Annotated in this window: 56 protein-coding genes (2 of these 56 only partly in view); 30 read left to right on the forward strand and 26 right to left on the reverse strand. The window is 40.0% G+C overall.

Annotation, left to right across the window (positions count from 1 at the left end):
- Window positions 1-463, reverse strand: the 5' portion of a protein-coding gene (locus tag AWN68_RS03160) for an amidohydrolase family protein (protein ID WP_068411286.1). The gene continues 347 nt to the left of window position 1, outside the view; the window shows 463 of its 810 coding nt (coding positions 1-463); the start codon lies at window positions 461-463; the stop codon falls past the left edge of the window.
- Window positions 464-621: 158 nt separating this feature from the next.
- Between AWN68_RS03160 and AWN68_RS03165 the strand changes: the two genes are divergently transcribed.
- A complete protein-coding gene (locus AWN68_RS03165) occupies window positions 622-1,110 on the forward strand; it encodes an asparaginase domain-containing protein (RefSeq protein WP_068411287.1) in 489 nt (162 codons plus the stop codon).
- 30 nt (window positions 1,111-1,140) lie between these two features.
- Window positions 1,141-2,769: a S8 family peptidase gene (locus AWN68_RS03170; RefSeq protein WP_068411290.1), complete on the forward strand. Its 1,629-nt coding sequence runs from the start codon at window positions 1,141-1,143 to the stop codon at window positions 2,767-2,769.
- 74 nt (window positions 2,770-2,843) lie between these two features.
- On the opposite strand, the gene AWN68_RS03175 is transcribed toward AWN68_RS03170, so the two are convergent.
- Window positions 2,844-3,236: a DUF6249 domain-containing protein gene (locus tag AWN68_RS03175; RefSeq protein WP_157716054.1), complete on the reverse strand. Its 393-nt coding sequence runs from the start codon at window positions 3,234-3,236 to the stop codon at window positions 2,844-2,846.
- Between the two features lie 158 nt (window positions 3,237-3,394).
- Between AWN68_RS03175 and AWN68_RS03180 the strand changes: the two genes are divergently transcribed.
- Genes AWN68_RS03180 through AWN68_RS03190 form a run of 3 tightly spaced genes read left to right on the forward strand, consistent with a single transcriptional unit; the run spans window position 3,395 to window position 5,174 of the window.
- Entirely contained in the window at window positions 3,395-3,985 is a 591-nt protein-coding gene (locus AWN68_RS03180; protein WP_068411294.1) for an RNA polymerase sigma factor, read from the forward strand.
- Window positions 3,982-4,371, forward strand: coding sequence for a hypothetical protein (locus AWN68_RS03185; protein WP_068411296.1), 390 nt, complete (start codon window positions 3,982-3,984; stop codon window positions 4,369-4,371). The genes AWN68_RS03180 and AWN68_RS03185 overlap by 4 nt, the downstream gene beginning before the upstream one ends.
- Before the next feature lie 50 nt (window positions 4,372-4,421).
- A complete protein-coding gene (locus AWN68_RS03190; protein ID WP_157716055.1) occupies window positions 4,422-5,174 on the forward strand; it encodes a carboxypeptidase-like regulatory domain-containing protein in 753 nt (250 codons plus the stop codon).
- Window positions 5,175-5,178: 4 nt separating this feature from the next.
- Here the strand turns inward: AWN68_RS03190 and AWN68_RS03195 are convergent, their stop codons facing one another.
- Window positions 5,179-5,805 (reverse strand): arylesterase, encoded by a 627-nt coding sequence (locus AWN68_RS03195; protein WP_068411298.1) that lies wholly within the window; start codon window positions 5,803-5,805, stop codon window positions 5,179-5,181.
- Between the two features lie 79 nt (window positions 5,806-5,884).
- On the opposite strand from AWN68_RS03195, the gene AWN68_RS03200 reads away from it, so the two are divergent.
- The 5 genes from AWN68_RS03200 to AWN68_RS03220 all read left to right on the forward strand — a co-directional run bounded on the left by AWN68_RS03200 (window position 5,885) and on the right by AWN68_RS03220 (window position 12,302).
- Window positions 5,885-6,586, forward strand: coding sequence for an ABC transporter ATP-binding protein (locus AWN68_RS03200; RefSeq protein ID WP_068411300.1), 702 nt, complete (start codon window positions 5,885-5,887; stop codon window positions 6,584-6,586).
- Entirely contained in the window at window positions 6,586-9,162 is a 2,577-nt protein-coding gene (locus AWN68_RS03205) for an ABC transporter permease (RefSeq protein ID WP_317038912.1), read from the forward strand. Before AWN68_RS03200 ends, AWN68_RS03205 begins: the two co-directional genes overlap by 1 nt.
- Window positions 9,163-9,266: 104 nt before the next feature.
- Window positions 9,267-9,626, forward strand: a complete 360-nt coding sequence (locus AWN68_RS03210) for a hypothetical protein (protein ID WP_068411303.1) — start codon at window positions 9,267-9,269, stop codon at window positions 9,624-9,626.
- A gap of 149 nt (window positions 9,627-9,775) precedes the next feature.
- The gene (locus tag AWN68_RS03215) at window positions 9,776-11,362 is read left to right on the forward strand and encodes an amidohydrolase family protein (RefSeq protein WP_068411306.1); all 1,587 of its coding nucleotides are present in this window, start codon (window positions 9,776-9,778) and stop codon (window positions 11,360-11,362) included.
- A 4-nt stretch (window positions 11,363-11,366) separates the two neighbouring features.
- On the forward strand, window positions 11,367-12,302 hold the full coding sequence (locus tag AWN68_RS03220) for a tetratricopeptide repeat protein (protein WP_157716056.1): 936 nt from the start codon (window positions 11,367-11,369) through the stop codon (window positions 12,300-12,302).
- A gap of 74 nt (window positions 12,303-12,376) precedes the next feature.
- On the opposite strand, the gene AWN68_RS03225 is transcribed toward AWN68_RS03220, so the two are convergent.
- The 11 genes from AWN68_RS03225 to AWN68_RS03275 all read right to left on the reverse strand — a co-directional run bounded on the left by AWN68_RS03225 (window position 12,377) and on the right by AWN68_RS03275 (window position 21,670).
- Window positions 12,377-12,952, reverse strand: coding sequence for an OmpH family outer membrane protein (locus AWN68_RS03225; protein ID WP_084362739.1), 576 nt, complete (start codon window positions 12,950-12,952; stop codon window positions 12,377-12,379).
- A gap of 24 nt (window positions 12,953-12,976) precedes the next feature.
- Complete coding sequence (locus AWN68_RS03230) at window positions 12,977-13,519, reverse strand: OmpH family outer membrane protein (RefSeq protein ID WP_157716057.1); 543 nt, start codon at window positions 13,517-13,519, stop codon at window positions 12,977-12,979.
- 1 nt (window position 13,520) lies between these two features.
- Entirely contained in the window at window positions 13,521-16,184 is a 2,664-nt protein-coding gene (locus AWN68_RS03235) for a BamA/OMP85 family outer membrane protein (protein ID WP_068411313.1), read from the reverse strand.
- A gap of 14 nt (window positions 16,185-16,198) precedes the next feature.
- Window positions 16,199-16,930 (reverse strand): isoprenyl transferase, encoded by a 732-nt coding sequence (locus AWN68_RS03240; RefSeq protein ID WP_068411314.1) that lies wholly within the window; start codon window positions 16,928-16,930, stop codon window positions 16,199-16,201.
- Between the two features lie 81 nt (window positions 16,931-17,011).
- A complete protein-coding gene (porG, locus tag AWN68_RS03245; RefSeq protein WP_157716058.1) occupies window positions 17,012-17,674 on the reverse strand; it encodes a type IX secretion system protein PorG in 663 nt (220 codons plus the stop codon).
- Window positions 17,675-17,787: 113 nt separating this feature from the next.
- Window positions 17,788-18,663: an NAD kinase gene (locus AWN68_RS03250; protein ID WP_068411317.1), complete on the reverse strand. Its 876-nt coding sequence runs from the start codon at window positions 18,661-18,663 to the stop codon at window positions 17,788-17,790.
- Between the two features lie 7 nt (window positions 18,664-18,670).
- Window positions 18,671-19,336: a CBS domain-containing protein gene (locus tag AWN68_RS03255; protein ID WP_068411318.1), complete on the reverse strand. Its 666-nt coding sequence runs from the start codon at window positions 19,334-19,336 to the stop codon at window positions 18,671-18,673.
- Entirely contained in the window at window positions 19,333-20,097 is a 765-nt protein-coding gene (locus tag AWN68_RS03260) for an alpha/beta fold hydrolase (RefSeq protein ID WP_068411320.1), read from the reverse strand. The genes AWN68_RS03255 and AWN68_RS03260 overlap by 4 nt, the downstream gene beginning before the upstream one ends.
- Before the next feature lie 22 nt (window positions 20,098-20,119).
- Complete coding sequence (locus AWN68_RS03265; RefSeq protein ID WP_068411321.1) at window positions 20,120-20,686, reverse strand: anthranilate synthase component II; 567 nt, start codon at window positions 20,684-20,686, stop codon at window positions 20,120-20,122.
- Window positions 20,683-21,213, reverse strand: a complete 531-nt coding sequence (locus AWN68_RS03270; RefSeq protein ID WP_157716059.1) for a CvpA family protein — start codon at window positions 21,211-21,213, stop codon at window positions 20,683-20,685. The genes AWN68_RS03265 and AWN68_RS03270 overlap by 4 nt, the downstream gene beginning before the upstream one ends.
- 4 nt (window positions 21,214-21,217) lie before the next feature.
- Window positions 21,218-21,670, reverse strand: a complete 453-nt coding sequence (locus tag AWN68_RS03275; protein WP_068411325.1) for a GatB/YqeY domain-containing protein — start codon at window positions 21,668-21,670, stop codon at window positions 21,218-21,220.
- Between the two features lie 66 nt (window positions 21,671-21,736).
- Between AWN68_RS03275 and AWN68_RS03280 the strand changes: the two genes are divergently transcribed.
- From AWN68_RS03280 to AWN68_RS03300, 5 genes are all read left to right on the forward strand, one after another.
- The gene (locus tag AWN68_RS03280; RefSeq protein WP_068411328.1) at window positions 21,737-22,450 is read left to right on the forward strand and encodes a pyridoxine 5'-phosphate synthase; all 714 of its coding nucleotides are present in this window, start codon (window positions 21,737-21,739) and stop codon (window positions 22,448-22,450) included.
- A complete protein-coding gene (locus tag AWN68_RS03285) occupies window positions 22,450-23,217 on the forward strand; it encodes an alpha/beta fold hydrolase (RefSeq protein WP_068411329.1) in 768 nt (255 codons plus the stop codon). The genes AWN68_RS03280 and AWN68_RS03285 overlap by 1 nt, the downstream gene beginning before the upstream one ends.
- Window positions 23,210-23,920 (forward strand): SAM-dependent methyltransferase, encoded by a 711-nt coding sequence (locus AWN68_RS03290; RefSeq protein ID WP_068411330.1) that lies wholly within the window; start codon window positions 23,210-23,212, stop codon window positions 23,918-23,920. Before AWN68_RS03285 ends, AWN68_RS03290 begins: the two co-directional genes overlap by 8 nt.
- Window positions 23,921-24,000: 80 nt before the next feature.
- A complete protein-coding gene (gene metK / locus AWN68_RS03295) occupies window positions 24,001-25,254 on the forward strand; it encodes a methionine adenosyltransferase (protein ID WP_068411331.1) in 1,254 nt (417 codons plus the stop codon).
- A gap of 68 nt (window positions 25,255-25,322) precedes the next feature.
- Complete coding sequence (locus AWN68_RS03300; RefSeq protein WP_068411334.1) at window positions 25,323-25,802, forward strand: DinB family protein; 480 nt, start codon at window positions 25,323-25,325, stop codon at window positions 25,800-25,802.
- 67 nt (window positions 25,803-25,869) lie between these two features.
- Here AWN68_RS03300 and AWN68_RS03305 read toward each other — a convergent pair whose 3' ends face one another.
- Window positions 25,870-27,297: a 4Fe-4S binding protein gene (locus AWN68_RS03305; RefSeq protein WP_068411336.1), complete on the reverse strand. Its 1,428-nt coding sequence runs from the start codon at window positions 27,295-27,297 to the stop codon at window positions 25,870-25,872.
- 15 nt (window positions 27,298-27,312) lie between these two features.
- Window positions 27,313-28,647: an NAD(P)/FAD-dependent oxidoreductase gene (locus tag AWN68_RS03310; protein WP_068411338.1), complete on the reverse strand. Its 1,335-nt coding sequence runs from the start codon at window positions 28,645-28,647 to the stop codon at window positions 27,313-27,315.
- Window positions 28,648-28,890: 243 nt separating this feature from the next.
- Here AWN68_RS03310 and AWN68_RS03315 point away from each other — a divergent pair, with 243 nt between their 5' ends.
- Window positions 28,891-29,604 carry a head GIN domain-containing protein gene (locus AWN68_RS03315; protein ID WP_172796023.1) on the forward strand — a complete coding sequence of 238 codons (714 nt, stop codon included), beginning with the start codon at window positions 28,891-28,893 and terminating at the stop codon, window positions 29,602-29,604.
- A gap of 86 nt (window positions 29,605-29,690) precedes the next feature.
- On the opposite strand, the gene meaB is transcribed toward AWN68_RS03315, so the two are convergent.
- Window positions 29,691-30,683 (reverse strand): methylmalonyl Co-A mutase-associated GTPase MeaB, encoded by a 993-nt coding sequence (gene meaB / locus AWN68_RS03320; protein ID WP_068411341.1) that lies wholly within the window; start codon window positions 30,681-30,683, stop codon window positions 29,691-29,693.
- An 83-nt stretch (window positions 30,684-30,766) separates the two neighbouring features.
- On the opposite strand from meaB, the gene AWN68_RS03325 reads away from it, so the two are divergent.
- From AWN68_RS03325 to AWN68_RS03340, 4 genes are read left to right on the forward strand one after another with little or no spacing between them, the layout of a single operon-like run.
- On the forward strand, window positions 30,767-31,261 hold the full coding sequence (locus AWN68_RS03325; protein WP_084362741.1) for a rhodanese-like domain-containing protein: 495 nt from the start codon (window positions 30,767-30,769) through the stop codon (window positions 31,259-31,261).
- A gap of 5 nt (window positions 31,262-31,266) precedes the next feature.
- A complete protein-coding gene (locus AWN68_RS03330) occupies window positions 31,267-31,884 on the forward strand; it encodes a TIGR04282 family arsenosugar biosynthesis glycosyltransferase (RefSeq protein ID WP_068411343.1) in 618 nt (205 codons plus the stop codon).
- Between the two features lie 2 nt (window positions 31,885-31,886).
- Entirely contained in the window at window positions 31,887-32,720 is an 834-nt protein-coding gene (locus AWN68_RS03335; protein WP_068411345.1) for a hypothetical protein, read from the forward strand.
- 32 nt (window positions 32,721-32,752) lie between these two features.
- Complete coding sequence (locus AWN68_RS03340) at window positions 32,753-33,580, forward strand: MOSC domain-containing protein (protein WP_245657930.1); 828 nt, start codon at window positions 32,753-32,755, stop codon at window positions 33,578-33,580.
- A 127-nt stretch (window positions 33,581-33,707) separates the two neighbouring features.
- On the opposite strand, the gene AWN68_RS03345 is transcribed toward AWN68_RS03340, so the two are convergent.
- From AWN68_RS03345 to AWN68_RS03370, 6 genes are all read right to left on the reverse strand, one after another.
- Window positions 33,708-34,181: a hypothetical protein gene (locus AWN68_RS03345; protein ID WP_157716060.1), complete on the reverse strand. Its 474-nt coding sequence runs from the start codon at window positions 34,179-34,181 to the stop codon at window positions 33,708-33,710.
- A gap of 53 nt (window positions 34,182-34,234) precedes the next feature.
- Window positions 34,235-35,284: a BF3164 family lipoprotein gene (locus tag AWN68_RS03350; RefSeq protein ID WP_068411350.1), complete on the reverse strand. Its 1,050-nt coding sequence runs from the start codon at window positions 35,282-35,284 to the stop codon at window positions 34,235-34,237.
- A 167-nt stretch (window positions 35,285-35,451) separates the two neighbouring features.
- Complete coding sequence (gene hpf, locus AWN68_RS03355) at window positions 35,452-35,748, reverse strand: ribosome hibernation-promoting factor, HPF/YfiA family (protein ID WP_068411352.1); 297 nt, start codon at window positions 35,746-35,748, stop codon at window positions 35,452-35,454.
- Between the two features lie 25 nt (window positions 35,749-35,773).
- The gene (locus AWN68_RS03360) at window positions 35,774-36,670 is read right to left on the reverse strand and encodes a tyrosine-type recombinase/integrase (protein ID WP_245657932.1); all 897 of its coding nucleotides are present in this window, start codon (window positions 36,668-36,670) and stop codon (window positions 35,774-35,776) included.
- A 50-nt stretch (window positions 36,671-36,720) separates the two neighbouring features.
- A complete protein-coding gene (gene rpsU, locus AWN68_RS03365; RefSeq protein WP_068411356.1) occupies window positions 36,721-36,915 on the reverse strand; it encodes a 30S ribosomal protein S21 in 195 nt (64 codons plus the stop codon).
- A 129-nt stretch (window positions 36,916-37,044) separates the two neighbouring features.
- The gene (locus AWN68_RS03370) at window positions 37,045-38,184 is read right to left on the reverse strand and encodes an acyl-CoA dehydrogenase family protein (RefSeq protein WP_068411358.1); all 1,140 of its coding nucleotides are present in this window, start codon (window positions 38,182-38,184) and stop codon (window positions 37,045-37,047) included.
- A gap of 174 nt (window positions 38,185-38,358) precedes the next feature.
- Here AWN68_RS03370 and rfbB point away from each other — a divergent pair, with 174 nt between their 5' ends.
- Complete coding sequence (gene rfbB / locus AWN68_RS03375) at window positions 38,359-39,408, forward strand: dTDP-glucose 4,6-dehydratase (protein ID WP_068411508.1); 1,050 nt, start codon at window positions 38,359-38,361, stop codon at window positions 39,406-39,408.
- 2 nt (window positions 39,409-39,410) lie between these two features.
- The gene (gene rfbA / locus AWN68_RS03380) at window positions 39,411-40,271 is read left to right on the forward strand and encodes a glucose-1-phosphate thymidylyltransferase RfbA (protein WP_068411360.1); all 861 of its coding nucleotides are present in this window, start codon (window positions 39,411-39,413) and stop codon (window positions 40,269-40,271) included.
- Here rfbA and AWN68_RS03385 read toward each other — a convergent pair whose 3' ends face one another.
- Window positions 40,272-41,267 carry a M28 family peptidase gene (locus tag AWN68_RS03385; protein ID WP_068411362.1) on the reverse strand — a complete coding sequence of 332 codons (996 nt, stop codon included), beginning with the start codon at window positions 41,265-41,267 and terminating at the stop codon, window positions 40,272-40,274.
- A 160-nt stretch (window positions 41,268-41,427) separates the two neighbouring features.
- On the opposite strand from AWN68_RS03385, the gene AWN68_RS03390 reads away from it, so the two are divergent.
- From AWN68_RS03390 to AWN68_RS18940, 4 genes are all read left to right on the forward strand, one after another.
- Entirely contained in the window at window positions 41,428-41,895 is a 468-nt protein-coding gene (locus AWN68_RS03390) for a ribosome maturation factor RimP (RefSeq protein ID WP_068411364.1), read from the forward strand.
- 5 nt (window positions 41,896-41,900) lie between these two features.
- Entirely contained in the window at window positions 41,901-43,148 is a 1,248-nt protein-coding gene (gene nusA / locus AWN68_RS03395) for a transcription termination factor NusA (RefSeq protein ID WP_068411368.1), read from the forward strand.
- Between the two features lie 36 nt (window positions 43,149-43,184).
- Complete coding sequence (gene infB / locus AWN68_RS03400; RefSeq protein WP_068411371.1) at window positions 43,185-46,040, forward strand: translation initiation factor IF-2; 2,856 nt, start codon at window positions 43,185-43,187, stop codon at window positions 46,038-46,040.
- A gap of 77 nt (window positions 46,041-46,117) precedes the next feature.
- A complete protein-coding gene (locus tag AWN68_RS18940; protein ID WP_157716061.1) occupies window positions 46,118-46,288 on the forward strand; it encodes a hypothetical protein in 171 nt (56 codons plus the stop codon).
- On the opposite strand, the gene AWN68_RS03405 is transcribed toward AWN68_RS18940, so the two are convergent.
- Together AWN68_RS03405 and AWN68_RS03410 are read right to left on the reverse strand one after the other, a co-directional pair.
- Entirely contained in the window at window positions 46,262-47,449 is a 1,188-nt protein-coding gene (locus AWN68_RS03405; protein ID WP_068411374.1) for a THUMP-like domain-containing protein, read from the reverse strand. The genes AWN68_RS18940 and AWN68_RS03405 overlap by 27 nt on opposite strands.
- Window positions 47,450-47,452: 3 nt before the next feature.
- Window positions 47,453-48,436 carry an aspartate-semialdehyde dehydrogenase gene (locus tag AWN68_RS03410; RefSeq protein ID WP_068411377.1) on the reverse strand — a complete coding sequence of 328 codons (984 nt, stop codon included), beginning with the start codon at window positions 48,434-48,436 and terminating at the stop codon, window positions 47,453-47,455.
- Window positions 48,437-48,539: 103 nt separating this feature from the next.
- On the opposite strand from AWN68_RS03410, the gene AWN68_RS03415 reads away from it, so the two are divergent.
- The 4 genes from AWN68_RS03415 to AWN68_RS03430 all read left to right on the forward strand — a co-directional run.
- Complete coding sequence (locus AWN68_RS03415; RefSeq protein WP_068411380.1) at window positions 48,540-56,009, forward strand: lamin tail domain-containing protein; 7,470 nt, start codon at window positions 48,540-48,542, stop codon at window positions 56,007-56,009.
- Between the two features lie 453 nt (window positions 56,010-56,462).
- A complete protein-coding gene (locus tag AWN68_RS03420; protein ID WP_068411383.1) occupies window positions 56,463-56,849 on the forward strand; it encodes a TraR/DksA family transcriptional regulator in 387 nt (128 codons plus the stop codon).
- Window positions 56,849-57,418 (forward strand): SMC-Scp complex subunit ScpB, encoded by a 570-nt coding sequence (gene scpB / locus AWN68_RS03425; RefSeq protein WP_068411386.1) that lies wholly within the window; start codon window positions 56,849-56,851, stop codon window positions 57,416-57,418. The genes AWN68_RS03420 and scpB overlap by 1 nt, the downstream gene beginning before the upstream one ends.
- Window positions 57,419-57,468: 50 nt before the next feature.
- Window positions 57,469-57,671, forward strand: the beginning of a protein-coding gene (locus AWN68_RS03430; RefSeq protein ID WP_068411387.1) for a pseudouridine synthase. The gene runs 610 nt beyond the window's last position; the window shows 203 of its 813 coding nt (coding positions 1-203); it begins with the start codon at window positions 57,469-57,471; the stop codon falls past the right edge of the window.

Consider the following 57,671-nt stretch of genomic DNA (forward strand, 5'->3'; position numbering starts at 1 on the left):
CTGCCACTTCATCAATATGGATGGGGTGCGAATAACGAATTCTTCCTTTTGGAGAATAGGTATCACCCGAATGAAACATGACTGGGATATTGTACTCAGTTGCCAAATCATAAAAAACTTGAAGTCGATTATCATAAGGATAAAACGGCTCATACCCCGGGTAAAACTTTAGTCCCTTGATCAATCCGGCATTGATATAATCACTAATTTCTCTTAAATCTCTTTCTCTGTAATTAAGAAAGCTTACTCCTGCAACCACACCAAGATTTTTCCTTCCTTCAATAGCCTCTACTACCTTTTTAATACCTGGCCGATGTTCGTTCACTAAATAAGAAGTAAGTACAAGCGAATAATCCACCTTGTTTTCATCCATGGTGTCAGAAAGCTTGTCGAGACAGTCTTCAAGCGAAACTACTCGCTCTTCATGGTAATTATTAAGGTGAGTGAGTGCATCTATGATCATGTTATTCCTGAATAAGAGGGTTGTTTTCTAATATAAGCACTCTTGGGTGATATAACTGAAACCGCACATTGATTTTAAAAGAAATTACCAATCGGGGAATTCAGTTGTCCAACCGTTTTTCGCTAGCAAAGCATTTAAAAATCCCTTAGCTTTCTTTTATGAAAGTACTGTTTATTCAAGTGGGAGGCACCATTGATAAGGACTATCCAAAGCTGAATAGGGGCTACGCCTTCGAGATTGGCGAGCCTGCCATTTCACGAATTCTGGAACGGAATCTTCTTGGTTTCGAATATGAAATTGTGAGCCTCATGAAAAAGGACAGCCTTGATATGACAGATCAAGACCGAAGCGAGATTCGGGACTATTGTCTAAAAACTGAGTATTCAAAAATTGTCATTACCCATGGGTCGGATACACTGGTAGAAACGGCCAAAGTCATGGGTCAGATCAAGGGAAAAACCATTGTACTCACCGCAGCGTATAGGCCTGAAAGATTTTCGAACTCCGATGCAGATTTTAATGTTGGGGTGGCGGTAGGCACCCTCAATAATTTATTAGAGGGCACGTTTATTGCCATGAATGGGCTGCTGATTCACCCCGACCAATGTTATAAAAATGAAAAAACGGGAAGGTTTGAACAGGTCTAATACTATATTTAAATCCTAGACTTAATACAGATGAAAAAATATACAATATGGGCGATACTCTTGTTGGTGTCGCTTCAAGGTTTTGCTCAACAAGGGCTCTTACAAACACCTCCAAAGAACTGGTTCAACCTTGATCCAGTCGAAAACAAAGTAAATGGAGTGAGTACCGAAAAGGCTTATGAATTATTAAAAGGTAAAACTTCCAAAAAAGTAATCGTTGCGGTAATCGACTCAGGAATTGATATAGAGCACGAAGACCTTAAAGATGTGATTTGGACCAACCCAGGTGAAATTCCGAACAATGGAATTGATGATGACAACAATGGCTACATAGACGATGTACACGGTTGGAATTTCATTGGTGGAAAGGATGGCCGCAACGTGGGTAAGGACAGCTATGAAGTAACCAGGTACTATAAAGCTCTGAGTAAAAAGTACGAAGGGAAAGAGCTCAAAGACATTGATAAAAATGACAAGGAAGAGTTCATCACTTGGCAAAAAGTGAAAGGCGAATTCGAAGAAGCATATGGAAAAGCACAAATGGAATTTGAGCAGTATGGAAGCTTGGCGCGCCAGATTGAGCGCTTCAATAAGCTGTTTGAAGCCTATATGGATGTGGAAGAAGTGACGGTTGCAACATTATCCGAAATAGATTCTCCAGATGCAGTAATAGATCTAGGAAAAAATTACATGACTCAGATCTTACAATCCATTGACGGAGAATTATCTCTTGATAGCGTTTTGGTGTTGATCAATATGGATTTGGCTGAAATGGAAGCCAGTGCTAAGTATTCTTATGGTTTGGAGTATGATGCAAGAGAAATAGTGGGTGATGACCCAAATAACCTTGCGGAAAAAGGCTATGGAAACAACGATGTGAGTGGAAAGGGAACGGATAATTTTCACGGGACTCACGTGGCTGGAATTATTGCGGCTTCACGAGGAAACGGCATTGGAACAGATGGCGTGGCTAATAATGTGAGCATTATGGCACTTAGGGCCGTGCCAGATGGTGATGAGCGTGATAAAGATGTAGCCAATGCCATTCGTTATGCGGTAGATAATGGAGCCAAAATTATCAATATGAGCTTTGGGAAGGCTTATTCTCCCAACCTTCAGTATGTGTATGATGCCATTGAGTATGCCAATTTAAATGGCGTTTTATTAGTACACGCAGCAGGAAACAGTGGCGAAGACATTGACGAGTCCAACAATTACCCGAATGACAAATTCGGTAAAAAGGGCGATTGGGCGAACTGGATTGAAGTAGGTGCTTCTTCTTGGGGTGCTGAAGATGAATATGTGGGAAGCTTTAGTAACTACGGAGACAAAACCGTTGATTTATTTGCTCCTGGCGTGGCCATATACTCAACTGCTCCTGGAAATATATATCAGGATGCGCAAGGCACCAGTATGGCATCGCCAGTAACAGCTGGAGTGGCAGCGATGCTGCTGTCTTATTTCCCTGACCTAAATGCTGAACAGCTGAAAGATATTTTGATGAAGTCTGTCCGTAAACTGGATGGAATTAAAGTAACCAAACCCGGAACATTCGATCAAGAAGTGAACTTCTCAAAGCTGTCCAAATCAGGTGGTATCATTAATGCTTATGAGGCGGTAAAAATGGCTGAGTCTATGACTTTAGGTAAGAAGAGATAACATTAACTGTCTCGCCCTAAACACAAAAGGCCTCTTGAACTTAATTCAAGAGGCCTTTTGTGTTGTTATCTGTTTTAGTTTCTTTTCTCAAGAATCAACTTTCTATGCAAAAAGAAGGAGGCAATAAAACCTACACCTAGCATCAAGAATATAGAAAAGAAATAGGCGCCAGGGTAATCGTCAGATCGATAAGAATCAGGGGAGAAGTTTGCCGTATTCATTCTAACCAGTAAACCTTCCATAAAGTAACCCAAACCAATGCCTAGCGATAAGCAGATAAGCAATGAGCCAAGAATGATAGTGAAGAATAGGTTTCTCTTTTTCGGTTCTGTCTGAAATAAACTCGCATCAGCTCCTTTTTCTATTAACATAGCACGTTCCCTATGTCGTGTGAGTAAATGGAAAAATATCAAACCGGCTATGCTAAGGATGGCTATGATAAAAAATATTCCAACTATTTCATTCATGATTTCTGTGTTTAAATTTTCAATACTTGCTCTTATAGATGCGTTTTCTGAAATTTAGGTTACACCCTGTTCCAAAGTTTAATTTTTAACTTGGTTCATAATCGAATCTCTTAATCTTTATGTAACCTAAAACTCCACCTTGTAGTCAAACATAAAAAATGAAACCTCACAATGAACGATATGCAATGGAGCTGATCATCGCTAAAGTGAAAAATGGTGATGTTGCGGCTTTCAATGTGTTGGTTGATGAGCACAAAGCAATGGCTTTTACGCTGGCTTTGCGTTTATTAAAGTCAAGGGAAGATGCGGAGGAGGTAACGCAAGATTCATTTCTAAAAGCCTACAAAAATATAGGTCAGTTTAAGGAAGAAGCTAAATTTTCCACTTGGTTGTATACGATTGTGTACAATACCGCTTTAACCTCCTTGAGAAAGAAAAAGCTAAAGACCACGGAAATTGATGACTTATCTTCTGAAAACTTGCTTCAGCTGAGTGAGCCAGATTCAGAATGGAGAAGGCTTCAAAAGGAAGAAAGATCGGGTTATATTCAATTGGCTTTGACGCAACTTTCTAACGATGATCAGATAGCGATTACGTTGTTTTACCTCAATGAAAATTCGCTTCAAGAAATTTGTGAGATTACGAACTGGGAGCTTTCAAATGTTAAAGTTAGATTGCACAGGGCCAGAAAAAGATTACTTATTGCATTAGAGCATTTGTTAGACAAAGAGGTGAGAGAATTATTATGAAAGAGTTCGATCTATCAGATAAGGAGTTAAAAGAGTTACTACAAATGGAGGGTTTGGAAGAGCCTTCTATGGGTTTCAATCATGCCTTGCTTGAAAAAGTAACGCAGTACGAAAAAACTAAAATCCGGCCTGTCTACATTCCAAAATGGCTCAAAGTAACCTACTTCTCAGTCATTATTGTAGCGATAGGCTTTCTATTACTCTCCAAAAAGAACATTGATTTGGAGGGGCTCGGACTATCAAAAATTATGGAGCTCTTTACTTTTAACATCGACCTGTCTTTGCTTTTGCTCGGATTACTTAGCGTGATTGTAGTTTGGATGGCTGTTCTTTTGAACAGGTATTTCAAGCACCAAGAACTGGAAAGGGCGGTTAAAAAAGGTTAAATACCGATTTTAGCTTAGGGTTATCTATCAATCAAGCGTTACTTTGTAACGTGTTCAAAACCGTCACCATCGTATGTATGCTTTTCTTTTGCTTTTGCCTTAGCGCACAGCAACAGGAAAACTACGTATTGAAAGGGCAGTTGGTTGAAAAAAATACGCTAAGACCAGTGCCATTTGCCACGGTTTTGGTGGTGAATAAAAAGCAAGGTGTAGCAACTGATAATGAAGGAAAATTTGAATTTCCAGTTCAGCTCAACGACAGCATAAAAATCACTTCCATTGGTTACGAACCCGTTACCTTTTCCATAACGGCTTCTTTAATGGACACCCATCCCGATGGATTATTTATCCAATTGGAAGAAGGAACCTATCTGCTCGATTCTGTAGTGGTGACCGCATTCGCCAAAGACTTTTACCTCAATCGTCCGGAACGCGTACCCATGGACTTGGGCTTTGTAGATCCTAACGCACCCAAAACGGATTGGTCGAAACCACAGATGGAGACCTTGGAACAAGGAGGTATTGGTATTTCTGGCTTACTCAATTTCTTAGATAAAAAATTTATGGAGAAGCGGAAGTTAAATGTGCTTTTAGCTGCTCAGGAAAAGGAAAAAACACAGAAAGAAGCCGTTGAGGCTAAATTCAATAAGGAATTTGTGAAATTTGTTACGCGAATAGACGACCGTGTGATTGATGAATTTATGGAATTCTGCAACTTCTATGATATTGAAATCCTTCGTGCCTCAGAATACCAACTGGCACAAAAAGTACTGAACCGGTACGATGCTTTTTTGAGGCGGTAGGCCTCTACTTCACATACTTCTCCAAATACATCCACACAGTTTCCGCTACAATTTTATGCCCGGCACGGTTAGGATGAATCCCGTCAGATTGATTTAAATCTTCTTCCCCGCCTACGTTTTCAAGCAGAAAGGGAATTAAATCTACTTTCTTGTCTTTCGCTACTTTGGCAAAAACCTTACGGAATGACTCAGTATAATCTTGCCCCAGATTGGGCGGAATTTGCATGCCCGCCAAAAGGATTTTAGTGCTCGGTTTGGCCTGTCGCACTTTGTCGATCATGGCTTTTAAGTTGGCTTCTGTTTCTTGAATACTTAAACCACGCAGGCCATCGTTTCCGCCCAATTCCAACACAAAAATATCGGGCTTACCTTGCAGGATCCAGTCAATTCTATCTAAACCACCAGCCGAAGCTTCACCACTTAAACCAGCATTGATCACCTCATAATTCAGCCCCAAAGAATCTATTCTTTTCTGAATAATATTAGGGAAAGCTTCCTCCAGGCTTATGCCATAACCAGCCGTAATGCTGTCACCAAAAAAGATGATTTTTTTCTTCTCTTGATCGTTCGGGCTAAGCCAAAACGCAACAACAAAAGTTAAAATACTGAGGATCGGAAGTTTTGAAATCATATGTTTCTACACTTAATTGAAGGATCATTAAACATTCAGACGATAATTTCGTCTTGATTGTCTACATCCCTATTACTACATGGCAAGTATACTTAAGGTTCAAGACCTAACGAAAACTTACAAAAGCGGTTCCAAAAATTTAACCGTCCTCAAAAATGTAAATTTTGAAATTGAAAAAGGCACAAGTTTCTCCATAGTTGGACCTTCGGGCAGTGGAAAAACTACTTTGCTTGGACTTTGCGCTGGCCTCGATAGGGCCTCATCGGGCACAGTGGTACTGAATGGCCATGCCTTGGAAACACTCAATGAAGACCAAAGAGCGGCAGTTCGTAACCAGAATGTTGGCTTTGTATTCCAAAATTTCCAGTTGTTGCCCACGCTTACCGCACTGGAAAATGTGATGGTACCGATGGAGCTGAGAAAAGAAAAAAATATTAGAGTACGTTCTTTAGAATTGCTCGACCGTGTAGGCTTGGCCGATAGGCACGAACATTACCCAACACAACTTTCGGGGGGAGAGCAGCAGCGAATTTCAATTGCTCGAGCTTTTTCAAACCAACCCGAAATCCTTTTTGCCGATGAACCAACCGGCAATTTGGATGAAGAAACTTCCGAAAAAGTGGAGGAATTACTCTTCAGCTTAAATAAGGAAGCGGGCACCACCTTAATTTTAGTAACCCATGATTTGGAGCTGGCCAATAAAACTAATCGTATTATAAGAATTAAAGGCGGACAGGTCATTTACGATTCTGAATTGACACCTGTAGAAACCGAGATATAATGGCCAAAATGAAAATGGACCAAGACAATTTCGGATCGAACTCTTCTGCCAAGTGGTTATTTCTCATGGCTTGGCGCGATGCGCGAAAAAGTAAATCAAGGCTTTTTCTATTCATTTCATCAATCATTCTCGGTATTGCTGCTTTAGTGGCGATTAACTCCTTCAGCGAAAACCTGAAAGACGATATCAATGGCCAAGCAAAGGAATTACTTGGAGCAGATTTGGAGTTAAGCGCTAATAAGGATGATTTCAATTATCCCTTTCTAGACACACTGGATTATGAACTGTCTTCAGAAAATAGCTTTGCCTCCATGGTTTTCTTTCCTAAAAACCAAGGCAGTCGACTGGTAGACGTTCGGGCTTTAGAAGGTGCTTTTCCTTTTTACGGAGTTATCGAATCTAACCCAACTTCATCAGCGCAGTCTTTTAGAGATGGGCAAGCCAAAGCTTTGGTAGACCAAAGTGTTTTGGTGCAATACGATATTCAAGTGGGCGATTCCGTCCGAATTGGTAAAGTGACTTTCTTAATTGAAGGCGCCTTAATCAGTTCACCATCGCAGTCGATGGCCGCTACTTTGGTCGCCCCTGCAGTGTATATTCCTATGAAATATGTAGAGGCCACGGGTCTGATTCAGAAGGGAAGCCGTGTTCAATACAGAAAGTTCTATAAGTTGAACGACCTCGATCCTGAGTTTGACTTAGACGCACAGTTAAGAACGGACCGTGAATTTTTACGGACAGAAGGCATCAGTGGAGATACTGTAGAGGAAAGAAAGCGAGACACAGGCCGTACGTTTGAAGACTTGAGTAGCTTCTTAAACTTGGTGGCTTTTGTGGCCTTACTCTTGGGTTGTGTAGGCGTGGCCAGTGCGGTACATATTTACATTAAAGAGAAAATTAGAACGGTGGCGATTCTTCGCTGCCTTGGTGCTAAAGGAAGAGATACCTTTTTAATTTACCTGATCCAAATTGGAATAATTGGGCTGATTGGTGCAACGATTGGTGCTTTTTCAGGAACACTTTTACAAACCATTTTGCCAAAAGTATTTGCAGATTTTCTGCCAGTAGAAGTCAACTTCAGCATTTCATGGCCTTCTATTTTAGGTGGAATTGCTACGGGCTTTGTTGTGTCCATCCTTTTTGCGCTTACACCACTTTTGGCGATCAGAAAAGCATCTCCGCTGCTCACTTTAAGGAATACGCCTGATGGAGAAAGCGGTGCAAGAGATCCGCTCAGGTGGTTGGTTTTTGGCGGAATTTTCATTTTCATTTTTGGCTTTGCCTATTTACAAATTGGAGACCTCTCTAACAGTTTTGTGTTCACCATTTCCGTATTAATGGCCTTTGGGTTTTTAGTGCTCATTGCCCGTTTCGCCATGTGGGCAGTGAAGAAATTCTTCCCAACGGGCTGGAGTTACCTTTGGCGACAGAGCTTGGCCAATTTGTATCGTCCAAATAACCAGACTACGATTTTGATCGCTTCCATTGGTTTGGGCACAGCGCTGATTACCACCCTCTATTTTATTCAGGGTTTATTGATCAGCCAGGTAGAAATTACCACGGATGCTGGTCGCCCGAACATGATGCTGTTTGATATTCAATCCTATCAGAAAGATGAAATTGCAGCCTTTACAAAAGAGCAAGGCTTGCCAGTATTACAGCAAGTACCCGTAGTGACCATGCGACTTTCAAAAATCAATGGCAATACCTTATCTGATGTGATGGCTGATTCCACACTCAATTATCGCTCTGGGGCTTTCAATCGTGAATGGAGGATTACGTACCGAGATAGCCTTATTGAATCAGAAGTATTGGTAGAGGGAGAGTTTAAAATGATGGAGGCGGATAGCGATTCAGTTTTTGTGACATTAGAAAAAGGCTATGCACAAAGTAATAGAATCAAGTTGGGTGATGAACTGATTTGGAATGTGCAAGGCGTTCCGATTACAACCTATGTCGGGGGATTTAGAGAAATCGATTGGGAGCGAGTACAAACCAACTTTCTGGTGCTTTTTCCTGAAGGAGTTTTAGAAAAGGCGCCTCAGTTTCATGTGTTGATTACGAGGGTCAAATCCACCGAAGAAGGGGCTTTATATCAGCGTGATATTGTTAAAAAATACCCCAATGTTTCCGTAATCGACATTGGTTTGATTTTGACTACAGTGGATGAAATTTTGGGTAAAATTTCTTTTGTCATCCGCTTTATGGCACTTTTCAGTATTGTTACGGGGCTGTTGGTATTAATTGGTTCGGTAATCCTGAGTAAATTTCAACGCATCAGAGAGAGCATTTTGTTAAGAACGTTAGGCGGAAGTAAACGTCAAATCTTGACCATCAATAGTCTTGAATATTTTGTGTTGGGCAGTTTAGCCTCACTTTCAGGAATTGCCTTGGCGCTTTTGGGTAGCTGGGCTTTGGCCTACTTTACTTTCGAAGCTTCTTTCGTACCAAATGTACTTCCGGTACTGCTGGTTTATGTTTCCATTACTTCATTAACGGTTTTGATTGGGTTGCTGAACAGCCGAGGTATTTTGAGCAAATCCCCTCTGGAAGTGCTTAGGAGTGAAATTCAATGATCGGTATAATATTTCATTTAACCATTGTATTTCCCTTTCGTGCTTTTTTCTGATCACTGAAGTAGTGTTTTCGTATACATTTGGCCTAATCAAAAACTCAAATTATGAAATTTATAACCACATTATTGCTCGTATTCACAAGCCTCAGTTTTTCTCTTCAAGACAATTCCAAAGCACTTGGTGATTGGAACGGAAAAATAATCACTCCAAATGGTGACCTTGAAATAATAATCCATCTTACGGAAAAAGATAAGGCCCTAAAAGCCACCATGGACAGCCCAATGCAAAATGCGTATGGTTTAGCCTTTGACGAGGTAAGTTTTAAGGAGGATGTTTTAAAATTGAAAATGGAAGCCATTGGCGGAACTTATGAAGGCACGCTAAAAGACGGTAAGTTTACAGGTAAATGGAAACAGTCTGGTCAGACTTTCGACATGAACCTTGAAAAGAAGGCCAAAAAATAGAATTAAGAATTAGCAAATAGGAAAGCCTCTCAGTGAAAACTGCGAGGCTTTCTGTTTTACTACCCTTTCATTTTGCTCCGGCAGAATAAGCAGCGTTGTGTTCTGCTGAGGAAATAATTATCTTCTGCACTAATTCAACCTTAATCACTATGAAAAAACATTTCTTCAGGGCAATAGCATGCCTTTTCTTATTAACCTTAGTCTTTCACCTTCATGCTCAAGTAGAAAAAGCGCCCAATCGGAGTGAAGGCGAAGGGCCTTTCGAAAGACTTATCATTCGAGGAGTTACATTGATCAATGGAAATGGAGCACCACCCACTGGCCCCGTAGACATCATCGTTGAAAAAAACATCATCAAAGGCATCTACAATGTAGGTTATCCAGGCTTGGAAATTCGTGAACAAGACCGCCCGAAAGTAGGTCCAAAAGATCAAGTGATGGATTTGGAAGGCATGTACCTAATGCCAGGTTTCGTGGATATGCACGGCCATATAGGCGGGTCTGCACAAGGTACTCCAGCTGAATATGTGTTTAAATTATGGTTGGCGCATGGTATTACCACCATTCGAGACCCTTCCACTGGTAATGGCCTTCAATGGGTCTTGGATCAGAAGGAAAAGAGTAATCAAAACACCATTACTGCCCCTAGAATTTTGGCCTATACGGGTTTTGGACAAGGGGCTAAGGAACCTATTTCAACTCCAGAGATGGCCAGAGATTGGGTAAGACAAAACAAAGCCAAAGGGGCTGATGGGATCAAGTTTTTTGGAGCTGCTCCAGAAATTATGCAGGCCGCTTTAGAAGAAAACAAAAAACTGGGATTAAAATCGGCCATGCACCATGCGCAAATGGACGTAGTACGATGGAATGTACTCAACTCTGCCCGAGCTGGATTGACTTCAATGGAGCACTGGTATGGATTGCCTGAAGCACTATTCACAGACAGAAGGGTTCAGAACTATAGCTTAGACTATAATTACAGAAATGAGCAAGACCGTTTTGGTGAGGCAGGTAGGCTTTGGGCACAGGCGGCACCTCCTTTTTCAGATCATTGGAACAATGTGATGAACGAGTTGATTGATCTGGATTTCACTTTGGATCCAACATTCAACATTTATGAAGCCAGCCGTGATTTGATGCGTGCGTATTCTGCGGAATGGCACCAAGAGTATACTTTGCCTTCACTTTGGGAGTTTTATCGCCCGAGTAAAAGGTCACATGGTTCTTATTGGTTCTATTGGGGAACGGAAGAAGAAGTGGCTTGGAAAGAAAACTATAATCTTTGGATGACCTTTGTAAACGAATATAAAAACCGTGGGGGCCGTGTTACTGCAGGTTCAGACTCTGGCTTTATCTTTCAACTGTATGGTTTCGCTTATATCCGTGAGCTAGAGTTGCTTCGCGAAGCGGGGTTTCATCCGCTCGAAGTTATTATGTCTGCTACTTTGAATGGGGCAGAAGCCTTGGGCATGGCTGATAAAATCGGAACAGTGGAAGTAGGCAAGTTTGCGGATTTTGTAATTGTAGAAGAAAATCCATTACAGAACTTAAAAGTGCTTTACGGTACAGGAGCCCTGAAACTGAATGATGACAATGAACTTATTCGTGTAGGGGGAGTTCGTTATACGGTGAAGGATGGAATAGTGTATGATGCCAAAAAACTTCTGGAAGACGTGAAGAAAATGGTAGATGAGAAGAAGAACGGAATGACCTTCAAAATGACCGATAAATACTAAATATATGAAAGCTCGCTTATTGATAATACTTTGTAGTATTTTGTTTGTTTTCGCCTGTTCTGGAGAGAAAACTGAAGAAAAGGAAGAAGTTCAGGCCTATGCTGTGGATGGAACTCCACTGCATATTCCAGAAAGGAGTGATGAGGCTACTACAACATTGACTTCTAATTTAAAAGAGGCTCAAAAGAATTTTGATGACGATCCTAGTGAAATGAACACCATTTGGCTAGGAAGGCGTTGGGCGTATTTAAGCAACTATAATAAGGCCATTGAGGTGTTTACAGAAGGTATTAATAAGTTTCCGAACTCCTACAAGCTTTACAGGCACAGAGGACATAGGTATATCAGTACCCGGCAGTTTTCAAAAGCAGAATCGGATTATAAAAAAGCTTTTGAGATGATGGATAGGGAGAAGATTGAGGTGGAGCCTGATGGCGCCCCCAACAGTATGAACATTCCTCTTTCTAATACCCAGTTCAATATTCTTTATCACTATGGGCTGGCGCTTTATCTCCAAGGTAAGTTTGAAGAAGCGACTGCAATCTATAAGGAATGCCTGAAATATAGTGTAAACGATGATTTACTAGTGGCCACTACGGATTGGCTTTATATGAGTCTTATGCGAGAAGGGAAAGCCCAAGAGGCTTTAACATTCCTCGAACCAATTCATTCGGAAATGACGATTATCGAAAACGATAGTTACTATAAACGAATTATGATGTATAAGGGTGAACTGGCGAAAGAGGAACTACTGAGAACTGATCAAATGGATGTAGCACTTAGCTTGGCTACTCAAGGTTACGGAATGGGTAATTGGTACTTATACAATGGAGACATTGCAAAAGCGAAAGAGATCTTCCAAAAGGTAATTGATACTGGAAATTGGCCCGCCTTTGGTTACGTAGCCACTGAGGTTGATCTGTATAGACTGAAGAATTAACTTTAGAACGCTAAAAACTAGAAAGGCCATCTCAATTCAATTGAGATGGCCTTTTTTATGGAAATATTATATTCTTAGTTACCTCCTGATTTGGCGGCAGGGGTTCCTTCTCCTTCTTTAGGAGTTGGCATTGGAACACCTAGTTTTTCGAACACAGCTTTGGTAATGTTGTCTTCTTCTCTAGCTGCTAAAACGATTCCACCAGTTTCAGTGCCTGCATTAATAATCATGCCGTAGCCTTTTTCTTTTCTTACTTCCTCAATAGCGTTTTGAACCTTTGCATAAATAGGGTTGAACGAGTTGTTCGATTTATTGCTTAGTGATTCATCTGCTTTTTGAGAAAAGTTCTGAAAATCGGCTTGTAGCTTTCTGATTTCAGTTTCTTTTTCTTGCATCACCGTTGGTGATACAGTCGGTTGTTGTGCCAATTGCTGGTATTCTGCAATTTTTGCATCGATTGTTTTTTGTTTGCTTTCTACCTGACTGGCCAATTGTTTTTGATAGACCTGTAGGTCGGCATTGATTTGAGGAATTTCAGGCATACTAAATACAATAGCATCTATGCTTGTATAACCAACTTTAAATTCCTGGCTCCAGGCTGTCATTGCCATTAAAAACAATGATGTAGCGAGTAATAGTTTACGATTCATGACTTTAAGATTCAAATTAATGTTTTAGTTCTTCTTTTTTAATAACTCCAATTCTTCTAGCACAAACTCTGTGTAATCATGCTCAGGGTTGGAGTAAATAATACTAACATCGGCAGCTTTATCAAGCATATAGTCTATCTTATGCTTTCTAGAAACTATCTCTGTAGCCTCAGACATTTTTTGCCAAAGCGGCCTCAACAATTCGTTTTGCTTTTTATAAATGAGTCCATCATAACCAAAAAGCTCTGTTGACTTGTCTAGTGCCTCTTGTTCCTTCAGGTCAATTTCGTTTTGCTTTTCCTTTATCATTTCAGGAGTAAACAAAATTTCCTTGGCCCTAAGTTCTGCCCTCATCTTCTCAGCTTGGTTTTGCAAACTCCGTACCACTTTGTCATATTCCTTGTGGAGATCTTCTATCTCCTTCTTTTTCTCAGCGTATTCAGGCATTTTGGATAAAATATAACCTGAATCAATGTGGCCAAACTTCTGTGCGTAGGCCTCGTTTTGAGCCAGCACAAAGTTAGAAATTACAAAGAATAATACTATGGCGGGCGAAAATTTGTGCATGTTATCTGATTTGTTGACCAATAGTGAAGTGAATTTGAGAACCTCCATCAATCCCCAATTCTCTATCAGAATCAAAACCATATGCCCAGTCGAGACCTAACAAACCAAATGCAGGAAGAAATACCCTTGCACCAACTCCCGCAGACCTAAATAAATTCCTTGGAGAATACTCCGAGTAATTGTTCCACGCATTACCTGCTTCGCCAAAGGCTAAAACGTAAATGGTTGATGTAGGGGCTAATGATACTGCATACCTCAATTCAGCAACAAACTTGTTAAAGATAAGTCCTCCTCTAAAGCCTGTTTCAGGGTCTACTGGTACAATACTGTTATCCTCATAACCTCTTAACGCAATAATGTCTTGTCCAATTATAAAGTTATTTGCACCATTTAATCCGTTACCTCCTAGGAAGAACCTTTCGAATGGTCCTGTATCAGTCTTGTTTCCATAAGAACCTATGAACCCAAGGTGTGCTCTGGCATTCAACACAAACTTTTTAGTAAATGGAATAAAGTACGATGCATCCATTAATGTTTTGTTGTATTCAATGAACTGATAGCGCTCTCTGGTTGTAAGGTCTGAGCTTCCACCATCATTGAATCTATCCAAAAATAATGAATAAGGAGGTGTTAAGTTTATATTTAAATTGAACTGAGACCCATGTGTAGGGAACTGAGGGCTATCAATATTGCTTCGGGAAATAGCAGTGTTGAAGGTTATGCTGTTCGCCTGACCGGTAGAGAAGCCAAGTGTATTTCCAAAGTTGAATACATCATAAAATTGATATGATATGCTGTTCGATATACCAAAGTAATCGTCAGGCCAACGCAATTTTCTACCTAACCCAATTGTAAAACCAGATGCCTTCAAGAAACCGTTGACATCAGAAGGGTTATAGTAATCTGTAAAAGTTCTGTTCACAGTTCTGTTAAAGCTTACACTAAAGCTGTTTGGTTTTTTACCTCCAAGCCATGGCTCGGAAAAAGTCATATTGTAGTTCTGGAAACGTCTACCGTTAGATTGAACCTGTACAGATAACCTTTGTCCATCACCAGATGGGTAAGGTCTCCATTTACTCCAGTCTCTAATGTTTTTAATTGAGAAGTTGTTCAGCTGAAGTCCAACTGTACCCACAAAACCGAATGGCCCACCGAAACCTCCAGAAAGTTGGATCTGATCGGATGATTTTTCAACAAGGCTAAACTCGATATCTACGGTGCCATCCCCGTTGTTTGGAATAGGTTTTGGATTGATTTGCTCTGGGTCAAAATAGCCAAGCTGAGCCAACTCTCTTGTAGTTCTAATTAAGTCTCTTCTACTGAATTTTTGACCAGGTAGTGTTCTGATTTCCCTAAGAACCACGTGGTCACTAGTTCTGTCATTTCCCTTAAGAATAATCCTTTTTATTGTGGCTTGCTCTCCTTCATACATTCGCATTTCAAGATCTATTGAGTCGTTATCTGCTCTTACTTCAACTACTTCTAGCCTGAAGAACAGATAACCATCATCCATGTAGAGTGAGTTGATATCATCTCCACTTTGCCCATCAAATGAGGTTCTTGATTCTATACGTTCTCTGTTGTAAACATCACCTTTTTTAATTCCTAAGAGACCTGAAAGCTGTGAAGAAGTGTATTTGTAATTCCCTGTCCAGTCAATATCTCTGATATAGTATTTACTTCCTTCGTCTACTTTGATATTAAGGTTGATATAATCTTCATCTAGCTTTGTTACGGAGCTACTAACAATGGCAGCATCTCTGTAACCTTTTGTATTGTAGAAAGCTATTAATCCATCTTTATCAGCTTCAAACTCTGCTTGAATAAATTTTGAACTTTGAAGGAAGTTGAGTTTAACGTTATCATTAATGAAAGACTTGAACCTAGATTCACTCACCGTATAGGTTGAGTCCACATAATTAGAAACTGTGTTTGGAGTAGTCTTAAAAATTTGGTCAAAAAGTCTTGCCACAAGCCAGAAACGAGGCTTTTCATTGGTTTTCTTTAAAGGTTTCTTTAGTCGTTGGTCAGAAAAGGAATCGTTGCCTTCGAACTCAATTTTATTGATTCTTACCTTCGACATTTTATCGACAATAAAGGTCAACTGAGCTCCTTTTGTGCCTACAGAGTCCGTTTCTTGAAGTGTTTTTACATTTGCATTTAAGTATCCCTTTGCCACATAATACTTCTTAATCAGGGTTTCACTATTCTTGATCAGAGGAGCGCTTGCTACTTTTCCAATTACACCAATCTGCTCTTTTAAGTCTGATTTCTGCGAACTATTAACGCCCTCAATTTCAAATTTTGTGATTCTTGGTCGCTCAGTGATTCTAATCTCTAAAAACGCCCTATCACCCTCAATTTTTGTAAGCCAAATTTGGACATCAGCAATAATGCCTTGTTTCCATAGTTTTTTGATGGCATCGGAAATTTCATTTCCAGGAATACTGATTTTATCACCAACTTTAATGCCTACTAAACCGGTTAGCGCCCGTTCTTCTATGGAGCTAAGGCCAGAATACAGCACTTCAGCAATTTCAAAAACCCTTGGGTTTGTATAGTCAATTTGAACACCTTCTGCCGTATTCACACCATATCTCACCTGCCCTTTAACTTGCGTTAAACCACATATGCTAATGACCAGAAGTAAAAATATTTTCTTCATTCCCAAGGTTAATTCTATATCTGTTCGCTCGTTTTACCGAACCTTCTTTCTCTTGTTTGGTACGAGACAATTGCCTCATATAAATGCTCTCTCCTAAAGTCTGGCCAAAGCGTATCCGTGATAAAAAACTCGGTATATGCCATTTGCCACAATAGAAAATTACTTATTCTTTGCTCACCACTTGTCCTTATCAACAACTCTGGATCAGGAATCCCCGATGTTGACAAATGGTTTTCAATAATTTCACTTGTAATGTTTTCAGCTTTTAACGCTCCACTCTCGCACTTCAGGCCTATTTGTTTCATGGCATTGGTAATGTCCCACTTACCACTATAACTCAAGGCTAAAACCAAAGTCATCCTTTTGTTTTTCGAAGTTGTTTCCATTGCTTGCGCCAATTCACGTTGACATGACTTTGGTAAACTTTCGATATCACCAATGGCAGTCAATTTGATGTCATTGTCCATCAAGGTTTTTATTTCCTTATTGATGGTGGCTACCAATAGCTGCATCAGAGCGTTAACTTCTAGCTTTGGCCTCTTCCAGTTTTCTGTTGAAAATGCGTAAAGGGTAAGGTATTCAACGCCCAACTCTGCACACCCTTCAGTAGTGTCTCTTACCGCCTTAATGGCGTTTTTATGACCAAAAACACGGGCGGCACCTTGGCTTTTTGCCCAACGGCCGTTACCATCCATGATTACGGCAATGTGTTTCGGAAGTGAGTCAAGCTTAATTTTGTTCTTCATTGTATCTGCTCCGCGAAAAAGCGAGTGCGAAGGTACGAAAATGGTTATTGTTTTTAAACCCTAATTGATTCTTTATCAGTGCTATCTAAATTTGTCTTGAGGACAGACGATTTTATAGAGTGTATAGCTAATCGATATTGACGTAAAGAACATCCAATCGTCATCGTTAGGATTGCCTCCTCTATAATCTTTGATGGAAGGAGTATTGATAGATACATTGTCTAAATCGTCTGAATTAGACTTGATTGCACTGGTTGATGCTGCCAATGTCCACCTTCTATCGATTCTATATTTGAGGCCTATGCCTATTGGTAATCTTAAATTTATTCCAGAATTATATGATGAGCCAAAGCCATCTTCTCCGGTATATTTGTAAGCGCCCACGCCAAATAAAATATAGGGTGTCCAAAACTGTTGTAGTTTTTCGTCTCGAAAATCAAGGAAATTGTATTCCCATAGAAAATCAACATTGAAAATTCGACCCTTGAAAGATGCATTTCTATTTGCTGAAAACACGTCAAATGCTTCGTCATCTGCACCTTTTAGTTTGCCATACCCAACTGAAATCCGGGTATTGAAACCATTGTTAAGGTGTTTTCTAACAAAGAACTGCGCTCCTAAAGTTGAATTCCCAAAATCATAAGCTCGGGCTACATCGCCAAGGTAGTTATAAGTGCCTAGCTCAAAACCAACTTCAGAGTCTTGTGCTCTGACACTGAAAATTGACAGTAGTAACAAAATCATCAAAGATGATTTTTTCAAAAACTTAGGTAATACAGTTTTATCCGTATGATATGCTCGCAAGCTAGATAACATTGTGATTTCGTTTCAAAAATGGCCAGTTAAATATTGTTAATTCAATTTCTGGCGTCTACCCCCCAATTCAACTTATGTCGTAAGGTATCGAAATAGCTGTTATGGGCGAACCTTACCAGCTTTGCCTCAAACGACTCTCTCTTAACGGATATTTTTACTTTATCGTCTACACTGCATGACCTTGAATCTAAAGACACCATAAAACGGTTAGTTCTTCCTTCAATTTCGAAAGTGATTTCGCTTTGGTCTGAAACTATGATTGGTCGAACATTAAGGTTATGCGGAGAAACTGGAGTTAGAATAAAGTTCTTTAACCTTGGGTGAACCAATGGTCCTCCACAACTTAAAGAGTATCCCGTTGAGCCTGTTGGGGTTGAGACAATCAAGCCATCAGCCCAATATGCATTTAAATATTCACCGTCTACATAAGTATGTACCACGATCATAGATGAAGTTTCTTTTTTAACAATGGTAAACTCGTTCAGCCCAAAATTGAAAGGAGCAAAAAGGTCTTGATTTGAATCAACATGAATCAACGATCTACTTTCTACAATATAATCTGCAGAAATGAGTGATTCAACAGCATTGTTAATCTCACCTCTAGGCGTAGTGGCTAAAAAACCAAGCCTTCCAAGGTTTATGCCCACAATCGGGGTTTCGTGTTGTGCGGTATAGGCAATGGTATCTAGCATGGTGCCATCACCTCCTAGGCTTAACACAAAGTCAATGTCCGACAGGTCATCTCCTGGTAAAATAATTTTTTCCGGATTGGCGTTTAGCTTTGCTTTTTTCAGCTGCTTCTCAAAATCTTTTGACATCGAAATATCAATAGACTTTTCGTCTAAAACCTGAAGTAAATCTTTTACACAATCAATGGCTTCAGGGGTGATGCTTTTTCCGTGGAGAGCGATTTTCATAGGCAAATTAAATGTTGAGGTATTTCATCAACATATCATAACGGTCTTGGTCATTCGACTTGATTTCAATTTCTTGAAACTTTCCAATCACTTTATACCCAAAGCGTTCGATGGAAGCACTGATATGAGAAATATCGGGCTGATTAACCTTTAGGGTTAATTTAATCCTTGAAGCATCCATGTAATCGTTGGTGATGCAGCTGCTTAAAATCTTAGCATTTTCGCCTTCAACAATTCTACTGATTTCGGCCAAAGAATAATCTCTGTAGTTCATAGAAACAATTAGAATTGCTCCTGGTTCTTGAACGGCCATTGATTGAGCAAAGCTGCTAATGGTGTCTTCAATCGTTACCACGCCCAAGAAGTTTCCATTTCTACCTAAAACAGAAACCAGCTGAACTTCATGTTCATGGGCCATTTTAATGACATCATAAAAATGCTGGTCTTCAAAAATAAAGCAGTCTTCGGCAAACAAGTCGTATTCTCGAATAGGTTTGGTAGCATCATTGTTTTCAAGAATGACATCTTCTGAAATAAGGCCCAAAAACTTTCCTTTTTCTACCACAGGTAACTGATTGGTCCGTAATTCTTCCATCCATACAATGGCCTTGTTGCCATCGTCAGTCAATTTTAAAGGAGGAATTAAATAATTAATCAGTTCTGCTGCGGTCATGCTGCTTTTTGCTCGTCTAAAAACTCTTGAAGTAATTGATTGAATCTTTCAGGGTGTTCCATCATTGGTGCATGACAACACTTATCAATGAACCTTAGTTTCGTATTAGGAATAAGCCTGTCGAACTCATGTGCCACAATGGGAGGTGTAATGGTATCATTAAGGCCCCAAATTAACAGCGTTGGTATTTTGATGTTCGGGATTTCCTTTGCCATATTGTGTCTTTGTGCAGACTTAGCAATGGCCACAATTCGCATACATTTTGGAATGCTCTTGGTGGTTTCAAACACCTCGTTTACATACTCCTCAGTAACGGTTTTAGGGTCGTAAAAAGTGTATTCTACTCTTTCTCTAATGTATTCGTAACTTCCTCTTTTTGGGAAACTTCCTCCCATGGAATTTTCAAAGAGCCCTGAACTACCCGTTAAAATCAGTCCGTTGACTTTCTCTGGATTGGCGAGCGTATAAATCAGACCTATATGGCCTCCTAATGAGTTCCCCATCAGTTTCATGCTTGTCAAACCTTTTAGCGCTACAAAGCCCTCAAGGTGTTTCACTAAGCCCTCAAGCCCAGCTTGTTTGATTGGCATTTCATAAATGGGCAGCATTGGAATCATGACTCTGTATTCTTTAGAGAATTGATTTACTACGCTTTCCCAATTACTTAAAGCCCCAAAAAGGCCATGAAGCAGTACAATTACTTCGCCTTGCCCCTCATCTATGTACTCGTACCCTTTTTCTTCTTTAATTTCTAATGCCATGTGGTCAGTTTTAGCTAACGATTTAAACAATATTATAAAAACTCACCCAATTTTTTAGCATTTCTAATCCGTACTGGGTCAAAATAGCTTCTGGGTGGAACTGGATTCCAGTTACTTTTAATTCAACATTTTCAAATGCCATTAGTTCTCCATCTTCCGTTTGGGCAATTGGAGAAAGGTCATTTGGTAAATTATGAAGTACTAACGAATGATAACGAACCACGTCAAATTCATTGGGCAAACCATTAAATATAATGGCTTCTTCGGTTTTTATGCTAGAAATTTTGCCGTGCATTGGGTATCTGGCCTTTACTAATGTAGCACCTAAATATTGACCAATGGCTTGATGTCCCAAACAAATACCGAGCATTGGCATTTGCCCAATTTTGGCTTTCACAACTTCTGATAAGATACCAGCTTTTTCTGGCTTCTCTGGCCCAGGCGATAAAACGATGCCAGAATACTTGCTGAAGTTGATACTGTCCATAGAAACATTGTTTCTTATTACTTCGGTTTTTACATTGAGTTGCCCAAAGTAGTCCACCAAGTTATAGGTGAATGAATCGAAGTTGTCTAAAATGAGTATCAAGTGATTTGTGGAGAAACCATTTCTTTAATAGAGTCCAGCATTTCTTCGGCAAAAGGCAAAACCACATTTAGGGCTTCAATTAGATTGGGGCCAAGCTTTACCAAATATGGGTAGAGCACCAAATCTTCATCTTGCCCGGGTAGCTCAATGCCAAAATTATTAGTAAGCCAAAGGAGAATGCTTAAGCCAATGGCCCATTTTGCAATACCTACAATGGCTCCAGCAAATTTATCCACTCCGCCAAGCAACGTCATATCCACCACTTTCTTCATTAATTTCCCTACCATATTCACTAGCAGAATAATGGCCAGAAAAATAACAAGAAAGGAAATGAATGGCAGGAGGTGATCCATGCCTTCTATGTGTTCTTGCAAATAGGAGATACCGATCTCCATGAGTTTAAAACCACCAATAATGGCCAAAACAAAGGCCAATATTCCGATAATTTCTAAGAGTAACCCTTTTCTAAAGCCCATTACCGCTCCAAAAATGAGCGGTATTAATAGTATGATGTCAAGGGTTTTCAATGAATTAGGCTGTCAGTAATTGCTTCACTAAAGTTGAAATGGTTTTGCCATCCGCTTTTCCAGCGAGGGCTTTAGAGGCTGCGCCCATCACTTTACCCATATCCTGAGGACCAGAAGCACCTAGCTGAGCAATGATTTTTTGAAGTTCAGCTTTCACTTCTTCCTCGGTAAGCTGCTTTGGTAAATACTTTTCGATGACCTCAACTTCTGCCATTTCAACGGCATAAAGGTCTTCTCTATTCTGTTCTTTATAAATTTGCGCAGAGTCCCTTCTTTGCTTCACGGCTTTTACCAAAAGCTTCATTTCAGCATCAGCCGAAACTCCTTCAGTATTTCCTTTTTCAGTTTCAGCCAAAAGAATCATTGATTTGACTGCCCTCAAGGCTTTCAGGTCATCTTTACGCTTTTCAAGCATTGCACTTTTAATATCTGCGTCAATCTGTTGTTTTAGGCTCATCTCAAAATTTTTACGATCAATGAAATCATTAACTTGCGGGCAAAGTTATGCAAATAAAAATATTCCATGACTAAGCTTAGTGTCAACATCAACAAGATAGCCACAATTCGGAATGCCCGTGGTGGAAATAACCCCAATGTAGTGCAGGTGGCAAAAGACTGCGAACGCTTTGGTGCTCAGGGAATTACTGTGCATCCACGTCCAGATGAACGCCACATTACCAGACAGGATGTGTACGATTTGAAGAAAGTAGTAACAACTGAATTCAATATTGAGGGCTATCCTGACGAACGCTTTATGGCCATGGTGAAAGAAGTGAAGCCAGAACAGGCCACACTAGTACCTGACCCTCCGGGAGTCCTTACTTCAAATGCAGGTTGGGATACCGTTGTCCATGAAGAATTTCTGAAAGGAGTGATTTCGGAATTAAAAGCTGTAGGGATACGTGTCTCTATTTTCGTAGCACCTGAAATTGATATGATTGAAGGAGCTGCCAAAGTTGGCACTGATCGTATTGAACTTTATACCGAAATGTATGCTTCGACTTATGAGGAAGACAAAGTTAAAGCGATTGCCGATTATAAATTGGCAGCAGCCAAGGCGAAGGAATTAGGACTTGGAATAAATGCAGGCCACGATTTAGATTTAAAGAATTTAGCCTACTTGAAACAAGAAATTCCTTTTATGGATGAGGTCTCCATTGGGCATGCCTTGGTTTGTGATGCGCTATATTTAGGTTTAGAAAATACTATTCAACTTTATTTAAGAGAATTAAAATAATGCAAGAACTCTATTTCAGAGAATTGGGCGAAGGCCAACCATTAATAATACTTCATGGTTTGTTGGGTACATCAGACAACTGGCTTACATTGGGTAAAAAGTATGCTGAATATTATAAGGTATACATTCTAGACCAGCGGAATCATGGCCAGTCTTTTCATGACGATGAGTTTTCTTATCCGGCTATGTCGGAGGACTTGCTCAACTTTATGGATAATCATAACATTGAAAAGCCTCACATTTTGGGGCATTCAATGGGAGGAAAAGTAGCGATGACTTTTGCTACGGAGCACCCTAGCAGAGTGGACAAATTGATTATAGCCGATATTGGGCCCCAGTCATACCCCCCACATCACACCCTTATTTTCAAAGGTTTATTCTCATTAGATCTTCCCAGCTTGAGTTCGAGAAAAGAAGCAGATGAAAAGTTAGCTGAATACATTCCAGAGTTTGGAGTGCGCCAGTTTTTGCTGAAAAACTTAGCGAGGAGCAACGATGCATTCGAGTGGAAAATGAACTTAGATGTAATTGCAAAAGAAATTGATAAAGTTGGTTTAGGTCTAAATCATAATTCCGTTTATGATGGAAGCACACTTTTTATCAGGGGTGGAAAGTCGGATTATATAACGGATTCTGACTTCAATTTAATCCATTCCATTTTCAAGAAAAGTAAAATAGAAACCATAGAAGGCGTAGGGCATTGGCTTCATGCCGAAAAGCCAGAAGAATTTTTAAATCTCACTTTAGATTATTTGCAAAATGGGTAGTGGACAAGTTTTTATGATTCCGAATGTGATTTCGGCCGATACCCAGCAAGCGGTTATTCCCGAACAAGTGCGTGAAGCCATTCTTAAGTGCGACTTGTTTTATGTAGAGGATTTGCGAACTGCCAGAAGGTACCTCAGTTCGTTGAGGCTTGGTTTAGTGATTGAAGAACTTCAATTTGAGATTTTGAATAAAAAAACCTCCTACGAAGATTGTTTCGAATTGATACAACCCGCCATTTCTGGAAAAAACATTGGTATTATATCAGAGTCGGGTTGCCCTGGTGTAGCCGATCCTGGTGCCCGATTGGTTCATATGGCGCATCAGTTTGGAGTGAAAGTCAATCCCTTGGTTGGTCCATCTTCGATACTTCTGGCCTTAATGGCGAGTGGTTTCAATGGTCAGTCTTTTACCTTTCATGGCTACTTGCCAATCGACAGAAAAGAACGTCAGCAGGCCATTAGAGATTTGGAAAAGGAATCTAATCTGAAGAACATTACTCAGATCTTTATGGATACGCCTTACCGAAACGAAGCCTTATTGACAGACATTCTAAAAGTGGCTAGAAAGGAAACTTTCTTATGTGTAGCCAAAGATATTTCTGGGGCTAGCGAACACATTATTTCAAAATCAGTGGGCAAATGGAAGGCCTCTGATATAGATATGAAGAAGACGCCTGCTATCTTTCTGCTTTACAGCAGTTAGTATTACTGAACATTTGTTTTCATAATAAAATCAAAAGCCTATTTTTGCGCTCCAATATTTGAATAAACTAACATTATAATATGTCATACCTATTTACATCTGAGTCAGTTTCCGAAGGACACCCTGATAAAGTTTCCGATCAAATTTCCGATGCACTCATCGATAACTTCTTGGCTTTCGATCCTGATTCTAAAGTAGCTTGTGAAACCTTAGTGACCACAGGTCAGGTGATTTTGGCAGGTGAGGTAAAGTCTAAAACTTACCTTGATGTTCAGAGAATTGCTAGAGACGTAATCGAGAGAATTGGTTATACAAAAGCTGAATATCAGTTTGATAGCAAGTCTTGTGGTGTGCTCTCAGCCATTCACGAGCAGTCTCAAGACATTAATCAAGGAGTTGACAGGGCCAACAAAGAAGAGCAAGGCGCTGGTGACCAAGGTATGATGTTCGGCTATGCTACGAAAGAGACAGAGAACTACATGCCTTTGGCATTAGACCTTTCTCATAAAATTCTTCAAGAATTAGCAGACCTAAGAAGAGAATGTAAAGAAATTCCTTACCTAAGACCAGACGCAAAATCTCAGGTAACAATTGAATATTCTGACGACAACGTGCCGTTGAGAATTGATAGTATTGTGGTTTCTACACAGCACGATGATTTTGCTGGAGATGAAGAAATGTTGGCGACTATCCGTAAGGACATCATCAATATCTTGATCCCAAGAGTGATGGCGAAATTACCAGCGAATCTTCAAGCATTGTTCAATGGTCAGATCAAATACCACATCAACCCAACTGGAAAGTTTGTGATTGGTGGGCCACACGGTGATACTGGTTTAACAGGAAGAAAAATTATTGTAGATACTTACGGTGGAAAAGGTGCTCATGGTGGAGGTGCATTCTCTGGAAAGGACCCTTCAAAAGTAGACCGTTCTGCAGCTTATGCTACACGACATATCGCTAAGAACTTAGTGGCTGCAGGTGTAGCTGACGAGGTGTTAGTACAAGTTTCTTACGCTATTGGAGTAGTTGAGCCAATGGGTATTTTCATCTCTACTTACGGTACTGCACACGTAGACATGACCGATGGCGAGATTGCTAAAAAAGTATCTGAAGTGTTCGATATGCGTCCTTATGCAATTGAAACTAGACTGAAATTAAGAAACCCAATGTATCTTGAAACTGCGGCTTATGGCCACATGGGTAGAAAGAACGAAATAGTAAAGAAAAGCTTCATCGGTGCTGATGGAATGTCGCATGAGAGAGAAGTGGAATTATTTACTTGGGAAAAATTAGATTATCAAGATCAAGTAAAGGCAGCTTTCGGGCTTTAAGCTTTACTTCATAAATATTAACCCAAAGCCCGATTCATTGAATCGGGCTTTTTATTTAACTAGCAGCTATGGAACATAATTTAAGAGAAACGATTCTTTCCGCCTTTGAGCGCTTTATGATGATGCCCGAAAATGAAGCCAATTTAAGGCTGGCTGCTGATAAATGGTCGATTCAAGAAATTGTGGGGCATATGATCGATTCAGCTTCCAATAACCATGCGCGAATTGTGAAAGCACAATCTACGGATGACTTGATTTTTGAAGGCTACGATCAAGTGGCTTGGGTAGAAAACCAAAATTATGCAGGTGCGCAATGGCATGATTTGATCATTCTATGGAGACAGTACAACCTACATATCGATTACATTGTGGGCCAAATTCCTGACAAGGTGTTAACAAAGGAAAGGTCAAATCATAACCTCGATAAGATTGCTTGGAAACCTGTTCCAGCAGATCAGCCCACAACGCTTGAATATTTCATCAATGATTATATCAAGCACTTAAAACATCATCTGGGTCAGATTGAGGAGATTATCTCTAACACCTGAGATAACAAAAAAGGAATTGTCAAATGGGTTGACAATTCCTTTTTTGTTGAGTGATGATGCTATTCAGTTAATCTGAAATTTTCACGCTTTCATTACCAATAATAATTGGAGGTAAATCGTAACGTTTTTCTTCTGGGCCATTTTCTAATTTCAGTACTCCTCTTGGGCAAACCGCAGAACAAACCCCGCAGCCCACACAACTCGCACGGACAATATTTTGCCCTTTCTGAGCATAAGCCCTTACATCAATACCCTGCTCACAATAGGTAGAGCAGTTTCCGCAAGAAATACATTGGCCACCATTCGTGGTAATCCTAAATTTAGATTTGAAGCGTTGAATAATGCCCATATAGCCTGCCATTGGGCAGCCAAAACGACACCAAACACGGTTGCCAAGCATGGGGTAGAAACCAACCCCAATGATTCCTGAGAAGATGGCTCCAATAAAGAAACCATAAGGTTTTTGGAATTTAGAATAGATATCGAGCCCAAAAACGGAACTGGTACCTGTGAAATATCCATAGAGCGTAACGGCCGTCATTACAAAAACGAATATCATCACACTGTGAATGAGCCAACGTTCAAGTTTCCAAGCACCCAGTTTTTTTGAAGAAAGGTGACGGAATGGATCTCCTGCAGTTTCGGCCAAACCACCACAACCACATACCCAAGAGCAATACCAACGCTTACCAATCAAGTAGGTTAAAACTGGAGTTCCAACTAAGAATAAGGCCATACCAGCGATTAAATAAATCATTCCAACGGGCTGATAGGCTTCTTCCTGCATTGCGTCTAAATGATAGCTATAAAAGAAGTCGTAATCGAGTGGCCAGACGTTTTTAATGTCAGCATCATAATAGCCAGCATATTCGCCAGCCGTGGTGGTCACATCATTATAATTAAGCGCTGCTAAAATTTCAGGGATAGTATAAGCAAAAACCAGTTGGGCAATCATCACCGAAATGGTTCTTATAAGTTGATAACGATTATGTCTGTATTTGAAAATGAACTTCATACCTAAAGCCAAAATGGCGATGGTATAAAGGGTTCCATACATAAACCATTGACTCGCAGGGCGGCCTTTTATGGCCATGCTCAGCGGGTCGAAAAGTGCGACCAAGCCTTGATTTTCGCCACTCTGAACAAAACCTACATAGCCAGGAAACCAATACAACAGGATATAAAAGCCTGTAAGCAAAATGCCAACTGCCCAAGCAAATGCGCCCCGGCTGGTCAATGAAAAATGCCAAACTCCGTTGTTTTTAATTCCTTCAGGTTGCTTCAAATAACTTCGAGCGCCATAAACGGTGGTTCCGCCTATCATGGAAATGATGGCGATGGGCATAAATATAGCTGCATCTAAGGCTACATTGGCCCAAGCGGCTAAGAGTATTAGCACTCCAAAGCAGGCCACCACTAAGGCTACTTTTTGGATTACATCTGTATCTTCTGGATGCGGGTTCGAGATGGATAAATTCGGTTCTGTAGTCGACATTATTGTCTATTTGAATTATGATACAAAGTCTAAAATGCGTTTCCAGCTTTTCTTTTTAAGCTGAATATTTTTGCCGTTTTCACGATTGAATTGTGCGATGATTTCGGCCTCATAGGTTTTATAAAGCTCTGGATCAAAGTTGGCGTCCTTTAAGTGCTCAAGCACATAATCGACTGTTCTCCCTTCCTTAAACCATTTATCAAAGGCATGGTGTCGAAGTCTAAAGCCTAAATTGTTTACGCCCAACAGTTTCCCAGTAGATTTTTCCCAGCGCAGTCGAAGGCAGATTTTTCCATTCTTATGCTCCCAGTAAAAGTCGTTTTCATTGTCTTTCGCTTTCGCCCAAACCCAACCATAGGTTTGGTATTCTATATCTAAGAATTTAGCAGAGTTGAACCAATGACCAGGTTCATATTTGGTCGGTTTATCGCATAATGTTCTGGCGAGCGCTTCGCCCATCATTCGGCCAGTATACCAAACTTGTTCTATGCTTTTTCTTTCTCCATTCGGCTCTAAAAATTCAGCACAATCGCCAAGCGCATACACATTGTCAATGTTGGTTTTAAGGAATGGATCAACTAAAACGCCTCTTTTTGTTTCAATTCCTGAACCTTTTAAAAGCCCGATATTAGGAGAAACACCCACGGTGAGCCCTACGAATTCACATTGAATAGTTTCACCTGTTCCAGTAATTACTGCTTTTACACGGCCGTTTTCATCTGAAATAATTTCTTTTAATTCGGTCGCCAGCCGTAGGTCTATATGATGTTCTTTGATGTGGCGGTTGATCATTTGAGATTCTCCGTAGGGTAGAACATTGTCCCAAAAGCTTTCTTCCCTCACTAAAAATGTAACTGGAATATTTCTGGAGCGAAGCATTTCGGCCATTTCAATACCAATCAAGCCTCCTCCGACAATGACGGCTCGGGAAAGGTTCTTGGTATTGGCTTCCATGGTTTCCAAATCTTGATAGCTGTAAAGTCCTTGTACGCCTTCTAAATCTTGGCCCGGCCAGCCAAATTTATTGGGTTTAGATCCTGTGGCAATTACCAACTTATCATATCCCATAGTTTCTCCATCGGAAAAATGGAGGGTTTTACCATCAGTGTCTACTTTTTCTACAAAGGCACGCTTCAGATCGATCCTGTTTTTTTCCCAAAACCAATCCTCATAAGGTTTGGTGTGCTCGTATTTCATATGGCCCATGTAAATGTACATCAGCGCAGTTCTAGAAAAGAAATGGTCGGTTTCAGCAGAAATGACAGTGATTTTATGGTCACTGAGTTTGCGTACATGGCGGGCTGTGGTGATACCCGAAATGCCGTTTCCTATAATTACAATGTTATGCATAGCTGGATGATAATACCCAAGTTGAGGTTTTTAGTTGCTTGAACATGTCGTTTTTATGACGGTAATACAAACTCTTATCAAGTCAGGGTTTAGCTTTTGTTGAATTTAAGGAATTAATGCCGCATGTCTAACCTCGCCCTTGCTAAATGAGTGAACATATTTATCTTGAACCAGTATTAATGATAGGTCATGCAACCTTTTACATTGGTGGCCATCTTTAGGCCAGATTTAAGTTTTAAGAAAATGAAAATATTATTAAGAATTTCGAGACCCACTTTACTTGCTGCTGTTATGGTAATGTTTGCCATGACCGCTTTTGGGCAAGCCAAGCAGAAAAGAGAAATATCTGGCGTTAGAGAGTTGAGCGTAAGCAATGCTTTTGCAGTTGAAATCCGAGTTGGAAATCAAGAGTCTTTAGAAATAGAGATTGATGAGGACTACATGGATGATGTAATCACAGAAGTAAGAGGAGGCCGATTGACCATCAAAATGAGAGACCAATCGGGCCGAAGAGGCTACAGAATGAGAGAAACCCCAAGGGCTTATCTTACTGTAAAGTCGCTAGAATCAATTTCTGCCAGTGGTGCGGTTTCTATCAAAACTATGCAGACTTTAGAAAGTAGTAAAATGAGCATTGATCTTTCTGGAGCTTCATCTCTAAATTTAGATTTGGATGTGAATGATTTGAACCTAGAAGTTTCAGGTTCATGTGTAATCAACTTGAAAGGTAGGGCCGATAAACAAACTGTTAAAATTACGGGTGCGTCCACTTACAGTGCTTATGACCTTCAGAATAAAATTGCAGACTTGCGTATTTCTGGTGCCAGCAATGCAAGGGTTAATGTTTCTGAAAGATTAGAAGCCAATGTTTCTGGAGCCTCTAGTGTTCGTTACCGTGGAAGTGCTTCCGTAGATTCAGATACTTCTGGCGCTTCAAGTGTAAGAAAAGGAGAGTAATATTTTTGGACCCTGCTCCATGAAAATTATAGAGATTCCGAGAATTCGGAACAGAATGATAAAAAGTCCCTTTCGAAAGGGACTTTTTATTTGCCCTTAAATTTTTGAATTAGCTGTCTGGCCGCATTCAGCGCAGGTAAAGAACCAGTTTTAACGGCTTTAGTGATTTCAGGGAGGCTGTTTTTTACAGCATCGTTGGTGTAAAATTCCTGTTCCAATAGGGCACTAATGTTTTCCTTCATCCAGTTCAAATTCTGAGCCTTTCGGTTGATATCAAAATAACCGTTGGTTTGGGTGTGACGGACGTATTTCTCCATCATCTCCCATATTTCAGACAAGCCAGTGTTTTGTAATGCAGAACAGGTTTTTACTTCGGGAATCCAACCCGATTCAGAAGCAGGGAACAAGTGAAGTGCATTTTGATATTCGATTCTGGCCCGTTTTGCGGCTTTAATATTGTCTCCATCCGCTTTATTAATGACTACCGCATCGGCCATTTCCATGATGCCTTTTTTTATGCCTTGCAGTTCATCGCCTGCTCCTGCGAGCATCAGTAGTAGGAAAAAATCCACCATGCCGTGCACCAAAGTTTCTGATTGGCCAACACCCACGGTTTCAATAAAAATAACATCGAAACCGGCCGCTTCGCAAAGCAACATGGCTTCTCTGGTTTTTCCGCTTACTCCACCAAGTGCAGTGCCCGATGCCGATGGACGGATAAAGGCTTTAGGGTTTCTGGCCAAAGTTTCCATTCTGGTCTTATCGCCCAAAATACTGCCTTTGCTCAGTTGGCTGCTAGGGTCAATGGTAAGGACCGCTAAGTTTTTGTTCTGCTGTGTTAGAAACTCACCAAAGGATTCGATGAAAGTGCTCTTTCCAACACCGGGAACTCCCGTAATGCCAATGCGAATGGCTTTGCCTGCATGCGGAATAATGTTCTCCAACAATGCTTGCGCCAGCTCAATATCCGATGGTAAATTACTTTCCACCAAAGTAATGGCACGGCTCAAAATCAGGCGATCGGAATTTAAAATTCCGTCCGTATAGGCTTTTACACTAAGTCTTTTTGATCTCAACATCTTCAGTACCCAAAGTAATAATTATTTAACTTGGCCAAACATGATTGTCGAACAAACCGATCAAATATCCTTAAGGAAACTCAATGGCATTTAAAAAACTTGGAAAACGGATGCTGCTTTGGCCATTAGGGCTTCTGTTTCTGCTGATGACAATACTCTACTTTAGGCCGCAAACGGCACGTTTATTCTACCCTAAAGAGGTTTCAAACATTAGCCCGATTGAGGCGAAGAGCTTAATTCAATCCCAAAGGCTACTGATCTTGGATGTTCGAGAACAGTCGGAATATGAAGTCAGTCATTTGTCGGGAGCAAAACGTTTTACGCCCGAATTGCTGAAAAACATTGAACCCGATACCGAGATTTTGGTGTATTGTACCGTAGGGGTTCGAAGTGCGAGTTTGGCAAAGGAACTTCAGGCCCAAGGTTTTTCGAATGTGCATAACATTGATTTGGGCATTGTAAACTGGAAAAACGAAGGTTTTGAACTGGTAGACAATAAAGGACAAGCCACTGAAAAAGTACACGTATACAAGGGCATCTTTGGCCTTTGGTTGAAAAAAGGAGAAGTGGTTAAGTAAGATATATGGGAAAAGCATTACTCATCATTTTTGTAAAAAATCCAGCGTTGGGAAAGGCTAAAACCCGCTTGGCCGCCACGGTAGGAGAAGAGGCCGCTTTGGCGATTTATAAACGTCTGTTGGAGCGCACTAACTCCATAACCCAACCTTTACCGGTTGATAAAACAGTGTTTTATGATCAGGCTTTAGGTGAAAATGATTTGTGGTCCGAGGGTGGGTTTTCCAAAGCGCTTCAAACCAATGGTGACTTAGGTGAAAAAATGCTGGCTGCCGTTCAATCGGCTTTTCAACAGGGCTATGAAAGAATTTGCGTCATTGGTAGCGACTGCTACGACTTAACTACTGACATCTTGGAGCAAGCTTTTTCTGCCCTCGAAAAGCATGATGCTGTGATTGGCGAAGCCGTAGACGGGGGCTATTACCTGATTGGAATGAATCGCTTAATGACTGATGTATTTCAAAACAAGAAATGGAGTACCGAAGAGGTTTTCCCTTCTACCATTCAAGATTTTAAGAATAAAGGGCTTTCGTATTTTGAACTCCCTGTTTTAAATGATGTTGATACTGAAGAAGACTTGGGCGATTGGGCCCAGGATATTTTGAAAGAACATATAAAGGAGTAATCATGAAAGCTATTGTCAATTTACTGTTGCTCGTTTTTATCAGTACTGCTTGCAGTACTCCACAGGGTTCGGTTCAAGACCAATATGTGCCGAAAGCGCATTTCAACCAAAATTGGGCGATGGATAAACTGTGGGAAGATGGCTTGGCCGAAGTAGCGCATTACCGTGCAGAAATGAATATTTATGGAAAAACCAGAAGTTTCGATCAGGTTTTTGTTACCGTAAAAGAAGAGTTCAACAAGGAGTGGAATGTGAAGACGGACGACTATAAAAGAGACGATCTTTTTAGCGTGATGAAGGTGAACAAGTTCGCTCGGATTGAAACCGATAACTATCCTTACCATTATCTCAGCAGTCTTTTCTTTAAAAGAGATCAACCCGACCAATTGTATAAAATGACACATACAGGTCAGGAATGGTGCGGCAATACCTTCAAACAGTTTTTAATTGAAGGGGCTAATTACGCTTATGATTACAATAGTTATTTTGACGGGAAGGGTGATGGTGAAATAGAAATTAGCGGCACCGATTTTTTATGGGAAGACCAGTTGAGTTATGCGCTCAGGGCTTTAAAGTTTGAAGATGGATTAACCTTCGAGAACAAGGTGGTGGAAAGTCAAATCAACACCAAAGTGAGGACGCCAATCATTTATAATGCTCAGTTTTCTGTAGTCGAAAAAAGTGATTCTTGGCAAGTGGAAGTAAAGCTTGACGCAGAAAAAACGAACGTTTACTTATTTGAAAAGGAATACCCCAACCTTTTGCGCTCCCAACAGTCATGGAATGGCTACAAGTTGGAACTGGATTCTGTAAGCAGATATCAATATTGGAGGTAAACTTTTAACTTGGGGCCACAAAGGAAAAAGCCATGTCGAACCTGATTATTACCGCACTTTATATTTATCCAATTAAGTCATTGGCGGGCATTGAAGTGGCAAAATCAAAAGTAGAAAGCCGTGGTTTTCAAAACGACCGCAGGTTCATGTTGGTCGATGAAAACAATCAATTCATCACCCAGCGCAAATACGCTAAAATGGCTTTGCTTCAGCCAGAATTGACGGCTTCAGAAATTATAGTTCGACACAAAACAGAAGTGGTAAGCCCGCTAAAAATCAGTTTGACTGAACCCAATACTTCTCCCGAAATGGTGACCATTTGGGACGATACCTGCCCTGCAAAACCGGTGAGTCCCGAAGCAGACGAATGGTTCAGTGCTGTTTTAGGAATGAAGTGCAGACTGATGTACATGCATGATGACTCCATCCGCCAAGCCGACCAGCGCTATGCCATTAACGAAGCCGACAAAGTCAGCTTTGCCGATGGCTATCCTTACCTGATGATCAGTGAAGAGTCCATAGCCCAATTGAATGCAAAGCTTGACGAGCCAATGGACATGAGAAGGTTCAGGCCGAGCATCGTTTTTAAAGGTGGAAGGGCTCACGAGGAAGATGAGATAAGAAAGGTGTTTTGCAACGGCATTGAAATGTATGGCGTAAAACCCTGTGCGCGTTGTGTAATGACCACCGTGAATCCTGACACTTCTGAAAAAGGGAAAGAACCGCTAAAAACCCTCAGCACTTATCGTCAGATTGGTAACAAAATACTTTTTGGCGAGAACTTTATTGCCACCAGCGAGGGTGAATTAAAGGTGGGGTATTTGCTCAAAGTGTTGGAGAGAAAGATACCTTCCTTGTAAGATTATACGGGTTTTTTCACCCTCGATTTTTTAACTAAAAACTTTGCTAAGCCAACTTATACTACTAGTGGAGTAAAACTATCAAAGCCTGATTTGAATATTATCATGAAAAGTGTATTAAAATTAACTAATCGAGGGGGAAAAAATATTCTTTGAAAAAATGCTTCTCTTCTGGTCTATAGACCAAAAGAGATGTAATTTTTTTGTTTCTTATTTTTAATACCAATACATCATAAATATCTTCCTCGAAGTAAGATGTTGTATCTACTCTATGACTGTAGTTTGTAATGAAAGCATCATTGAACCTTATAACAAATTGGTCTTTGTCTTGGCTGTCCGATATGATCAGTGTTCTATTTTGTATACCTTCGATATCTTTAAGCTCTATTAATAGATTTTCTACACAAGAAGTACAAGAGCCTCCTGAAAAATAAACGATAATGTCTTTTTCTTCAGGAAGTTTGGATAGTATAGCTTTATCCACCGCTAAGCTATAATCAAAGGATGACTTTAGAAACGAATTCTTAATTCTTAAGCTGTCACTTTGAGACTCATATAAGTATACTTCCTTTTTGAACCTTTTAGTATTTCTAAAGTTCAAAAAACTAATGGTAATTATTATCACACTTAAAACAGAGACAAGTAATTTAGAATTCACGGCTTATCTGGGTTTAGTGGGTACGTATATATATTGTATGGTTCTTCATTTGGGAAGAACACATAAAATTGTTTGTGTATATTGTCGTAAGCAAAAGAGCCAATTCTGCCGTTATGATCTAGAGTATACTGTTCCAAGGGGTTTCCGTCCCAGTCAAACACTTGTATTTTACCTTCATCAATTCCTCTTTTTGAGGTGTAAATCTTGTTTTCAACTGCTTCTAACGAAGAAAAATATCGCTCCATACCTGATGGAAATATTTCCTTTTCAGGAGGGGGAAGTAGCTTTTCCCTTGGGCTGATAATAGTGGAATTAATATAATTTCCTTGTAGGTCAAAGAAATTCAATTCATTTAAGAATGTAGGAGCTGCAACAAATTTCCTTTTCTTTTTATTGAGAGCTACAAAAGAGCTATATATCAAGGATTTTGCATAATCACTCACTGGTACTTGAAGTTCTGGGACAAAGGGCGTATGCACAACTCTAGAGTTAGAGTAATTGTATATCACAAACCTGCCTCCAGTTTCAGGTCTTGCCAGTAAAAGAGAATCATCCTTGTAGAATAAAAGCACAAGAATATCATTTATTTCGGGGATACGCTCTTGAGTAATCGCGTCATTTTTACCCTCAATCACCTTTAAAACATTTATTTTAGAAGTGCGTCTTGTTGCTATGTCGTATAATGTTACTACAGGTGAATCATTTTCTTCATCATAAGAGATTTGCTTCAATAAATTTGGCATTTCAAACTCATTTGGACCCGAACCCTGCGTACCAAATTCGGCAAGAAGTTGATGACTGTTAGTGCTATAGATTTTGATAAAAGGGCTTTCTCTTTTCTGAATCACCAGAAATGTGTCCACTACAACAAGATTTGCCCATCTGGTGGTAATTTCTATGTCTTTTGCAGGCGTACCCGAAATTGTTGCTGTTTTAGGGAATTCTTTGACGATTATGTCTTGATTAGAAGCATCACTTCCAGGTGAGCCACAACTGGCGAAAATGAATAATAGGAGACAGATGCAGGTTTTGAGTTTAAGTGACATAGTTGACCCGTTAATTTCAGCAAATGTTACTGAATTTTTATTTTTTGTACATAAAAATTAGGATCAATATACGTTTATACACTTATTTTATTCTGAAAACGACAATAAAAAATGAGCTGCCTTTTTACAAAAGCAGCTCATTTGATTTAATAAATTCTTATCTATTCTTAGTGCGCCAGAGATTTCTCTTTGTGCTTTTTGATTTGTCTACGTAAGGCTTCAGTACAATGATCGGTTGCGGCCTCGAACGAACCGTTGGTTTTTTCAGCAAAAAGCTGGTCGCCCGGAACGTTCAATTTAATCTCAACCGTTTTGTTTTCAATCCCCTCATTATTCACTCTTAAAATGACTTCAGCGTCTATAGTACGTTCATAAAAGGTATCTAACTTATCTAATTTCTTCTGAATAAAGTCGGTCAATTTGTCGTCTGCAACGAAGTGGATTGATTGAATTTGTACTTTCATAATCGTAATGTTTAAGGGTTAAAACTTAAGCTTTAGGGTGCGCCTGATCAAAAACTGATTTCAATTTTTCAAGCGAATTGTGTGTATAAACCTGCGTTGCCGCCAAACTGCTGTGCCCTAAAAGATCTTTCACAGCGTTTAGGTCTGCGCCTTTGTTTAAAAGGTGCGTGGCAAATGTATGCCGCAAGGCATGGGGACTTTTCTTCTCGGTAGAAGAAACCATATTCAGGAAACTATTTACTATTCTGTAAATCATCATCGGATATGCCTTGTCTCCTTTGTTGTTTACGAGTAAAAACGCATTTGGATTGCCTCCAAACACATGATTTTTCTCATTTTTATATTGAGTGATAAGGCCAAGAAGTGGTGCCGCAATGGGTATTATCCGCTCTTTGTTTCTCTTACCCAATACTTTAAGTGTGTTTTGATGGTGGTTAATATCGGAATCTTTGAGGCCAATTAATTCTGATAATCTTATGCCTGTTCCGTAAAGTAATTCAATAATTAGCTTTTGTCTTAGTCCTTCAAAGTCATGAGTGAAATCAAACTTGTCTAAAAGGTTAACCAATTCTTTTTCATCGGCAAAGCTGGGTAGGTCTTTTTGGGTTTTGAGTAATCGAACTTTGATAGTTGGATCCTTCTCGATTTCGCCTCGCTTGATTAAGAATTTATAATAAGACCTGAGGCTAGCAATTTTTCGGTTCACGGTGCGGGGAGAAGTGCCAGCGTCCATTAAAGATAGTACCCAGGAGCGCACCATAATTTGAGTGGCCGAACGAAGGTCACTGCATTTAAATTTTTCCGAAATGTAATTTGTGAATTGCGCGAGATCTGATTGATAGGAAATAACAGTATGCTTACTGTATCTTTTCTCGAACGATATGTATTTAAGGAATGAATCAACCATGCTAGTACTGCGCATTTGCAAACAGTACTAACATAGTGATTAAATATGATTAGAAAAAGTAAGCCTTAGTAGTTGTCGTTGGCGTACATTTTTTCTTTGTAAGCAGCTTTGATCTTTTCAGCTCTATTAGCAACTGAAGGTTTCTGGTAAGCTTGTCTTGCTCTTAGCTCTTTCAAAACTCCCGTTCTTTCAAACTTCTTTTTGAACCTTTTTAGAGCTCTGTCGATAGATTCGTTTTCTTTTACGTTTATAATAATCATAATCCTTGAAACACCTCCCTTCAAATTGGACTGCAAAAATAGAGGTTTTTTTTTCTAAACCACTGATTTCCACAAAAAAAGGACAGCTAAATGGCCACCCTTTGTTTTTTTATAAGAATATCTATCGATTTACTTCAAAAGTGCCCTTGCAATAACAAGCTTTTGAATTTCCGAAGTGCCCTCACCAATAGTACAAAGCTTAGAATCTCGGTAGTATTTCTCTACTGGGTAATCCTTGGTGTAGCCATAACCACCAAAGATCTGAACGGCTTCATTTGAAAACTCAACGGCACATTCAGAAGCATAATATTTTGCCATGGCCGATGCCTTGGTCACGTTCTTCCCTTCATTTTTTAGCTGAGCAGCCTTAAAAGTTAAAAGCTTTGCAGCTTCTAGCTTTGTAGCCATGTCAGATAGTTTGAAAGAGATTCCTTGGAAGTTGAAAATAGGTTGGTTGAACTGCTCTCTTTCCTGAGAGTATTTCAAAGCGGCTTCAAAAGCTCCTTCAGCAATACCTAAACTAAGAGCGGCAATGGAAATTCTACCTCCGTCCAAAACTTTCATTGACTGAATAAAACCATGACCGACTTCACCCAAAACATTTTCTTCAGGAATACGGCAATCTTCAAAAATCATTTCTGCTGTCTCTGAGCTACGCATGCCCAGCTTATCTTCTTTCTTTCCTCCTTTAAAACCAGGAGTGCCTCTTTCTACCACAAAAGCGGTCATTCCATGAGAATCACCTATTTCGCCAGTACGAACAATCACCACGGTAATATCACTGCTTTTGCCATGCGTAATCCAGTTTTTGGTACCGTTAATTACCCATTCGTTGCCTTCTTTTTTAGCAGTGGTTTTCATGTTTCCTGCATCCGACCCTGTGTTGGGTTCAGTTAAGCCCCAAGACCCAATCCATTCAGCAGTAGCCAATTTTGGCAACCATTTTTTCTTTTGTGTTTCGTTACCAAACTGAAGGATATGACCAGTACACAAGGAGTTGTGAGCAGCCATTGAAAGTCCAATTCCCGGATCGAGTTTGGTCAACTCCATAATAGCAGTGATATATTCATCGTAGCTAAAACCAGAACCACCGTATTCTTGAGGCACCACAACGCCCATAAGGCCGAGCTCACCCAATTTTTTCAATACGTCTACCGGGAAGGTTTGGTCATCGTCCCACTTATTTCTAAAAGGAGTTATTTCTTTCTCTCCAAAATCCTTGATCATGCTAGCGATCATGGTTTGGTTTTCGTTCAGCTCAAAATCCATGGTTGTAATATTTTGTGAAAATTACGCAATTTCATTAACCGAACAAACGATCGTTAGGCAAAATCGTTATCGAATTTTTTGGTTCATTTAACGAAGTAGACAGAAAGCTTGTCGAAAGTGAAGATGTCGAATAGGGTCAATCTGTTATCTTTGAACATGTTCAATACGGAAAACATGAATAAGATTTTAATTACAGGCGGAGCAGGCTTTATAGGAAGCCATTTGGTGAGGCTTTTTGTGAAGAAATACCCAAATTATTCCATTTACAATTTGGATGCACTCACTTATGCAGGTAACCTTGAAAACTTGAAGGATATTGAAGAAGAGGCGAATTACACTTTTATAAAAGGAGATATTAATGATGCTGATTTCTTAGATGATATTTTCAAAGAGCATCAGTTTGATGCGGTGATCCACTTGGCTGCTGAGTCTCATGTCGATCGTTCAATTACCGATCCTTTGGCTTTTGTGAAAACCAATGTAATGGGTACCGTAAACCTTTTGAATGCAGCCAAAAATACTTGGTTGGGAAACTTCGATAATAAACTTTTCTACCACGTTTCTACTGACGAGGTGTATGGCTCTTTAGGCGAAACTGGTTATTTTTTGGAAACCACTTCTTACGATCCACAATCACCCTATTCGGCATCAAAAGCCAGTTCAGATCATTTTGTTAGGGCTTATTCCAATACATATAAAATGCCGATTGTAGTTTCTAACTGTTCCAATAATTACGGTCCTTTTCAGTTCCCAGAAAAGCTGTTGCCTTTGTGCATCAACAATATAAAGAACAGTAAAGCTTTGCCTATTTACGGCAAAGGTGAAAATATCAGAGATTGGCTTTTTGTAGAAGATCATGCCAAGGCCATTGACATGATTTTCCATAAAGGACAACAGGGGGAAACCTATAACATCGGTGGCTTTAACGAATGGAAGAACATTGACATTGTGAAGATACTTTGCAAAGTAATGGACAAGAAGTTGGGCAGGGCCGAAGGTACTTCTGAAAAGTTGATTACCTACGTAACCGATAGAGCTGGTCACGATATGCGCTATGCAATTGACGCTAATAAGATTAAAGAAGAATTGGGTTGGGAACCATCCTTACAATTTGAAGAGGGAATGGAAAAAACCGTAGATTGGTATTTGGCCAATGAAGAGTGGTTGAACAACGTAACTTCAGGACAGTATCAGTCATATTATAATAATCAGTACAAAGACTAATTATGAAAGGAATTATACTCGCAGGAGGCTCAGGGACAAGGTTGCATCCCTTAACATTAGCGGTTAGTAAGCAGCTGATGCCAGTGTATGACAAGCCAATGATTTACTATCCATTGTCAATATTGATGATGGCTGGAATTAAAGAGATTCTGATTATCACTACGCCCCATGACAATGTGCTCTTCACGAAATTGCTCGGGGATGGTAGTCAATTAGGATGTAATTTTCAGTATGCGGTGCAAGAAAACCCTGAAGGTTTGGCGCAGGCCTTTATTATTGGAGAAGAATTTATTGGAGAAGAAAAAGTGGCCTTGGTATTGGGTGATAACATTTTTTACGGTTCAGGTTTGCCTAAACTACTTCAATCAAATACCGAAGTAGAAGGTGGTGTGGTATATGCGTACCGCGTTTCTGATCCGGAACGATACGGGGTGGTGGAGTTTGATGAACAAATGAATGCTTTGAGCATTGAAGAAAAACCTGCTGAGCCTAAATCCAATTACGCAGTTCCTGGTCTTTATTTCTATGATAACCGTGTGGTAGAAATTGCCAAGAATTTGAAGCCTAGCTCAAGAGGAGAGTTGGAAATCACGGATGTAAACAAAGAATATTTATCCAAGGGCGAACTTAAAGTGAGCATCCTCGATAGAGGTACTGCTTGGTTGGATACAGGCACTTTCGAATCTTTAATGCAAGCGGGGCAGTTTGTTCAAGTAATTGAAGAGAGACAAGGTTTTAAGATCAGCTGTATCGAAGAAATTGCCTACAGAATGAAGTTTATTTCTAAAGAACAATTGGAAGAAATTGCTAGACCTTTAGTTAAATCGGGTTACGGGCAGTACCTATTGAGCTTGTTGAAATAGCTACTCATTATATATAAGAGTAAGCAAAGTTTCACCCACCGCATTTAGTGTGGCTTTACTTATAGCATCCATATTATCCTGTGCAGTGTGGTGCTCAGGGAAGAAGCTCTTTTGTGCTTTTCTATAGTCCATAATATCAATCATCGGAATCCGAGCATATTTATTTACATAGACATGGTCATCTATAAGGCCATTTTGTAGTGCACTTTCCATTTTGAAATATTTCTGATGGCCAAGCTGATGGGCTGTTTCCCAAACTTGGGTAAGTACTCGACCAGCATTTTCTTGCGAAACCCCATCATAATAAAAAGTGGCGTCTTTCGCCCCGACCATATCAAGGAGCACTCCATAATAAGCCGTATAATTAGGGATGTGTTTGTTTTTACTCCAATATTGAGAGCCCAGACACCACCAAGAGTCTTTGCCTCCAGTCATTCTTCCGTAATCTTCTCCAGCATCTCCCCAGTCTTCGCCATCGAACAAAATGATGTCGATACCTACTTCTGGATTTTTTACTGAACTAATAATTCTTGCCACTTCCAGTAAAATCCCAACTCCACTTGCTCCGTCATTTGCACCATCGAACTGAGCCTTTTTGTCCTCGGAGTCGCTATCCGCAAATGGTCGGGTGTCCCAATGAGCAGCCAATAGTAGGCGCTTTTTCTTCTCTGGATTAAAGCTTGCGATGATGTTCTTGAGTTCGATTTTAACTCCATTGTATGTGTCTTCTTCAAACTCTTGGAGGTAAACTTTTGCTCCGTACGATTTAAATTTCTCTTCAAACCATTGGCCTGCAGCTTTGTGTGCCTCGGAATTTGGAATCCGTGGACCAAAATCTACCTGCTTTTGAATAAAGAAATAGGCAGAGTCCACGTTCAATGCTGGGGCAGCAACAAGCGTTTTTGTATTGCCCTTTTCACTTTGTTGGGAACACCCTAATAGGGAACAAAGAATAACAAGTAAGAAGAGGAAACTCAGTTTATGGCGTATGATCATTTTCGCTTTGCGTTTTGTCCAAAATAATATACGCTGACGTTAAAATCTATCTCTCAGACATTTATTTGATTTGAATAAAAAAAACATTAATTTTGCATCACTTAAGGGAATTTACCACGAGGGGACCAAAAGTCCCCTCTTTGTTTTCTGATATTAGTTTATGGATTTAAAGGATTTTGTGGAGAAGGTGGCTATTGATAGCCTGAAGGATGAATCCTACTTTATCGTAGAGGTGATTGTTAAAGGTGTTTCTGGCAAAACCAAAATATTGGTGCTTTTGGATAGTGACACTGGTTTTAATATTGACGATTGTGCGGATTTAAGCCGGGCCATCAGTAACGAAATGGAAGCCGAGGCAATCATGGATGACCCATATATCTTAGAAGTTTCTTCGCCTGGTCTTGACCATCCGCTGAAATCTAAAAGACAATACCAGAAGAACGTGGGAAGAGACTTGAAGTTGGTCTTAACGGATAGCTCAATTGTAAAAGGAAAACTCATAGAGGTTTGCGAGAATACCATTAAGTTTGAAAAAGAAGTAAAAGAGAAAAAGAAAATAGGTGCTGAATTGGTGGAAATCAATTTCGATACTATCGAAAAAGCGAATGTATTAGTGTCATTTAAGTAATCAGAATGGACAGTTCAATATTAATCGAATCATTTGCAGAGTTTGCAAAAAATAAAAATGTCGACAGACCTACTATGATCAGAATTCTGGAAGATGTTTTCAGAACCATGATCAGAAAAAAATACGAGGTTGATGATAACTTTGATATCATCATTAATGCCGATAAAGGTGACTTGGAGATTTGGCGTTTCAGAGAAATCGTTGACGACAATTCGGAAGACATTTGGGACTATGACAAAATTAGTCTTACTGACGCGCGTTTGATCGAGCCTGATTTTGAGATCGGGGAGGAAGTTTCGGAAGAAATTAAATTATTGGACTTTGGTCGTAGAGCAGTAATGACTGCTCGTCAGACTTTGATTCAACGAATTAAGGATTTAGAAAAAGACTTACTTTATCAGAAATATAAAGACCTGGTAGGTGAAATGATTTCTGCTGAAGTTTATCAGATTTTGGGCAGAGAAGTATTGCTAATTGACGCTGAAGGAAATGAAATTTCACTTCCGAAGGCAGAGCAAATACCAAAAGACCGTTTCCGTAAAGGAGATTCTGTACGTGCGATTATCGACCGTGTAGACATGGTTAATGGTAGCCCAAAGATTATTCTTTCAAGAACTTCAGGCGAATTCCTCGAAAGACTATTTGAGAATGAAGTGCCAGAAGTTTATGATGGCTTGATCACCATTAAGAAAGTAGTTCGTGAACCAGGAGAAAGGGCTAAAGTAGCTGTTGAATCTTACGATGATCGTATTGATCCTGTAGGAGCCTGTGTGGGTATGAAGGGATCTAGAATCCATTCAATCGTACGTGAGCTTCAGAATGAAAATATAGATGTGATCAACTTTACCGATAACATGGAGTTGTACATCGCCCGAGCATTAAGTCCTGCTAAAATTACTAGCATGAAAATTCGGGACGAAGACGGTAGAGTTTCAGTTTTCCTTAAGCCAGACCAAGTTTCATTGGCCATTGGTAAAGGTGGACAGAATATAAAGTTAGCTTCTAAGCTAGTTGGATTGGAAATAGATGTGTTCAGAGAGTTATCTGAACTCGAAGAAGAAGATGTTGATTTGGATGAGTTTTCTGATGAAATCGACAGCTGGATTATTGATGAGTTAAAGAAAATCGGTCTAGATACCGCAAAGAGTGTGCTTGCCCTTTCTCAAGAGGATATAGTAAGAAGAACAGAGTTGGAGGAAGAGACAATAAAGCACGTTTTTGGTATCCTTTCGCAAGAATTTGATAAAGACTGATATTTTTTAAACGCTTAAAAAAAGGGATATTTGAGTATGGCAGAAGAAAGAACGATGAGATTTAGCCAAGTGGCGAGGAAACTGAACGTTGGTAGCAGTACCATAGTGGACTTCCTTTCCTCTAAAGGATTTGATGTTGACAGCAGTCCAAACGCGAAAATCACTGGCGAGCAGTACAGTATGCTCGCTAAAGAATTTGCTGCATCAGCTTCTGAAAAAGAGGAGGCTTCTCATCTAACTATCGGTAATAAGCATACCGAAGAAAAGCCGGTTTCAAGACCTGAGCCCACTCCTTCAGTTGCTCCAAAGAAGGTTGAAGAGATAGAGTCTGAAGAGAAAGAGGTGCTTATTAAGAACGTAAGCAGCGAGAAGCTTGTAAAGAAGGAAGAACCGAAACCTGAGCCTGTTATTGAGGCGCCAAAAGAGGTGAAGGAAGAGCCTAAAGCTGAAAAAGAAGAGCCAAAACCTGCTCCTGTTAAGGAAGAGGTGAGTCCTTCTAAAGAAGTAGCAACACCTGTTCCTGCTAAGGAAGAAGCTCCTAAGGTTGAGAAAAAGGTAGAAGAGCCTAAGAAAGAAGTGAAGGGTAATAAGCCTCACACTTTTAAAGTATTGGGTAAAATAGACCTTGAGCCAAAGAAAAAGGCAGAGGTTAAAGTAGAAGAGAAGAAACCAGAAGCACCTAAGCCAACTCCGGTAGCGCCAGCTCCCGTAGAAAGTGAAACGATTAAGGCAAAGGCTGACTCGCTAAGCGGACTGAAGGTATTGGGTAAAATTGAATTACCGACCAAGAAGGAGAAGCCTAAGCAAGACCAAAGAGGTGGAAATCAATCTGCGGCTGATAAGAAAAAGCGCCCAAGAAAGAGAATTCAATCTAAACCAGAACATCCTAATAGAGGAACTGGAGCTGCAGCTGGTGGAGGCGATAGAAGACCCCCACAAAGAGGTGGAGGTGCAGATACCAGAAAAAGAGTTCCGAAAGAAGAGCTTACAGATAAGCAAATACAAGATCAGATCAAGGAAACACTTGCCCGCTTAAGTGGTGGAAAAGGTGGTGGAAAAGGCAGATCTAAATATCGTAAAGAAAAGAGGAGTGCTGCCGCTGAAGCTGCCGAAGAAAGAATGCTTCAGGAGCACGAAGAGTCAAGAGTACTTAAAGTAACAGAGTTTATTTCTGCAAGTGATTTGGCCTCTTTGATGAATGTTACTGTAAACGAAGTAATCTCAACTTGTATGAGTTTGGGAATGTTCGTTTCAATTAACCAACGTTTAGATGCAGAAGCGATAACCATTATTACCGATGAATTTGGTTTTGATGTAAGCTTTACAACAGCTGACGAAGATGTTGAGATTATTGAAGAAACTGATGTAGCTGAAGATCTACTGGATAGAGCCCCGATTGTAACCATCATGGGGCACGTTGACCACGGTAAAACTTCATTGCTCGATTATATAAGAGATTCAAAAGTAACAGAAGGTGAAGCAGGAGGGATTACTCAGCACATAGGTGCATATGACGTAACCACTAAGGACGGTAAAAAAATCGCTTTCCTAGATACTCCAGGTCATGAGGCCTTTACTGCAATGAGAGCGCGTGGTGCGAAAATCACTGACGTTGTAATTATTGTGGTTGCTGCTGACGATAACGTGATGCCGCAAACGAAAGAAGCAATCAATCACGCTCAAGTGGCTGAAGTGCCTATTGTAATTGCGATTAACAAAATTGATAAACCACACGCCAATCCTGACAAAATCAAGGAAGAGCTTTCACAAATGAATATTTTGGTGGAAGACTGGGGTGGTAAATACCAATGCCAAGAAGTTTCTGCCAAAACCGGTCAAGGTGTGGAAGAGCTATTGGAAAAAGTATTGCTCGAAGCAGAATTGTTAGAGTTAAAAGCAAATCCAGAAAAGAACGCAGTAGGTACAGTAATCGAAGCTTCTCTTGATAAGGGTAGAGGTTATTTGACTACCCTGATGATTCAAGGTGGTACGCTTAAAATTGGAGATGTACTTTTGGCCGGACCGCATTACGGTAAGGTGAAAGCGATGTTCGATTACAGAGGTAATAAGCTGAAAGAAGTAGGCCCGTCTACACCAGTTCAAATGCTAGGTTTGGATGGAGCTCCTCAGGCAGGTGACCGTTTTAATGTAATGGATACTGAGCGTGAAGCCAGAGAAATTGCGAACAAACGTGAGCAGATTCTACGTGAGCAAAGTGTAAGAACTAAGAAACACATTACCCTTGACGAGATCGGTAGACGATTGGCTGTGGGTAACTTCAAAGAACTTAACGTTATCATTAAAGGTGATGTGGATGGTTCTATCGAAGCTTTGGGTGATTCATTACTGAAACTTTCTACTGAAGAAGTTCAGGTAAATATTATCCATAAGGGTGTTGGTCAAATTTCCGAGTCGGATGTGTTGCTAGCTTCTGCTTCTGATGCGGTGATCATTGGTTTCCAAGTAAGGCCATCTAGCGGTGCTAGAAGAATTGCTGAAAACGAAGAAATCGAAATCAGACTGTACTCTATCATCTATGATGCTATTAACGAGATCAAAGATGCGATGGAAGGCTTACTTGAGCCAACCGAGAAAGAAGTAATTACAGGTAATATCGAAATCAGAGAAGTATTCAAAATCTCTAAAGTAGGTACTGTTGCAGGTTGTTTTGTGTTAGATGGTTTCGTGAAGAGAAACAATCAAATCCGAGTGATCCGAGATGGTATTGTAACCTACACCGGAAATATCGGGCAATTGAAACGTTTCAAAGACGATGTGGCCGAAGTTAAATTTGGTTACGAATGTGGTTTGAGCATTAAAGGCTTCAACGACATTAAAGAAGGAGACGTAATTGAGGGTTTCGAAATTCAAGAAGTAAAAAGAACACTTTAAGTGCTCTAGAACATAAATTGAAAAGCCATTCTGAGAAATCGGAATGGCTTTTTTAATGAAATTAGCTTTCTTTTGGTATGGAAGTAGTCCTCAAGTTTCTGATTAGTGTTGCCGCATTATCTGTGATTATTGGGCTGTATTCTCCTTGGCGTATGCTGTGGTGGATGAGTAGACAAAACCGATTATTGGTGCTTAAATACTATGGGGTTCCGTTGGTAATTCTATTGCTGATCTACCTTTTCGCATAACACTACTTTTTTACCTGCTTGGTCCGTAGTGGCAAAAATGTAAAGATTACCTCCGTCTGCTAAGCCAGTTTTCTTTCTTATTTGATCTACCGTCATAGGGTAATTCCGAACCGTGATATTGGCCTTCATGTTCGGTATGTCTTTGCGAAGTTCTTTTTTATTGAAACTGATTTCACTAATCACTTTAAAACTTCTGCCAGGAAAATTGACGACTAGTGTTTCTGAAGTGTATAAATGTGAATTCACATGAAGCTTTATTAAACCAAATTGGCTAGCGATACTTTTAAATGCACCTGCTTTTAAAATAGCCACATTGGGTTCGTATAGATAACTTTCAACATCTCCATGAGCCAAGCTAACATTCTGCTCTTGAGAATAATCGAATCTAAACTCGACTTCGTTATTTGTCAGGTCAATTGCTTTGATGGTTGGGTTTTCATTCGCCTTATCATCTATAATAAAAAGGAGTTCTTTCACCTCATTGCTCACTGCAACACTATGAACTTCGGTAACTCCTCCAAGGTCTTTCACTGCACCTTTAATATCTAACAGAGGTGAAGTCTTCATTAATACTGTTCTTCCTTTGGCCTTCAATAATGGGAGTAATGAAAGTACATTAGGTTCGCAATCTTCAATCCTGAATACCTTTTGATCATGGCTTCCTCTTCGGGCAGGGTCCAGAAAAATCAAATCGAATTTATAAGAAGTTTGACGTAAGAAGTCTTCGGCTTCGGCATGGTCAAACTCTGCCGATTTTAAGCCCAAACATTTCAAGTTATGTTGAGCTATCTCTACTAAGCTGGCTTGTTTTTCAACATAAAAACCTTTTTTGAAATGTTTTGAAAGGAAGGAAAAGTCGATTCCCATCCCACCAGTCAGGTCTACGAATTTTTCACCTGAAAACAGCGATGCTTTGTATTCAGCAGTAATGGCTGAGGAAGATTGCTCTAGAGAGAGTGGTGGTGGGTAAATTAGGTGGGTTGCTGCATACCAAGTGGGTAATTTGGCTTTGGCTTTTTTTCTGGATTGAATCTGTTCAACAACCTCTTTTAATGGAATGTCTGAATACTGCTTTGCCCGAAGCATCAAAGTTGCGGGATCATCGTTTTCATGATCCCGAATAAACTTTTGAACTTCAGGTGTTAGCAGTGCTTCAATCAAAAATCAGCTGTTTTTAGATAAGTATTCCGCAATTTGAACTGCGTTGGTAGCCGCTCCTTTTCTTAGGTTATCGGCCACAATCCACATGTTTAGTGTGTTGGGCTGGCTTTCGTCTCTTCTCAAACGCCCCACAAAAACAGCGTCTTTTTTATGTGCTGTCAAAGGCATTGGGTAAAGATTGTTCTTTGGATCATCCTGTACAATTACACCTTCAGCATTCTCCAAAACCCCTCTTAATTCTTCCAGATCGAAATCATTTTCGAATTCTACATTTACAGCTTCCGAATGGCCACCAACCGTTGGAATTCTTACTGTAGTTGAAGTAATCCGGATAGAGTCGTCACCAAATATTTTCTTGGTTTCGTTAACCATTTTCATTTCCTCTTTGGTGTAGCCATTATCCAAAAACACATCGATATGAGGCAAGGCATTCATATCTATTTTATGCGGATAAGCCATGTCTCCCTCAATTCCGTTGCGCTCGTTCATCATTTGATCAACGGCAGCTTTTCCCGAACCAGTCACTGATTGGTAAGTAGACACTACAATTCTTTTAATCTTATACTTGCTGTGCAATGGCCCTAAAGCCACCACCATTTGGATGGTAGAACAGTTTGGGTTGGCAATAATTTTATCTTCAGCAGTAAGGCTAGACGCGTTAATTTCAGGTACGATAAGCTTATGGTCTGGGCTCATTCGCCATGCGGAAGAGTTGTCGATAACGGTAGAACCAGCAGCAGCAAACTTTGGAGCCCATTCCAATGAAGTGCTACCACCTGCTGAGAATATAGCGTAGTCAGGTTTTAGCTCAACTGCCTTGGCCAAACCAATCACTTCGTATTCTTTACCTTTAAAAGTCATTTTCTTACCTACTGATCGCTCAGAAGCAACAAGGAGTAACTCATCAAACTGGAAATTTCTTTCCGCTAAAACCTCTAAAATTTCTCCACCAACAAGCCCAGTGGCGCCTACTACTGCAATTTTCATTTTTTATTTCATTATATTTCGTACATAATTATATGATTTATGGAAATTTAATCATATAAATCGTATTTTAACAGGCTAGAATATAAACCCTTGTGAATTTCAGATGAGGTTAAGTATTTCAATAGCCATAGCAGCCCTTGCTCTGCATAGCGCAAATATAGCGTTAAGTCAGATTAACACCTTTCCTTATAGTGAAAGTTTCGAAGGTGATTTTACTGTTGGCGATCAAGTGACTTTTATTTCAAACTGGACAGGTAATCAAGTCAAGAATAGCTCAAGAATTTTTCAGGGATCAGACGGCAGAACTGGCACTGCCTCTCTCAATATAATTCCTATTTCCTCTTTTTCTGGAGAGGTTTTAATCGCTTTGGACTTTACTGGAATCAACAATCCTCTTTTGTCTTTTTATGCGTATTCAAAAAAAAATGGGGGAGATGCCTCGACTAGGCCAGCTTTGGTCAGCTTCTCAACTTCTATTGATGGAGGTGATAATTTTCTAGACAATGTGTCTATTGGCGATGCCACTACTTTTCCCAATAAGGATTCGACCAACTATACTAAGTATGAATACGAGTTACCCAACCAAGCCACGGGTCAGAGTAATGTAGTGGTGAAATTGAAAGTAGAAAGAGGCGATGGAGCAGGCTCGGCAGCTGAGTTTGTGATCGATGATGTGAGTATTGTGGAACAAGTTTTAACTTTGGCGGTTAGCTCAACAACCGCTCCCAGTTCTACATCCTTGGTAGTTAACTTTAACCAGGAGGTAACGGAAGCCACAGCCGAAGACAAGAGGAACTACAGTTTGGATAAGGGAGTAAAGGTGGTTTCTGCTTCGCGAACTGCAACCAATAAGGTTACATTAACCACTTCGGTAATGCAAAATGCTAATTATCAACTGACGGTGAATAATGTTGAAGATGCGGCAAGCTCTACTCCAGCAGTTAACTTAACATCTGCCTTTAGTTATGTTGAACCACTTTCTATTACAGCAGTTCGAGCACTTTCTAAAAACTCTGTTGAAGTAAGTTTCAATTTGAATCTTGATCAAACCACTGCAGAAACAACATCGAACTATGTAATTGATAATGGAATTGGCAGCCCTACTTTGGTGGCGAGAAGTACAACAGAATTTAATAAAGTGGTGCTCACACTCGATACCGATCTTACGGAAAACAATTTGAGTTTAACGGTCAATGGAGTAAAGGATGCTTCTAGATTGGCCTCGACTACAAATTTGACATCTAGTTTTTCTTATTTACCACTGGCAATTTCAAGTTTATTAACACTTTCAAATACTCAAGTTCAAGTAGTTTTTAATCAGAATGTAAAGGCCACTTCTGCGAATTTAGCGAGCAATTACAGCTTGGATTTTGGCTACGGCTCACCCAGTTCAGCGGTCAGAAATGATGCTGAGTTAAACAAAGTGGTGCTCACTTTTGCAACTGAGTTAGCAAATAATACATATCAGCTAACCATTAGTAGCGTGGCGAATGAAAGCGGAAATGCGCTGGCTTCTGCGCTAAAGAGTTCTGTGACCAATGCCACACAAACGGCTTATCGAACTTTGGTCATCAATGAAATTTTTGCAGATCCAACAGGCACGTCTCAACCTGACCCTCAAACCTTACCTTCTGGTACATCGGATGAATTCATTGAGTTGTACAATAATGGAAGTAAAGCCATTGATTTGGCCAGTTTTGACATAACCGGAGGAACAATTGCCAGCTATGTTTTACAACCTCAGGCTTATGTCATTTTAACCGCAACTTCAAATGTGACGGATTTTCAAACCTACGGAAACGTAGTAGGTGTCAGTTCATGGAATGGACTTTCTAATGGAGGTGAACAACTATTGCTGAAGGATAACTTGGGTAATTTGGTGGACAGTCTCACTTTCAGTACCGATTGGTATAAAGATGATGCCAAAGCGGACGGTGGCTGGTCTATGGAGCAAATCAACCCAGGCCTGGTGTGCAGCGATATAAATAACTGGCAAGTTTCGAATAATGCTCAAGGTGCTACACCATCTGCGCAAAACTCGGTGTATAATAACAGCCCTGATGTAAAGGCACCTAGTCTCACCGAAGTACGGATTGATTCGCCAAGTCAATTGACTCTGTTTTTTGATGAAATTATGGATGACGCCTCTGTTGGAGGAGCATCTTACACCTTAAGCGATGACGGAGCGATTGCTTCAAAGGCCGTGAACCAGACTACCCATAAATCTGTGGTGCTTTCCTTAACGACTCCCATGGTATCTGGAACGATTTACACAGTGTCGTTGACGGGTGTCATGGATTGTGCTGGCAATGAAATAGGGACAAACACATTAGAATTCTTATTCGACAACCTGGCACCAGTACTGCAGCGATTGATTTTTAAAGATTCCGCTACCATCGACATGGTTTTTGATGAGAATCTGAACAAGTCTTTGGCAGAAAGAGAAAGCAACTACTCCATCAACCTCGGAATCGGAAATCCGACAAAATCTATTGTGGATGCAAATAAAGATAGCCGTGTTCGATTGACTTTTGGAGCTTCAATGTCGATCGATTCGACTTATGAATTGACTTACGAAAACCTTGCAGACACACTCGATAATACGGTCGCCCCCACTTCGCTGACTTTCGATTTCGAGGATGAAATTGACACCGTGATTGTCATTTCAGCACAATTGCTTGATATATATTTCGATGCGGATGTCAATGAAACAACCGCAGAACAGCTGGCCAATTATTGGGTAGATGGCGGTATTGGTAATCCCGTTGCCGCTTCGCTAGACAATACAAACCATCGATTGGTACACCTGGTGTTTCATACCAATTTTGACGAAAACTCGAATCAGTATATAAGTTTTGACGGGATTCAAGCCTTGGATAAAAGCTATCTTCAGTTGTTCAATGCCTCTTTTGTTTATGATACGGATGATCCAGATATAGATTCTGTGGTGGTAGTTGACGAGCGTTCCCTGAGGGTTTATTTTGATGAAATTCTGGATGAAACTTCTGCTGAGTCAGTAAATAATTACACGGCAAATAATGGTATCGGTAACCCTGCTTTGGTAACTAGACAGGAAGACAAACACTCGGTGTTACTACAATTTGCACAGGCATTTGAGCAAGAAGTGAAGAATCGTTTATCCATCACTGGAATTCAAGATTTATCAGGCAATGCGATTTCAACCCAACGTAATGAAGACTTTACTTATGATCGATTAGCACCTCGTTTGGTTGGACTTACCTTGACTAGCCCAACGACAATACTTGTCGAATTTTCCGAAGAGGTGATAAAGGGAATTGCTGAAAAGGTAAACAATTATTCGGTTGATAACGGAATTGGAGCCCCATTGACTGCAGTACGTACAGAAAAGAACACCAACATTGTTGAGCTTACTTTTTCAGCTTTAGGGAATAATCCTCAAAACACACTTCGTATTTCTAACATTTCAGATGTGTTTAAAAACGGGTTGCCAGTTGATTTAGCGGCTACTTTTTCAAGCTTAAAACCAATCTTAGGAACGTTTACCGTATTGAATGACACTACGATTCAAATGCAGTTTACCAAAGCTTTGAATAAGACCGCTACTGAAAATATTGGGAATTATGCTTTTGATAATGACCTAGGTTTGAAGTCGGCTGTACAAGACCTAGCCGATGCTTCACTAGTCACGCTGAACCTGACAATTCCTCTAAAGGAAGACTTAAAATACCGTTTAGTGATGCAGCAATTATTGGATGCTGACGGCAATACCTCTGAGGTAATCAGTTATGATTTTACTTATAACACTCATATTGTATCCATTCAAATCCTTAGTCAGAACAGTTTGGTACTTACTTTTGATCAGGAGTTAGATGAAGCCGCAGCAGAAGCTATTCAAAACTATGTTTTGAATTCCGGCATCGGAAACCCTATTTCTGCTGTACGAAGTCCAGGTGATTTTAAGTTGGTGACCCTTCTTTTCAATACTAATTTTGAGGAAGGAATTAATTACGAACTCACAGTGCAGAACATTAAGGATTTATTCGGCTTCACGATAAATAGCTCACGAAATAAGCTGAACTATGACCTCACTCCGCCTGTGATTTTGGAAGTCAATTCTAAATACCTGAATGAAATTGAGGTGGTTTTTAACGAGTCGCTGAATGTAGCTACTGCTAGGACTATTAATCACTATTCGTTGAATAACGGAGTTGGAAATCCAACGTCTGCCACTTTGATGGCTGACTCTTCTACAAAAGTATTATTGAAATTTGGTGTAACATTGACCAATTCCATGGCCTATCAGCTTACAGTGGATAGGGTTCAAGACAAACAGGGAAATGCGATTGACGCTGCAGCTTTCGACTTTATCTATTCCACCCCTGTTACTCCAGCTTTTCGAGATTTAGTAATCAATGAAATCTATTTCGACACAAGGGTCACCTCCAACTTACCTAATGCTGAGTTTATAGAGCTTTACAATCGTGGAAATGAGAATATTGAACTGCGAGACTTTTTACTTACCGACAAAAGAGACACAGCAGTGTTTACCACTCAAACCTTGGGCCCAGGTGAATATTTGGCGGTGACAAGCCAAGGAGCAGTAACACAATATTTAAATTATGGGAAAGCTATTGGCCTAAAAAGTTTCCCATCGTTGTCGAACACAGGAGAAACGGTTTACTTACTGGGGAGAAATAAGGTAGTAATTGACTCGATTGCTTACGATCAGTCTTTTTATAATGATGCAACAAAAGTTGATGGAGGTTTTTCTGTGGAGCTAATTAATCCCGAAAAACCTTGTTTTGAATACACCAATTTTGCTGCTTCCGTTTCCCCGAATGGAGGGACACCGGGCAGTGAGAATTCGGTATTTAATGTTTTGGCAGATGTAGCGGCTCCGTCTGTGAACAAACTGGAAGTGATTTCTACTACCGAATTGAAATTGACTTTTGACGAAGCTATGGATATTGGCACTTTGATTCCTGCCAACTTCTCTTTGCAAAATGGTGTTTCTGTGGTTTCTGCAAGCGTGCTTAATCCTTTTGGCAGAAGCATACAATTGAAACTGAATAAGGAATTTGCAAAAGGCCATGAGCTTTCGCTTACTATAAGTGGCATTAAAGACTGCTCAGGTAATGCGCTATCTATAAATAATTTCACCTTTGTAGAAGGTGATAACCCAGTATTTCATGAGCTTTTGATTACCGAAATTATGGCCACGCCTAGCCCAAGTAAAGGGTTGCCAGGGGTAGAGTATGTAGAGATTTATAATAACTCGGGTCGAATTATTGATTTGGAAGGTCTCTTTTTTGGTAATAATGACGGGGATTATAAACTGACAAAGAAGAACATGCTACCATATACATATTTGATTTTATCAAGCAATTCAGCCACAGCAACTTTGGCTGTTTATGGTGATGTGTTGGGCGTAAACTCATTTCCAACTTTGACTATTGAAGATGAGGCGAAACTCAAAGACGCTAATGGAAATATCATTTTTGAAGTGACTTATGACCGCAGTTATTATCAGTCTGATACCAAGGATAATGGAGGCTATAGCATGGAGTTGATCAATCCTTTGGCTACTTGTTTCGATAAGAGTAATTGGATTGCTTCAAATAGTGCGAATGGAGGAACGCCAGGTATTCAGAATTCAGTTTTTGACACCACGCCAGACACTACGGCTCCATTAGTAATCTTGCTTTCTACGGAATCAGAAACACAGCTGAAAATTACTTTTAATGAAGCCATGAATACAGCTTCAATTTTGACTTCGGCTGTAAATCTTTCTAGCGGACTTCAGGTCGCTAGCATTGAAATTCTTGATGATTATGGTCAAGAAATTTTAGTAAACTTATTTAGTGCCTTTCAGCGAGGAAAGGTGTATTCAATCACACTCTCTGGCGTTAGCGATTGCGAAGGAAATGTGATTTCAACCGTAACCAAGAACTTTTCATTGGGAGCCGTTCCGTCATATCAAGAACTTATTATCACCGAGATTATGGCCAACCCAGCTCCTTCGCAGGGCTTGCCCGTAGTGGAATATATAGAGGTTTTTAATGCTTCCTCTAAAATAATTTCTTTGGCAGATTTAACACTTTCTGATGGTTCAAGCTCAACCAAATTGGGTAACTTCAACCTTAATCCATCTGAATTTTCAATCCTTACAGCTAATTCCGATAAGGGCGAACTCGAACCCTATGGTAATGTTTTGGGTGTAGCGAGCTGGCCAAGCTTAAATACAAGTGGCGATAATGTTTCGCTTAAGCTGGGTGATCAAATAATTCATAGTGTTGTTTACTCTTCTGCTTGGTATCGTTCCTCTTCAAAGGCAGATGGAGGTTTTAGTTTAGAATTGATCGACCTGAGTTACCCGTGCGTAGAGCAGCCCAATTGGAAGGCCTCGGAGGCATTGGTAGGAGGGACGCCTGGGGCACCTAACTCTGTCAATGGAAGTAATCCAGATTTGACCGGGCCTGAGTTGATTAAAGCTGTGGCTTTAAATGCCAATCAAATTCAGCTCATGTTTAATGAGAAATTTGACTACTCTTCTTTAAACGCGAGTAACATTTCCATATCAGGAGGGGTTTCTGTTTCCCATATCAACATTATGCCTGGGTATAAGTCCGCCACTTTAGATTTAACTAACTCACTTACATCAAATACAGCCTATCAACTTACAGTAGAGAATATTACTGATTGCAGTGGTAATCTCATTTTGGCAAATGCTAGACAAGCCACTGTTGTGATAGCCGTGGAAGCCGAACCTTTGGACATTATTGTCAATGAAATCCTTTTCAATCCTAAAACAGGAGGGGTAAAGTTTGTCGAGGTTTATAATCAATCGAACAAATACATTAACCTTAAAAACTGGAGAATAGAGGGCAAAACAAATGATAGAGTGATCTCTACAGAGGATATTATAATTGCTCCTTCTGGTTATAAAACCATTACAACAGATGGTGATATTCTGAAAAACCAATATGCGAGAACAGAACTCACCACTGTATTAAAAATGGGTGCCTTACCAAACTTACCTTCTGATGCCGGAATGGTTCGGCTTATTAATAGTAATGCCGTTGTGATTGATGAGGTAGAATATGATGAAGCTTATCATTCTTCCCTGCTGAGTTCAATAGACGGTGTTTCGCTTGAGAGAATTCGTTTTTCTGGGCTGTCGAATGATGCTAACAATTGGCAGTCGGCTTCTAGTCAGTCTGGCTACGCTACCCCAGGCTATCAGAATTCTCAAGCGCAAAGACAGCCTACAAATGTGGCTACCCTCAATATAGAGCCAAAAGCATTTGCACCAGATGTAGCGGGAAGCGCTAGCTTTACGACTATTAACTATGAATTCGATAATACAGGGAATGTAGTAACGGTTTCGATTTACGATTCAAATGGAAATCTAATTAAAAACCTTTCGCAAAACTCTATAGTAGGTACTTCTGGGTTTTTTCGTTGGGATGGAACAACAAACATGGGAAAAAAGGTGCGTTTAGGTTATTATTTGATTCTGTTTGAAATTATAGAACCCTCAGGAAAAGTAACCCTCAAGAAGGAAACGGTAGCAATAGGAACTCGCCTCTGATTTTGATCCTGCCATTATAATAGATACAAAATTAACCGCTTATGATGAAATTGCATTGGCCTGTGAGGGAATATGCGCGAGGAATTGTTATATTAGGAGAGACTAATTTAAGAACCATCTAATACCCAACTAAATGAATTGTTTAATAAATAATGCAATCGATTTTAACCTGAAAAAGGGTAGAAAGATCGAAGTGATTAATCGATACCTGAGAATAAAGTACAGAGTGCAAATTGATAGCTTTTCTATTATGAAAAGAATGCAGGCTCTGAACGTTCAATACTGAATTAGCCAGATAGCCTAATAAAAATGAGGCAACGGGTCTTTTTTGCAATAAGAAACTATAATATCGTTGTGCTGTCCTCTTAAAAATTAATTGAAAGCCTTTGCGTTCTCTTTGAGGTCGTCTATTTTAGTGCGACTTTTATACCACTACATTTAAACAAGCTAATTATGAGCCAAGGAGAAAGAACAAGATATTCTGACAGTGAATTAAAGGAATTTGAAGCGCTCATCAATGACAAGTTGGAAAAGGCTAAAAGTGAGTTCAATGAATTAAAAAGGAGTATTTCAAAAGGAGGAGATACAGGGACAGATATAACCAACAACTCTACCAAAGTTTTGGAGGATGGAGCGGATACATTAGAAAAGGAGAACCTTAATCAGTTGGCTGCTAGACAACAGAAATTTATCAGCAACTTAGAGAATGCCTTGATTAGAATTAAGAATGGCACCTATGGAATATGTGTTGATACGGGTAAACTTATTTCAAAAGAAAGGCTGAAAGCAGTACCTCATACCATGCACTCTATTGAAGCTAAATTGGCTCAAAAGAGTTAGTGGATTTTCTCGGAAACCATATTGAAGCCCTCGTTTTTTGTTCTGAAAAACCAATTAAAGTAGCTGAACTCAAGTCCTGTTTGAGTGAAATGTTTGAGGCGGATGTGCCAGAACAAGATATTTTGGATGCTTTAAATAAGATCGAGGAGAAATACTTAGGTGATGAGTACCCCTTTACTATATTTAAAAGTGGGGGGGGATATCATTTTCTTACCAAGCCTGCTTATCAAGCCAGTATTAGCATTTTACTCAAGCAGCAATCAAAGAAAAGACTTTCTACCTCCGCTTTAGAAACTCTTTCCATTATTGCATACAAACAACCGGTTACCAAATCTGAAATGGAGCAAATCCGCGGTGTAAACTGCGATTATGCCGTTCAGAAATTATTGGAAAAGGAGCTGGTTGAGATTAAAGGTAAATCTGAAAACGTAGGTAGACCGTTAATTTACGGAACTTCGGAAAAATTTATGGACTACTTTGGTATCAACAGTCTTAAAGATTTACCCACCCCAAAAGACTTTGCCACAGAAGAAAACGAAATAGGCGAACCTACAGAAGAAGATTCATAGATAAGCTTTTCGTACCTTTGTCTATATTCCAGTAGAGATACTGCATTATTATGGCAAAGAAATTCAAACCAAAAAAACCTTTTTTCAATAAGGTTAAAAACACTCCAAAAACTCCACCTACTTACGATCGAGAGCTCGTGCAAAAAGGCAGGGCTAACGCAAGTGAAATAAGGCTTAATCGCTATATTTCTAACTCAGGCGTATGTTCTAGGCGCGATGCCGATAAGCTTATCGAAGCGGGTGAAATTAAAGT

This window comes from Roseivirga echinicomitans, from assembly GCF_001592935.1.
GTDB classification, from domain to species: Bacteria; Bacteroidota; Bacteroidia; order Cytophagales; family Cyclobacteriaceae; genus Roseivirga; species Roseivirga echinicomitans.

What these genes read in the sequence shown, in the direction of transcription:
- rfbB (WP_068411508.1), top strand. Translation starts at nt 38,359, where the DNA reads ATGAATAAGATTTTAATTACAGGCGGAGCAGGCTTTATAGGAAGCCAT.
- nusA (WP_068411368.1), top strand. Translation starts at nt 41,901, where the DNA reads ATGGACAGTTCAATATTAATCGAATCATTTGCAGAGTTTGCAAAAAAT.
- AWN68_RS03285 (WP_068411329.1), top strand. Translation starts at nt 22,450, where the DNA reads ATGCAAGAACTCTATTTCAGAGAATTGGGCGAAGGCCAACCATTAATA.
- AWN68_RS03280 (WP_068411328.1), top strand. Translation starts at nt 21,737, where the DNA reads ATGACTAAGCTTAGTGTCAACATCAACAAGATAGCCACAATTCGGAAT.
- rpsU (WP_068411356.1), bottom strand. Translation starts at nt 36,915, where the DNA reads ATGATTATTATAAACGTAAAAGAAAACGAATCTATCGACAGAGCTCTA.
- AWN68_RS18940 (WP_157716061.1), top strand. Translation starts at nt 46,118, where the DNA reads ATGGAAGTAGTCCTCAAGTTTCTGATTAGTGTTGCCGCATTATCTGTG.
- infB (WP_068411371.1), top strand. Translation starts at nt 43,185, where the DNA reads ATGGCAGAAGAAAGAACGATGAGATTTAGCCAAGTGGCGAGGAAACTG.
- AWN68_RS03205 (WP_317038912.1), top strand. Translation starts at nt 6,586, where the DNA reads ATGGCCAAAATGAAAATGGACCAAGACAATTTCGGATCGAACTCTTCT.
- AWN68_RS03180 (WP_068411294.1), top strand. Translation starts at nt 3,395, where the DNA reads ATGAAACCTCACAATGAACGATATGCAATGGAGCTGATCATCGCTAAA.
- AWN68_RS03360 (WP_245657932.1), bottom strand. Translation starts at nt 36,670, where the DNA reads ATGCGCAGTACTAGCATGGTTGATTCATTCCTTAAATACATATCGTTC.
- AWN68_RS03300 (WP_068411334.1), top strand. Translation starts at nt 25,323, where the DNA reads ATGGAACATAATTTAAGAGAAACGATTCTTTCCGCCTTTGAGCGCTTT.
- AWN68_RS03185 (WP_068411296.1), top strand. Translation starts at nt 3,982, where the DNA reads ATGAAAGAGTTCGATCTATCAGATAAGGAGTTAAAAGAGTTACTACAA.
- AWN68_RS03275 (WP_068411325.1), bottom strand. Translation starts at nt 21,670, where the DNA reads ATGAGCCTAAAACAACAGATTGACGCAGATATTAAAAGTGCAATGCTT.
- AWN68_RS03210 (WP_068411303.1), top strand. Translation starts at nt 9,267, where the DNA reads ATGAAATTTATAACCACATTATTGCTCGTATTCACAAGCCTCAGTTTT.
- AWN68_RS03235 (WP_068411313.1), bottom strand. Translation starts at nt 16,184, where the DNA reads ATGAAGAAAATATTTTTACTTCTGGTCATTAGCATATGTGGTTTAACG.
- rfbA (WP_068411360.1), top strand. Translation starts at nt 39,411, where the DNA reads ATGAAAGGAATTATACTCGCAGGAGGCTCAGGGACAAGGTTGCATCCC.
- AWN68_RS03335 (WP_068411345.1), top strand. Translation starts at nt 31,887, where the DNA reads ATGAAAGCTATTGTCAATTTACTGTTGCTCGTTTTTATCAGTACTGCT.
- AWN68_RS03220 (WP_157716056.1), top strand. Translation starts at nt 11,367, where the DNA reads ATGAAAGCTCGCTTATTGATAATACTTTGTAGTATTTTGTTTGTTTTC.
- hpf (WP_068411352.1), bottom strand. Translation starts at nt 35,748, where the DNA reads ATGAAAGTACAAATTCAATCAATCCACTTCGTTGCAGACGACAAATTG.
- AWN68_RS03385 (WP_068411362.1), bottom strand. Translation starts at nt 41,267, where the DNA reads ATGATCATACGCCATAAACTGAGTTTCCTCTTCTTACTTGTTATTCTT.
- AWN68_RS03420 (WP_068411383.1), top strand. Translation starts at nt 56,463, where the DNA reads ATGAGCCAAGGAGAAAGAACAAGATATTCTGACAGTGAATTAAAGGAA.
- AWN68_RS03200 (WP_068411300.1), top strand. Translation starts at nt 5,885, where the DNA reads ATGGCAAGTATACTTAAGGTTCAAGACCTAACGAAAACTTACAAAAGC.
- AWN68_RS03325 (WP_084362741.1), top strand. Translation starts at nt 30,767, where the DNA reads ATGGCATTTAAAAAACTTGGAAAACGGATGCTGCTTTGGCCATTAGGG.
- AWN68_RS03290 (WP_068411330.1), top strand. Translation starts at nt 23,210, where the DNA reads ATGGGTAGTGGACAAGTTTTTATGATTCCGAATGTGATTTCGGCCGAT.
- AWN68_RS03170 (WP_068411290.1), top strand. Translation starts at nt 1,141, where the DNA reads ATGAAAAAATATACAATATGGGCGATACTCTTGTTGGTGTCGCTTCAA.
- AWN68_RS03255 (WP_068411318.1), bottom strand. Translation starts at nt 19,336, where the DNA reads ATGACCGCAGCAGAACTGATTAATTATTTAATTCCTCCTTTAAAATTG.
- AWN68_RS03230 (WP_157716057.1), bottom strand. Translation starts at nt 13,519, where the DNA reads ATGCACAAATTTTCGCCCGCCATAGTATTATTCTTTGTAATTTCTAAC.
- AWN68_RS03175 (WP_157716054.1), bottom strand. Translation starts at nt 3,236, where the DNA reads ATGAATGAAATAGTTGGAATATTTTTTATCATAGCCATCCTTAGCATA.
- AWN68_RS03215 (WP_068411306.1), top strand. Translation starts at nt 9,776, where the DNA reads ATGAAAAAACATTTCTTCAGGGCAATAGCATGCCTTTTCTTATTAACC.
- AWN68_RS03240 (WP_068411314.1), bottom strand. Translation starts at nt 16,930, where the DNA reads ATGAAGAACAAAATTAAGCTTGACTCACTTCCGAAACACATTGCCGTA.
- AWN68_RS03370 (WP_068411358.1), bottom strand. Translation starts at nt 38,184, where the DNA reads ATGGATTTTGAGCTGAACGAAAACCAAACCATGATCGCTAGCATGATC.
- AWN68_RS03415 (WP_068411380.1), top strand. Translation starts at nt 48,540, where the DNA reads ATGAGGTTAAGTATTTCAATAGCCATAGCAGCCCTTGCTCTGCATAGC.
- AWN68_RS03340 (WP_245657930.1), top strand. Translation starts at nt 32,753, where the DNA reads ATGTCGAACCTGATTATTACCGCACTTTATATTTATCCAATTAAGTCA.
- AWN68_RS03350 (WP_068411350.1), bottom strand. Translation starts at nt 35,284, where the DNA reads ATGTCACTTAAACTCAAAACCTGCATCTGTCTCCTATTATTCATTTTC.
- AWN68_RS03410 (WP_068411377.1), bottom strand. Translation starts at nt 48,436, where the DNA reads ATGAAAATTGCAGTAGTAGGCGCCACTGGGCTTGTTGGTGGAGAAATT.
- metK (WP_068411331.1), top strand. Translation starts at nt 24,001, where the DNA reads ATGTCATACCTATTTACATCTGAGTCAGTTTCCGAAGGACACCCTGAT.
- AWN68_RS03260 (WP_068411320.1), bottom strand. Translation starts at nt 20,097, where the DNA reads ATGGCATTAGAAATTAAAGAAGAAAAAGGGTACGAGTACATAGATGAG.
- AWN68_RS03315 (WP_172796023.1), top strand. Translation starts at nt 28,891, where the DNA reads ATGAAAATATTATTAAGAATTTCGAGACCCACTTTACTTGCTGCTGTT.
- AWN68_RS03305 (WP_068411336.1), bottom strand. Translation starts at nt 27,297, where the DNA reads ATGTCGACTACAGAACCGAATTTATCCATCTCGAACCCGCATCCAGAA.
- AWN68_RS03390 (WP_068411364.1), top strand. Translation starts at nt 41,428, where the DNA reads ATGGATTTAAAGGATTTTGTGGAGAAGGTGGCTATTGATAGCCTGAAG.
- meaB (WP_068411341.1), bottom strand. Translation starts at nt 30,683, where the DNA reads ATGTTGAGATCAAAAAGACTTAGTGTAAAAGCCTATACGGACGGAATT.
- AWN68_RS03195 (WP_068411298.1), bottom strand. Translation starts at nt 5,805, where the DNA reads ATGATTTCAAAACTTCCGATCCTCAGTATTTTAACTTTTGTTGTTGCG.
- porG (WP_157716058.1), bottom strand. Translation starts at nt 17,674, where the DNA reads ATGATTTTGTTACTACTGTCAATTTTCAGTGTCAGAGCACAAGACTCT.
- AWN68_RS03330 (WP_068411343.1), top strand. Translation starts at nt 31,267, where the DNA reads ATGGGAAAAGCATTACTCATCATTTTTGTAAAAAATCCAGCGTTGGGA.
- AWN68_RS03165 (WP_068411287.1), top strand. Translation starts at nt 622, where the DNA reads ATGAAAGTACTGTTTATTCAAGTGGGAGGCACCATTGATAAGGACTAT.
- AWN68_RS03225 (WP_084362739.1), bottom strand. Translation starts at nt 12,952, where the DNA reads ATGAATCGTAAACTATTACTCGCTACATCATTGTTTTTAATGGCAATG.
- AWN68_RS03310 (WP_068411338.1), bottom strand. Translation starts at nt 28,647, where the DNA reads ATGCATAACATTGTAATTATAGGAAACGGCATTTCGGGTATCACCACA.
- AWN68_RS03250 (WP_068411317.1), bottom strand. Translation starts at nt 18,663, where the DNA reads ATGAAAATCGCTCTCCACGGAAAAAGCATCACCCCTGAAGCCATTGAT.